This is a genomic window from Klebsiella sp. 28, assembly GCF_018223905.1.
In the GTDB taxonomy this organism is placed as follows: domain Bacteria; phylum Pseudomonadota; class Gammaproteobacteria; order Enterobacterales; family Enterobacteriaceae; genus Klebsiella; species Klebsiella pneumoniae.
On record NZ_JAGRQY010000051.1, the window covers coordinates 1 to 42,594 of the forward strand.

The 42,594-nt window shown below is 56.9% G+C and carries 38 protein-coding genes, 6 tRNA genes and 1 pseudogene; 14 read left to right on the forward strand and 31 right to left on the reverse strand.

Features of this window, described 5'->3' with window-relative positions; all coding sequences use genetic code 11:
- The 4 genes and pseudogenes from hemC to hemY form a co-directional block, all read left to right on the forward strand.
- Positions 1–247: pseudogene (gene hemC, locus KHQ28_RS09525) on the forward strand (hydroxymethylbilane synthase); the annotation flags it as partial.
- Positions 244–984 (forward strand): uroporphyrinogen-III synthase, encoded by a 741-nt coding sequence (hemD, locus tag KHQ28_RS09530; protein WP_002883380.1) that lies wholly within the window; start codon positions 244–246, stop codon positions 982–984. The pseudogene hemC and the gene hemD, both read left to right, overlap by 4 nt.
- A 21-nt stretch (positions 985–1,005) precedes the next feature.
- The gene (gene hemX, locus KHQ28_RS09535; protein ID WP_004150429.1) at positions 1,006–2,187 is read left to right on the forward strand and encodes a uroporphyrinogen-III C-methyltransferase; all 1,182 of its coding nucleotides are present in this window, start codon (positions 1,006–1,008) and stop codon (positions 2,185–2,187) included.
- A gap of 3 nt (positions 2,188–2,190) precedes the next feature.
- Entirely contained in the window at positions 2,191–3,387 is a 1,197-nt protein-coding gene (gene hemY, locus KHQ28_RS09540) for a protoheme IX biogenesis protein HemY (RefSeq protein WP_032418222.1), read from the forward strand.
- A gap of 461 nt (positions 3,388–3,848) precedes the next feature.
- Here hemY and KHQ28_RS09545 read toward each other — a convergent pair.
- The 19 genes from KHQ28_RS09545 to trxA all read right to left on the reverse strand — a co-directional run bounded on the left by KHQ28_RS09545 (position 3,849) and on the right by trxA (position 20,920).
- A tRNA-Pro gene (locus tag KHQ28_RS09545) sits at positions 3,849–3,925 on the reverse strand.
- A gap of 42 nt (positions 3,926–3,967) precedes the next feature.
- Positions 3,968–4,054, reverse strand: a tRNA-Leu gene (locus KHQ28_RS09550).
- Between the two features lie 23 nt (positions 4,055–4,077).
- Positions 4,078–4,153, reverse strand: a tRNA-His gene (locus KHQ28_RS09555).
- 55 nt (positions 4,154–4,208) lie between these two features.
- Positions 4,209–4,285: transfer RNA gene (locus tag KHQ28_RS09560), tRNA-Arg, on the reverse strand.
- Positions 4,286–4,387: 102 nt separating this feature from the next.
- Complete coding sequence (locus KHQ28_RS09565) at positions 4,388–5,773, reverse strand: amino acid permease (RefSeq protein WP_002883322.1); 1,386 nt, start codon at positions 5,771–5,773, stop codon at positions 4,388–4,390.
- 205 nt (positions 5,774–5,978) lie between these two features.
- The gene (gene wecG / locus KHQ28_RS09570) at positions 5,979–6,719 is read right to left on the reverse strand and encodes a lipopolysaccharide N-acetylmannosaminouronosyltransferase (RefSeq protein WP_004177935.1); all 741 of its coding nucleotides are present in this window, start codon (positions 6,717–6,719) and stop codon (positions 5,979–5,981) included.
- 11 nt (positions 6,720–6,730) lie between these two features.
- A complete protein-coding gene (wzyE, locus tag KHQ28_RS09575; RefSeq protein WP_004886822.1) occupies positions 6,731–8,077 on the reverse strand; it encodes an ECA oligosaccharide polymerase in 1,347 nt (448 codons plus the stop codon).
- On the reverse strand, positions 8,074–9,150 hold the full coding sequence (locus KHQ28_RS09580; RefSeq protein WP_032418223.1) for a TDP-N-acetylfucosamine:lipid II N-acetylfucosaminyltransferase: 1,077 nt from the start codon (positions 9,148–9,150) through the stop codon (positions 8,074–8,076). The genes wzyE and KHQ28_RS09580 overlap by 4 nt, the downstream gene beginning before the upstream one ends.
- Positions 9,147–10,397 carry a lipid III flippase WzxE gene (wzxE, locus tag KHQ28_RS09585; RefSeq protein ID WP_004150424.1) on the reverse strand — a complete coding sequence of 417 codons (1,251 nt, stop codon included), beginning with the start codon at positions 10,395–10,397 and terminating at the stop codon, positions 9,147–9,149. Before wzxE ends, KHQ28_RS09580 begins: the two co-directional genes overlap by 4 nt.
- A 1-nt stretch (position 10,398) precedes the next feature.
- The gene (rffA, locus tag KHQ28_RS09590) at positions 10,399–11,529 is read right to left on the reverse strand and encodes a dTDP-4-amino-4,6-dideoxygalactose transaminase (RefSeq protein ID WP_032418224.1); all 1,131 of its coding nucleotides are present in this window, start codon (positions 11,527–11,529) and stop codon (positions 10,399–10,401) included.
- A 5-nt stretch (positions 11,530–11,534) separates the two neighbouring features.
- Positions 11,535–12,209 (reverse strand): dTDP-4-amino-4,6-dideoxy-D-galactose acyltransferase, encoded by a 675-nt coding sequence (rffC, locus tag KHQ28_RS09595; protein ID WP_004146507.1) that lies wholly within the window; start codon positions 12,207–12,209, stop codon positions 11,535–11,537.
- Positions 12,187–13,068 (reverse strand): glucose-1-phosphate thymidylyltransferase RfbA, encoded by an 882-nt coding sequence (gene rfbA, locus KHQ28_RS09600; protein ID WP_002883307.1) that lies wholly within the window; start codon positions 13,066–13,068, stop codon positions 12,187–12,189. Before rfbA ends, rffC begins: the two co-directional genes overlap by 23 nt.
- 18 nt (positions 13,069–13,086) lie before the next feature.
- Entirely contained in the window at positions 13,087–14,154 is a 1,068-nt protein-coding gene (rffG, locus tag KHQ28_RS09605) for a dTDP-glucose 4,6-dehydratase (RefSeq protein ID WP_019704851.1), read from the reverse strand.
- Positions 14,151–15,413 carry a UDP-N-acetyl-D-mannosamine dehydrogenase gene (gene wecC / locus KHQ28_RS09610; protein WP_004186361.1) on the reverse strand — a complete coding sequence of 421 codons (1,263 nt, stop codon included), beginning with the start codon at positions 15,411–15,413 and terminating at the stop codon, positions 14,151–14,153. The genes rffG and wecC overlap by 4 nt, the downstream gene beginning before the upstream one ends.
- A complete protein-coding gene (gene wecB, locus KHQ28_RS09615; RefSeq protein WP_002883297.1) occupies positions 15,410–16,540 on the reverse strand; it encodes a non-hydrolyzing UDP-N-acetylglucosamine 2-epimerase in 1,131 nt (376 codons plus the stop codon). Before wecB ends, wecC begins: the two co-directional genes overlap by 4 nt.
- Before the next feature lie 56 nt (positions 16,541–16,596).
- On the reverse strand, positions 16,597–17,643 hold the full coding sequence (gene wzzE, locus KHQ28_RS09620) for an ECA polysaccharide chain length modulation protein (protein WP_002883296.1): 1,047 nt from the start codon (positions 17,641–17,643) through the stop codon (positions 16,597–16,599).
- A gap of 13 nt (positions 17,644–17,656) precedes the next feature.
- Positions 17,657–18,760, reverse strand: coding sequence for a UDP-N-acetylglucosamine--undecaprenyl-phosphate N-acetylglucosaminephosphotransferase (wecA, locus tag KHQ28_RS09625; protein WP_002883295.1), 1,104 nt, complete (start codon positions 18,758–18,760; stop codon positions 17,657–17,659).
- Between the two features lie 240 nt (positions 18,761–19,000).
- Positions 19,001–20,260: a transcription termination factor Rho gene (gene rho, locus KHQ28_RS09630; RefSeq protein ID WP_002883293.1), complete on the reverse strand. Its 1,260-nt coding sequence runs from the start codon at positions 20,258–20,260 to the stop codon at positions 19,001–19,003.
- Positions 20,261–20,590: 330 nt separating this feature from the next.
- Positions 20,591–20,920 carry a thioredoxin TrxA gene (trxA, locus tag KHQ28_RS09635; RefSeq protein WP_002883224.1) on the reverse strand — a complete coding sequence of 110 codons (330 nt, stop codon included), beginning with the start codon at positions 20,918–20,920 and terminating at the stop codon, positions 20,591–20,593.
- A gap of 341 nt (positions 20,921–21,261) precedes the next feature.
- On the opposite strand from trxA, the gene rhlB reads away from it, so the two are divergent.
- The 5 genes from rhlB to KHQ28_RS09660 all read left to right on the forward strand — a co-directional run bounded on the left by rhlB (position 21,262) and on the right by KHQ28_RS09660 (position 27,014).
- Positions 21,262–22,527, forward strand: a complete 1,266-nt coding sequence (rhlB, locus tag KHQ28_RS09640; protein ID WP_002883222.1) for an ATP-dependent RNA helicase RhlB — start codon at positions 21,262–21,264, stop codon at positions 22,525–22,527.
- A gap of 118 nt (positions 22,528–22,645) precedes the next feature.
- Entirely contained in the window at positions 22,646–24,154 is a 1,509-nt protein-coding gene (gene gppA, locus KHQ28_RS09645; protein ID WP_004150419.1) for a guanosine-5'-triphosphate,3'-diphosphate diphosphatase, read from the forward strand.
- A gap of 19 nt (positions 24,155–24,173) precedes the next feature.
- Complete coding sequence (locus KHQ28_RS09650) at positions 24,174–25,100, forward strand: LysR family transcriptional regulator (RefSeq protein ID WP_002883211.1); 927 nt, start codon at positions 24,174–24,176, stop codon at positions 25,098–25,100.
- Between the two features lie 130 nt (positions 25,101–25,230).
- The gene (locus tag KHQ28_RS09655; RefSeq protein WP_004181642.1) at positions 25,231–26,229 is read left to right on the forward strand and encodes an amidohydrolase family protein; all 999 of its coding nucleotides are present in this window, start codon (positions 25,231–25,233) and stop codon (positions 26,227–26,229) included.
- A 62-nt stretch (positions 26,230–26,291) separates the two neighbouring features.
- Complete coding sequence (locus KHQ28_RS09660; RefSeq protein WP_002883185.1) at positions 26,292–27,014, forward strand: DUF554 domain-containing protein; 723 nt, start codon at positions 26,292–26,294, stop codon at positions 27,012–27,014.
- Positions 27,015–27,018: 4 nt separating this feature from the next.
- Here the strand turns inward: KHQ28_RS09660 and rep are convergent, their stop codons facing one another.
- On the reverse strand, positions 27,019–29,040 hold the full coding sequence (gene rep, locus KHQ28_RS09665; RefSeq protein WP_004181641.1) for a DNA helicase Rep: 2,022 nt from the start codon (positions 29,038–29,040) through the stop codon (positions 27,019–27,021).
- 112 nt (positions 29,041–29,152) lie between these two features.
- Here rep and ppiC (KHQ28_RS09670) point away from each other — a divergent pair, with 112 nt between their 5' ends.
- Complete coding sequence (gene ppiC / locus KHQ28_RS09670; RefSeq protein WP_002883181.1) at positions 29,153–29,434, forward strand: peptidylprolyl isomerase PpiC; 282 nt, start codon at positions 29,153–29,155, stop codon at positions 29,432–29,434.
- A gap of 51 nt (positions 29,435–29,485) precedes the next feature.
- Positions 29,486–29,767 carry a peptidylprolyl isomerase PpiC gene (ppiC, locus tag KHQ28_RS09675; protein WP_002883180.1) on the forward strand — a complete coding sequence of 94 codons (282 nt, stop codon included), beginning with the start codon at positions 29,486–29,488 and terminating at the stop codon, positions 29,765–29,767.
- A gap of 203 nt (positions 29,768–29,970) precedes the next feature.
- Here the strand turns inward: ppiC (KHQ28_RS09675) and ilvC are convergent, their stop codons facing one another.
- Positions 29,971–31,446 (reverse strand): ketol-acid reductoisomerase, encoded by a 1,476-nt coding sequence (ilvC, locus tag KHQ28_RS09680; RefSeq protein ID WP_032418225.1) that lies wholly within the window; start codon positions 31,444–31,446, stop codon positions 29,971–29,973.
- Between the two features lie 152 nt (positions 31,447–31,598).
- Here ilvC and ilvY point away from each other — a divergent pair, with 152 nt between their 5' ends.
- Positions 31,599–32,489: an HTH-type transcriptional activator IlvY gene (gene ilvY / locus KHQ28_RS09685; RefSeq protein ID WP_002883176.1), complete on the forward strand. Its 891-nt coding sequence runs from the start codon at positions 31,599–31,601 to the stop codon at positions 32,487–32,489.
- On the opposite strand, the gene ilvA is transcribed toward ilvY, so the two are convergent.
- From ilvA to ilvL, 7 genes are all read right to left on the reverse strand, one after another.
- Positions 32,486–34,030, reverse strand: coding sequence for a threonine ammonia-lyase, biosynthetic (gene ilvA, locus KHQ28_RS09690; protein ID WP_002883174.1), 1,545 nt, complete (start codon positions 34,028–34,030; stop codon positions 32,486–32,488). The genes ilvY and ilvA overlap by 4 nt on opposite strands.
- Positions 34,031–34,032: 2 nt before the next feature.
- On the reverse strand, positions 34,033–35,883 hold the full coding sequence (gene ilvD, locus KHQ28_RS09695; protein ID WP_002883173.1) for a dihydroxy-acid dehydratase: 1,851 nt from the start codon (positions 35,881–35,883) through the stop codon (positions 34,033–34,035).
- A gap of 60 nt (positions 35,884–35,943) precedes the next feature.
- Positions 35,944–36,873: a branched-chain-amino-acid transaminase gene (ilvE, locus tag KHQ28_RS09700; protein ID WP_002883171.1), complete on the reverse strand. Its 930-nt coding sequence runs from the start codon at positions 36,871–36,873 to the stop codon at positions 35,944–35,946.
- A 16-nt stretch (positions 36,874–36,889) separates the two neighbouring features.
- A complete protein-coding gene (gene ilvM / locus KHQ28_RS09705) occupies positions 36,890–37,147 on the reverse strand; it encodes an acetolactate synthase 2 small subunit (RefSeq protein WP_002883170.1) in 258 nt (85 codons plus the stop codon).
- Positions 37,144–38,790, reverse strand: a complete 1,647-nt coding sequence (gene ilvG, locus KHQ28_RS09710) for an acetolactate synthase 2 catalytic subunit (RefSeq protein ID WP_002883142.1) — start codon at positions 38,788–38,790, stop codon at positions 37,144–37,146. The genes ilvM and ilvG overlap by 4 nt, the downstream gene beginning before the upstream one ends.
- A gap of 2 nt (positions 38,791–38,792) precedes the next feature.
- Positions 38,793–38,846, reverse strand: coding sequence for a peptide IlvX (gene ilvX, locus KHQ28_RS29685; RefSeq protein WP_201281575.1), 54 nt, complete (start codon positions 38,844–38,846; stop codon positions 38,793–38,795).
- Positions 38,847–38,930: 84 nt separating this feature from the next.
- Complete coding sequence (gene ilvL, locus KHQ28_RS09720) at positions 38,931–39,029, reverse strand: ilv operon leader peptide (protein ID WP_001311244.1); 99 nt, start codon at positions 39,027–39,029, stop codon at positions 38,931–38,933.
- A gap of 354 nt (positions 39,030–39,383) precedes the next feature.
- Here ilvL and KHQ28_RS09725 point away from each other — a divergent pair, with 354 nt between their 5' ends.
- Positions 39,384–40,904, forward strand: coding sequence for a YifB family Mg chelatase-like AAA ATPase (locus tag KHQ28_RS09725; RefSeq protein WP_032418226.1), 1,521 nt, complete (start codon positions 39,384–39,386; stop codon positions 40,902–40,904).
- A 24-nt stretch (positions 40,905–40,928) separates the two neighbouring features.
- Here the strand turns inward: KHQ28_RS09725 and KHQ28_RS09730 are convergent, their stop codons facing one another.
- Positions 40,929–41,267, reverse strand: a complete 339-nt coding sequence (locus KHQ28_RS09730; protein WP_004146520.1) for a DUF413 domain-containing protein — start codon at positions 41,265–41,267, stop codon at positions 40,929–40,931.
- Positions 41,268–41,385: 118 nt separating this feature from the next.
- Between KHQ28_RS09730 and hdfR the strand changes: the two genes are divergently transcribed.
- Positions 41,386–42,207, forward strand: a complete 822-nt coding sequence (gene hdfR, locus KHQ28_RS09735) for an HTH-type transcriptional regulator HdfR (protein WP_004181639.1) — start codon at positions 41,386–41,388, stop codon at positions 42,205–42,207.
- A gap of 108 nt (positions 42,208–42,315) precedes the next feature.
- Here hdfR and KHQ28_RS09740 read toward each other — a convergent pair.
- Positions 42,316–42,391, reverse strand: a tRNA-Trp gene (locus KHQ28_RS09740).
- 53 nt (positions 42,392–42,444) lie between these two features.
- Positions 42,445–42,521 (reverse strand) — tRNA-Asp (locus KHQ28_RS09745).
- Between the last annotated feature and the right edge of the window lie 73 nt (positions 42,522–42,594).

A 42,594-nucleotide genomic window follows, 5' to 3' on the forward strand; every position in this document is an offset into this window, starting at 1 on the left:
GGCGATGAACACCCGCCTCGAAGGCGGCTGCCAGGTGCCGATCGGCAGCTATGCGGAACTGAAGGACGGGGAACTGTGGCTGCGGGCGCTGGTTGGCGCTCCGGATGGTTCACAGCTGGTGCGCGGCGAACGACGCGGGCCAGCGGAACAAGCGGAAGCCCTCGGCATCTCGCTGGCGGAAGAGCTTCTGGATAATGGCGCCCGCGAGATTCTCGCGGCGGTTTATGATGGAGAAGCCCCGCGATGAGCATCCTGGTCACTCGTCCACTACCGCAAGGAGAAGCGCTGGTCAGCCGTCTGCGGGCCATGGGACGCGTGGCCTGGAGCTTTCCGCTGATAGAATTTACGCCTGGCAGGGAGCTTCCCGCGCTGGGCGATGCGCTTGCCCGACTGGGGCCCGACGATCTGCTATTTGCGCTATCCCAGCATGCGGTGGAATTCGCCCATGCCCGTCTGCAGCAGCAGGGCCTGCCCTGGCCCACTTCTCCGCGCTATTTTGCCATTGGCCGCACGACGGCGCTGGCCCTGCATACGGTCAGTGGGCAGCATATCCATTACCCGTTAGATCGGGAAATTAGCGAAGTCTTGCTACAATTACCTGAATTACAAAACATTGCCGGGAAAAATGCGCTGATCCTACGCGGCAATGGCGGGCGGGAACTCTTAGGCGCGACGCTGACCGAGCGCGGCGCCAGGGTCACATTTTGTGAATGTTATCAACGTAGTGCAAAACATTACGATGGCGCAGAAGAAGCGATGCGCTGGCAATCTCGCGGAGTCACCACGCTGGTGGTCACCAGCGGCGAGATGCTGCAGCAGCTATGGTCGTTAATACCGCAATGGTATCGCGAACAGTGGCTCCTGCACTGCCGCGTTGTCGTTGTCAGCGAACGTCTGGCCCTTCAGGCCCGGGAACTGGGCTGGCAGGAGATTCAGGTTGCCGATAGCGCCGACAACGATGCGCTGCTACGCGCATTACAATAACTCTCAACATTGGAAGCCATAATGACGGAACAACAAAATCAATCCGCCGTGGTTGAAGAGACCAGGGAGGCCGTGGAGACCACACCACAGCCAGAGAATACTGAGAAGAAGAAGGCAGGCAATAAAACCAGCCTGGCGCTCAGCGCGATCGCTATCGCCATTGCGATAGCCGCCGGCATCGGCCTGTATGGCCTGAACAAACAACAGGCCACGCGGCAAAACGCAACTACCTCTGAATTAGCAAGCCAGGTCGCGGCGCTGCAAAAAGCGCAGGAAAATCAAAAAAGTGAACTGGAAGGTGTTATCAAACAGCAGGCCGACCAGCTAAACGAAGCCAAACACCAGCAGGAGACGCTGGCCAAACAGTTGGATGAGCTGCAGCAAAAAGTGGCGGTGATTTCCGGTAGCGATGCCAAAACCTGGCTGCTGGCCCAGGCCGACTTCCTCGTCAAGCTGGCGGGACGTAAGCTGTGGAGCGATCAGGATGTCACCACCGCCGCCGCGCTGCTGAAAAGCGCTGACGCCAGCCTCGCCGACATGAACGACCCAAGCCTCATCGGCGCCCGCCGGGCGATCACCGACGACATCGCCACCCTCTCCGCGGTAAGCCAGGTGGACTATGACGGCATGATCCTCAAGGTTAATCAGCTGGCGAACCAAATCGATAACCTGCGGCTGGCCGATAATAACGATGACGATTCGCCGATGGACGCTGATAGCGATGAGCTTTCCAGTTCTATCAGCGAATGGCGCGTCAACCTGCAGAAAAGCTGGCAGAACTTTATGGACAGCTTTATCACCGTGCGCCGCCGCGATGAAACGGCGGTCCCGCTGCTGGCGCCGAATCAGGATATCTATCTGCGGGAAAATATTCGCTCTCGCCTGCTGGTCGCCGCGCAGGCAGTTCCGCGCCATCAGGAAGAGACCTGGAAACAGTCGCTGGATAACGTCTCGACCTGGGTACGCGCCTATTATGATACCGATGACGCCACCACCAAAGCCTTCCTCGACGAGGTGGATAAGCTCAGTCAGCAAAGCATTACCATGACGGTGCCGGAAACGCTGCAGAGCCAGGCGTTGCTGGAAAAACTGATGCAGACCCGAGTGCGCAACCTGATGGCGCAGCCTGCCGTTACCGCGGGCGGCGCGCCTTCGCCCGCACCTGCTGCGCCGGCCGCCCCCGCTGCGCCGCAAGGAGAGTAACGCATGCTGAAAATTCTTTTACTCTTCGCACTGTTGATCGCCGGGATCGTGCTTGGCCCGATGATCGCCGGGCATCAGGGCTACGTCCTGATCCAGACCGATAATTACAATATCGAGACCAGCGTGACCGGGCTGGTGATCATCCTGATCCTCGCCATGGTGGTGATGTTCGCCATTGAATGGCTGCTGCGCCGCATTTTCCGCACCGGGGCGCATACGCGCGGCTGGTTTGTCGGCCGTAAACGCCGTCGCGCGCGTAAGCAAACCGAGCAGGCGCTGCTTAAGCTGGCGGAAGGTGATTACCAGCAGGTTGAGAAGCTGATGGCGAAAAATGCCGATCACGCCGAACAGCCGGTGGTGAACTATCTGCTGGCGGCGGAAGCGGCCCAGCAGCGCGGCGATGAAGCGCGGGCCAACCAGCATCTGGAGCGCGCCACCGAGCTGGCGGGCGATGACCTGATCCCGGTGGAAATCACTCGCGTTCGCCTGCAGCTGGCTCGTAATGAAAATCACGCTGCGCGCCATGGCATCGATAAGCTGCTGGAAATTACCCCGCGTCATCCGGAAGTGCTGCGCCTCGCCGAACAGGCATACACCCGCACCGGCGCCTGGCAGTCGCTGCTGGACATCATTCCGTCGATGGCGAAAGCTAACGTCGGCGATGAAGCGCACCGTGCGGCGCTGGAACAGCTGGCCTGGGTTGGCCTGATGGATAAAGCGCTGGCCGATGGCGGCAGCGAAGGACTACGCGAATGGTGGCGCAACCAGAGCCGTAAAACGCGGGCGCTGGTGCCGCTGCAGGTGGCGATGGCCGAGCGCCTCATCGAGAGCGACGATCACGATACCGCGCAGCAAATTATCATTGATGGTCTGAAGAAACAGTATGATGACCGTCTGGTGATGCCGATCCCGCGTCTGAAGACCAATAACCCGGAACAGCTGGAGAAAGTGTTGCGCCAGCAGATCAAAGCCGTTGGCGACCGTCCGCTGCTGTGGAGCACCCTGGGCCAGTCGCTGATGCGGCACGGCGAATGGCAGGAGGCCAGCATCGCCTTCCGCGCCGCGCTTAAGCAGCGTCCGGATGCCTTTGATTACGCCTGGCTGGCGGATGCCCTGGACCGCCTGCATCAGCCGGAAGAAGCCGCCGCTATGCGCCGCGATGGACTGCTGCTGACGCTGCAGAATAATCCTCAGCCATAACCTGGCATGGCTATCGCCTCCTGCGGGGCGATAGCCCTTCTCCCCCGCCTTCGCATTGACGGATCCCTGAAAGAAAAAAACGCCTGCGCTGAAATCAGGGCAGGCGTTAAAACAGGTCTGTTTGACAACAAATTGGGTGCTTCACTCAACGTAATGTCCATGGTGTTTGATGAGGCATAAATGCGACATCTGTCAGTGGACGATAAGCACCGTAAGAACGGCTCTGCATCATTCCGGAGTTTATGAGGCACGAAGGCGAACATAAGAGATGGAATGAGCATCTACCCGGTTATTATCGCACAGGATCCGGGGAAATTGCATCTACCACAGTGATGAATTGAGAGTTTTCCTGACGCGTATTCTTAAGCAAAGAGAAGATTTTTTATCAGCAAGATCAGAGAAATAAGAGATGGCGGACGGCAGCAGAAAACAAAAAACCCCGCCGAAGCGGGGTTCAAAATTGGTCGGCGAGAGAGGATTCGAACCTCCGACCCACTGGTCCCAAACCAGTTGCGCTACCAAGCTGCGCTACTCGCCGAAATACTGCTTTTTGAATTTTTAGTTCAATTCGTTAAAGTCGTGGTGCGAGGGGGGGGACTTGAACCCCCACGTCCGTAAGAACACTAACACCTGAAGCTAGCGCGTCTACCAATTCCGCCACCTTCGCAAATTCACAACTCTATCAAATAATGGGGTGGCTAATGGGATTCGAACCCACGACAACTGGAATCACAATCCAGGGCTCTACCAACTGAGCTATAGCCACCACTGCAAACCTTTTACGCGGTATTAAAACCACCGCAGCTCCAGCACCGGGTTAATGGTGCGCCCGACAGGATTCGAACCTGAGACCTCTGCCTCCGGAGGGCAGCGCTCTATCCAGCTGAGCTACGGGCGCTTAGCGCCGTTGCGGGGTCGGATAATACGGACTTCCTACCCCGCTGTCTAGTGCCTTTTTAAAGAAAATTATCGTTTGCTCATGCTTTGTTCGTTTTGACGGTTATTCAGCCGTATTATTGACTTGCCCCTGTCTTCCGAGGCCAAACACCTTATAAATCAGGGTGACGGCGGCCAGAAAAATAATGCCGACGAAGAGCGACATGCGGGTTTCATCATTCAGTCCCATCCCGACCAGCACGCAGATCAGGAAGGCCATCGTGAAATAGTTGGCCCACGGAAACAGCAGCGAACGGAACGGATGGCTGGCAATCGCCGCCTGATGCACGCGACGGAAACGCAGCTGACTAATCAGGATCACAAACCAGGGCACCATCCCCGGCAGGACGCTGGCGCTATAGACATAGACGAACACCCGCTGCGGATTAGGAATAATGTAATTCAGGCAGGAGCCCACCAGCAGGATCAGAATCGACAGCGCCACACCGACGGACGGAACGCCGTTGCGCGATACCTTACCGATCGCCGCCGGCAGCTGACGGTTCTTCGCCAGGGCGTACAGCATACGTCCGCAGCTGTACATTCCGCTGTTGCAGCCGGAAAGCGCTGCCGTCAGCACCACGAAGTTGATAATTCCCGCCGCCGCGGTAATACCGATCTTGGCAAACGTCAGTACGAACGGGCTGCCGTTGGAGCCGATTTGATCCCACGGGAAGATAGTGACGATAACAAAAATCGCGCCGACGTAGAAAATCAGGATCCGCCACAGCACTTTGCCCACCGCGCTGCGCAGCGTCACCTGCGGGTTTTTCGCTTCACCTGCGGTAATGCCGATGAGCTCCACCCCCTGATAGGACGCGACCACGATACACAGCGCCGTCAGGAAGCCCTTCCAGCCGCCAGCAAAGAAACCACCATGTTCGGTGAGATTACCAAAACCGATGGAGTGGCCGCCGTTGCCAAAGCCGAAGAAAATGACGCCCAGACCCACGACGATCATCACGATAATGGTGGTCACTTTTATCATGGCGAACCAGAACTCGATTTCACCGTATAGCCGGACCGCCGCGAGGTTAGCCAACGCCACCAGCCCCACGGCAATCAACGCCGGGATCCACTGCGCCATCTCCGGGAACCAGAACTGCACATAGACCCCGATGGCGGTAATCTCCGAGATCCCCACCGCCATCCACATAAACCAGTAGGACCACGCGGTCAGATAGCCGAAGAAGGGGCTCATATAGCGATGCGCATACACCGCGAAGGAGCCTGTGACAGGCTCAAGGAACAGCATTTCGCCCATTGAGCGCATAATGAAAAAGACGAACAGGCCAGCGATAATGTACGCCAGCAGCACGGAAGGCCCAGCCCATTTCAAGGTACTGGCCGCCCCCATAAACAACCCCACGCCAATCGTCCCGCCAAGGGCGATCAGTTCAATATGCCGGGCCTCCAGTCCACGCTGGAGCTCCGCTTTTTTCTCAGTCATATATCCTCTTGTGTTTGCCGTATTCCGGGTGCTCCCGGTTATTGTTATTAACTGAAACCATAGCCTTGCCGACGCGCAGGTCTCCCCGGCGCGTATGAAGCCTGCGAATGGTTAATTAATTTTGCGGAAATGGCAAATAAAGTATCAGGCGAGTGAAGAGATTACACAGAATATGTATGCAAACTCGCCTGGTTGCAGTGGAATATCAGAGCTTACCGGAATAATGCCAACGTAAATAGCGCAGTAGGCGGAACTGTCTCTTGATGCGGCTCGGCTGTAAAAGCAGACGATAGAACCACTCCAGCCCCAGATCCTGCCAGAACTTCGGCGCCCGATGGACGTGCCCGGTAAAAACATCGTAAGTGCCGCCGACGCCCATATACAGCGCGTGCGGATACAGGCGCCGGCAGTCGCGCATAAAGATCTCCTGGCGCGGCGACCCCATCGCGACGGTGACGATTTTCGCCCCGCTGTCGCGAATGCGTTCGAACAATGCCTGGCGTTGCTCAGGGGTGAAATAACCGTCCTGGCTGCCGACGATGTTCACCTGCCAGCGCTGACGCAGCCTGGATTCTGTCTGCGCCAGGACCTCAGGTTTACCACCAACCAAAAACACCGGTGTCCCTTCAGCGCCAGCGCGCTGCATTAACGCTTCCCAGAGATCGGCCCCGGCGACGCGGGATACCTGGGCCTGCGGGTATTTTTTGCGCAGCGAACGCACCACGCTGATGCCATCGGCATATTTAAACTCCGCCGCCTCAATCAGCGCCCGTACCTCCGGGTTATCCTCTACGGCCAGCATTTTCTCAGCATTAATGGCTACCAGCGTCCCCTCGCGGAGCGCGCCGTCGGCAAACAAATAATCCAGAGCGTGCGGCATATCGCGCCAGCCTATGAGCTGCAGCCCTCTTAACAGGTACAACGGCGCGGAAATGGTCCCAGTCATGTCCATCCTTCTCAGACTTGCGGTTGCGAAAGCGGTTTTACGCGCTTATGAATCAGTCCCACGCTATCCAGGAACCAGTACAGCAGTTTCGCCGCCAGCAAGCAGATACCAAAGATCACGAGGAAAAACACCACGCGGGAGCCGAACGAATCCAGCCCCTCGCGCGCCAGCACTATCATGTTGAAGATAGCGCCGAAACAGAAACTGTGCAGGATAGCCGCTTTATAGCGATTGCTCTCCCGGTTGCCCAGCTCATACAGCCAGTCGAACCATTTAATAATCAACCCTACCGCCACGGCGCCCAGCGGTACGAACCAGACGCCGCCCATCACCACCAGCGAGCCAATCAGCGTCGGCGAGATCGCCAGCCCCGAATGGTTGTTTAACACCTCCCAGGTGAAGTAGTTGGCGGTATTGAGCACCATCGTCGGACGACCGTGCCACATCCAGCTGGGGATGAAGACGTAGAAATCGCGGATCATCGGCGCCAGCCCCTGGAAATCGATCTTGTCGTAGTTCTGCAGCAGCAGCGCCAGGTTCTCCCACGGTGAGAAGGTGTCGCGCGTGAGATACAGGAAGGTATAAAACGCTTCATCGCCGCTGACGTTCATCCCGTAGCGCTTCAGCGCCAGCCAGAACATGCCGACAATACCCAGCACGCCCGCCGCCGCCAGCATCCACAGGCTGATCCAGCCGCGAATAATACCGATGAACAGAAAGATGGCGAAGGCGATGATGATATTGGCGCGGGTCCCGCCGACAATGGCGTAGGTCAGCAAACCAAAGGCCACGGTGCTGACGAGGAAGAAGATCCACGCCTTATAATCCTGGCGCAGAAAATAGACCACCAGCATCGCCGGAATAAAGAAGTAAAAGAAGCGCTTCAACGCCACGCCGGACACTTCAGCAGAGAAAATCTGGCTGTAGGAGTTGAGCTTAAACAGCAGAAAGCCGTTGTGAGCGAAGAAGATGCCGACGCACAGCAGCGCCAGCCCCATCAGTATGCCCCACGCCAGATGGGTTTCCACCCGGTTCATGGTAAACAGCGGGCGATGCGCAACCTCGCGCGAGGCCGGGCGCAACCGCGTTTTATAGGTCACGTAGTAGATCGCGTAGAAGCATACCGCGATCAGCAGCGTCTGCAGCAAAATCTCCGGCGGCGCTACGCTGACGTCAAAGCGGAACACCAGAATACTGGTCAGCGGGAAGCCGAAGAAAAAGGTCAGCAGAAACAACAACGAGAAAAAGACGTTGAAGTTGAAGCGTACCCGGCGGAACTCAAACCAGGTGGCGGTGGCGATAAACAGGGTCGACAGCAGCCAGACCACCAGCAGCCCGCTAAATTGCATTAACGTCATGCCTGCCCCTCCGCCGCTAACCGTAGCGCCCGCTGCCAGCCCGTCAGATAGTTCGGCCGGAAGAAGGCGATAGCGGATTTATCCACGCTCGCCAGCTGACGCTGCGCTTCGCGCACCACGCTGACGTCCAGCGCGTCGCTGGTGAACAGCACCGGCACATGCTGCTCGGCCATATCCTGCCAGAACGGGTTTTCCCGATTGAGCACGCAGGGGATGCCCGCCTGAATCAGCAGACACAGGGTGCCGATCCCCTGCTGGCGGGCAAACAGAAAATAGCCCAGATCGCAGCGGCGCAGCAGCGCCAGATAATCATGAAACTCCAGCTTCTCGCTGAGGATCTGCAGATGCTCACCGCTAAACAGCGCCGCCCCCGCCTCGCGAACCTCATTGATATAGGCGTCGTTATTCGCTGGATAGCCCATCGGCACGATGACGTTTACCGTATCGCCAAACTGCTGATGGATTGCCTTCAGCGCGGCAATATGTTCATTGCTGCGATCCCCGGAGTTGCCGACCAGAATAGTCAGGGTATCACCGCGCGGAGCGTTATCGGCCAGGGTATTCAGCGCCGGATCCATACGGGTCGGGAAGTAGAGCAGCTCGCCCGGGACGCGCGGATGGCGGTTAGCGAACCAGCTGAGATCGCCGCGGGTGGCGAAAACGCGCCCTACCCGCCCCTGCGCCATACGGCGCAGCGGATAGAACAGGCGAAACTTCAGGCTGGCAGAATTTTCATACAGATCCGCCCCCCAGATATGCCAGTTAAACTGCGACGGGCGGATGCCGCCGCTCAACAGCGCCAGCCACAGCCCGGTATTGAACTGGCCGTGGAAGAAAAAGCGCTGCTGGCGGTTGGCTTTCGCGGTAGCAATCACTGCCTGCGCCAGCGATTTCTTCCCCGGATAGCAGGTGATGTCCAGCGCCGGATACCCATCACGCACGCAGGCCTCATCACCGACGATCATAAATCTCCTGGCCTGCGGGTCGGCGGCCAGTTCGTCGTTAAAGAACCGCAGTACGGTCTGGTTATGATGCGGGATATCCGATCCCAGTACATGTATCAGTGCTGTCATGCCCGTTTACGCCAGAGTAAAAACACGCCACTACAAAGGGCGAAATAAACAATATAAGTGGCCATATATGCCTGCGCCGCGCCAACCGCGCCGTGCGCCGGTATAAGCCAGTGTGAGAATGTGGTCAGCAGTGCGAACTGGCTGATTTCCGTCAGAATATAAAAACGCAGCGACGCTTTGGCGATCACCAGATAGCCATAGACGTAGGCGCCTACTTTTAAAACGTCGCCCACCAGCTGCCAGGCAAACAGGTCACGCATCGCGGTAAAGCGATCGGAAAACAGCAGCCAGATGGCAAAATCGCGCAGCAGCCAGACCGTCAGGCTCGCCGCCGCTACTGCCGGCAGGACGAATTTCAGCGACTTGACTATCTCGTGGGTGATATCCGTTTTGGCGCTCAGCCGCGACAGCGTCGGCAGCAGATAGACGCTAAACGAGGCGGTAATAAACTGCAGGTAGGCATCGGAGATGCTGCTAACCCCCTGCCAGATCCCGACCGCCTCCCAGCCGTAATGCGCCGCCAGCAGATTACGCATCATCACATAGGCTACCGGCAGGGTCACCGAGGTTATCAGCGCCATCAGGGTAAATTTCGATAGCTGTCCCGCCAGACCGTTATCCCAGCGCGGACGCAGGGCGCTCAGCGGGATATTACCCCGCCGCCAGAGCATAATACCCGCCGGGACCACCACCAGCGCTGGAACTAACGCCAGCCCCAGCAGCGCGCCCTGATAGCCGCCCAACACGTAGCAAGCATAGTAAGCCGCCACGCCGATCAGGCTCCCGGCAATCAGCGAGAAGGCGTTACCCGCCGCATCGCGAAAGCCTTTCATCAGCGCCAGCAGGAAATTCGCCCAGGCGATCCCCATCTGCACCAGCGCCACCAGGCGTACCAGCCCCTGATAGTGCGTATGGCCGAACAGCCCCTGGCTTATCGGCGCCGCCGCCAGTAAAAATACCAGCGCCAGCAGGGTGGAAAAGCCAAGCACCATCGCCGACGAGGTGCCCACCACCTGCTTCAGGCGCGGGGGATCGTCGTGATGCTGCGCCACCAGCTTCGTGACGCCATTAAATATCCCGGCCCCGGCCAGCACGCCGAGTACGGTGACCAGTTGCCGGAAGTTACCGGCCTGGCCAACGCCCGCCGGCCCAAACGAGACGGCCAGCAGCTTGACGACCAGCAGACCGGCGCCGATTTTGACCAGCGTCGATGCCGCCGTCCACAGTGAGGCTTTTGCTAACGACATATCAGGAGAAGTAGCTCAGCAGCGAGTTAATCACCGTCCGCTGGTTCACCACAGACAGATTGTAAAACAGCGGCAGGCGTACCAGACGCTCGCTCTCCTGAGTGGTGTAGCGGTCTTCACCGCGGAATTCGCCGAACTGTTCGCCTGCCGGGCAGCTGTGCAGGGGAATGTAATGGAATACCGCGAGGATCTCCGCCTCTTTCAGCCAGGCGATCAGTCTGCTGCGATCCTCGATATCGCGCAGCTTAATGTAGAACATGTGCGCGTTTTGCCCGCAGTCGGCCGGAACCCTCGGCAGTTCGATACGCCCGGCGCGCGCCAGCGGCAGCAGCGCATCATAGTAGTTCTGCCACAGGGCCAGGCGCTGCTGGTTGATGCGCTCCGCCGCTTCCAGCTGCGCCCACAGATAGGCGGCCTGCAGGTCGGACATCAGATAGCTGGAGCCAATGTCCCGCCAGGTATATTTATCCACCAGGCCGCGAAAGAACTGGCTGCGGTTGGTGCCTTTTTCGCGAATAATCTCCGCGCGTTCCACCAGCGTGCGATCGTTGATCAGCGTCGCCCCGCCCTCACCGCCGGCGGTGTAGTTTTTGGTTTCATGGAAGCTGAAGCAGCCGATATGGCCGATGGTGCCCAGCGCGCGCCCCTTGTAGGTGGACATCACCCCCTGCGCGGCGTCTTCCACCACAAACAGGTTGTATTTGTCGGCGATGGCCATGATGGTGTCCATCTCGCAGGCTACGCCGGCATAATGCACCGGGACAATCGCCCGGGTTTTATCGGTGATGGCGGCTTCGATGAGCGTTTCGTCGATATTCATCGTATCGCGACGGATATCAACGAAGACGATTTTCGCCCCGCGCAGCACAAAGGCGTTGGCGGTGGAGACAAAGGTATAGCTGGGCATAATCACTTCGTCGCCCGGCTGGATATCCAGCAGCAGCGCGGCCATCTCCAGCGAAGCCGTGCAGGAAGGGGTCAGTAGCGCTTTTGCCGTGCCAAATCGCTGCTCCATCCACTGCTGGCAGCGGCGCGTAAAGCCGCCGTCGCCGCACAGCTTGCCGCTGTTCATCGCAGACTGCATGTAATCAAGCTCGGTTCCAACCACCGGCGGCGCGTTAAATGGGATCATGGGGGTCACCTGTATAGCCAGTAGGCGGTGCTTTCCACGTTAGCACCGCTGAGAATATAACGTTTAAGCGCGGCGGTGTTGCCCATCTGGGTCGCCACCCGCAGTGTAGAAAGTCCGCGCGAGGCGGCCCAGTACCGCGCCGCCTGCATCAACTGCGCCCCGGCGCCGCGTCCGGCCAGCAGGCCGATACGCGCTTCGGTCGCAGTGATCTGCCGCAGGGAGACAAAGGCGCGAATATCGCCCTCAGGATGGCGATAAATCAGGCACTGATGATCGAAGGTGCCGCGCACCGCATTTTCAATCCACTGGGCATAGAAGCGGCCGCTGGCGTCGGCAGCGTACCAGGGCGCGCGAAAGCGGCTCATGGCAAATGCCTGCGCCGCCTGCTCGCGCAGCGGCGCAATATCCGCTTCCACGGCGACGTCTGCGCCGGCATCTGCAGGGCTGCCCACCGGCAGCGCCAGATCGACCTCACCTTCCACCAGCTGAAAACCCAGCCGCTGCAGCGCGTCCAGCCGGACGGTGTCGCTGGCGGCGATCTTCGCCTGCACTCGCGACCACCCCGCCAGCGCCTCAGGCGTCAGCCGCGGCGCGTGCTCGTCAAAGCGCACGATCGCGCTGTTCACGGCAAAGAAGCGGTTCTCCCACTCCAGGGGGTCAATACTGGCGCGGACGGGCACGGAGCAGATCCAGCAGATATTGGCCGTAGCCGGTTTTTTCCAGCCGCTTCGCCGCACGTTTGACGCCGTCGTCGTCCAGCCAGCCGTTACGCCAGCCGATCTCTTCCAGACAGGCGATTTTAAAGCCCTGGCGCTTCTCGACGGTCTGCACGAACATGCTGGCCTCGATCAGGCTATCGTGGGTGCCGGTGTCCAGCCAGGCAAAGCCGCGTCCAAGCAGTTCGACGGTCAATGCGCCATCCTCCAGATACATCTGGTTGATGGAGGTGATTTCCAGCTCGCCGCGCTCGGATGGCTTGACCCGTTTGGCATACTCCGTCACCTTGCCATCGTAGAAATAGAGACCGGTGACCGCCCAGTTCGACTTCGGCTGCTTCGGCTTCTCTTCCAGCGATAGCGCACGGAAGTTATCATCAAACTCCACCACGCCAAAGCGCTCAGGATCCATCACCTGATAGCCAAAAATCGTCGCCCCTTCCGTGCGGGCAGCGACGCTGCGCAGCTTCGGGCTAAAGCTTTGGCCGAAGAAGATATTGTCGCCTAACACCAGACACGCCGGTTCGCCGTTAAGAAAGGCTTCGCCGATGATAAACGCCTGGGCTAAACCATCCGGCGTCGGCTGTACGGCATAGTGCAGCGCAATGCCAAACTCTGAGCCATCGCCGAGCAGGCGCTGGAAATCACGTAGGTCGTCCGGCGTGGTGATAATCAGGATCTCACGGATCCCGGCCAGCATTAATACCGACAGCGGGTAGTAGATCATGGGCTTATCGTAGATCGGCAACAGCTGCTTCGATACGCCGCGGGTGATGGGATGTAGCCGCGTTCCGGAACCGCCCGCCAGAATAATACCTTTCATCATTCCCCCCAGAGATGATTAGCTTTGCAGCCCAAGACGCTCGCCCTGATAGCTTCCGTCCTGAACCTGACGCCACCAGGCCTCGTTCGCCAGATACCACGCCACGGTCTTATGCATACCGGAGGTGAAAGTCTCTGCCGGCGTCCAGCCCAGCTCGCGGGCAATCTTCGAGGCATCAATGGCATAGCGCAGATCGTGGCCCGGACGATCGGCAACGAAGGCGATCAGATCGCGATAGTGCGCCACGCCCTGCGGCTTATCCGGCGCCAGCTCTTCCAGCAGCTGACAAATGGTTTCCACCACCTCGATATTTTTACGTTCGTTATGACCGCCGATATTGTAAGTTTCGCCCGGTTCGCCGCGGGTCGCCACCAGATACAGCGCTCTGGCGTGATCTTCCACGTACAGCCAGTCGCGGATCTGTTGTCCATTGCCATACACCGGCAGCGGCTTGCCCGCCAGCGCGTTAAGGATCGTCAGCGGGATCAGCTTCTCGGGAAAGTGATACGGGCCGTAGTTATTTGAGCAGTTGGTGATAAGCGTCGGCAGGCCATAGGTTCGCAGCCAGGCGCGCACCAGGTGGTCGCTGCTGGCTTTCGAAGCCGAATAGGGGCTGCTTGGCGCATAGGGCGTGGTCTCGGTAAAGAAATCATCGCTGCCGTGCAGATCGCCATACACTTCATCGGTGGAGATGTGATGGAAGCGAAACGCCGATTTTTGCGCCGTAGCCAGGGTATTCCACCAGCTACGGGCCGCCTCCAGCAGCGTATAGGTGCCCACGATATTGGTCTCGATAAACGCCGCCGGGCCGTCAATCGAACGATCGACATGGCTTTCCGCCGCCAGGTGCATCACCGTATCCGGTTGATGCTGACGAAAAATGCGATCCAGCTCGGCGCGGTCGCAGATATCCACCTGTTCAAAGGCGAAACGCGCATCCTGCGCCACCGGCGCCAGCGACATTAAATTGCCGGCGTAGGTCAGTTTATCCACCACCACCACGCGATCGGCGGTGTGCTGGATAATCTCCCGCACTACCGCCGAACCAATGAAGCCCGCGCCGCCGGTGACCAGAATGGTTCTCACCGCCACACTCCTTTGGTGTCGACGATAAACGCCTGGGTGACGCTATCGCCGCTAACGGCTTTAAATTGGTTATGATCGACCAACATCACCAGCACATCGGCGCTGGCCAGCGCCGCCTCAAGGGTCGCCAGCGTACACAGTCCATCGAGTTTCTTCGGCAGTGCGTGAATGTTGGGCTCAACCACCTGGGTCGTGCCGCTGTGCCAGCGGGCAATCTGCGCGGCAATTTCCATCGCCGGACTTTCGCGCAGGTCGTCAATATTCGGTTTAAAAGCGAGGCCAAAACAGGCGATCGTCAGTTCGCTGGCCCGCTTGTTGGTGGCATTCAGGCAGTCCGCCACCTGCGCTTTCACCTGTTCGATAACCCATTCCGGCTTGTGGTCGTTGACCTCGCGAGCGGTGCGGATCAGACGCGCCTGCTGCGGGTTTTGCGCCACGATAAACCATGGGTCGACGGCGATACAGTGGCCGCCAACACCCGGGCCCGGCTGCAGGATATTGACGCGCGGATGGCGGTTCGCCAGGCGGATCAGCTCCCAGACGTTAATCCCCTGGTCAGCGCAAATCAGCGACAGCTCGTTGGCAAAAGCGATGTTGACGTCGCGGAAGCTGTTTTCCGTCAGCTTGCACATCTCGGCGGTGCGCGAGTTGGTCACCACGCATTCGCCTTCAAGGAAGATTTTATACAGCTCGCTGGCGCGAGCGGAGCAGACCGGCGACATGCCGCCGATAACGCGGTCGTTTTTAATCAGCTCGACCATCACCTGACCGGGCAATACCCGCTCCGGGCAGTAGGCGATATTCACGTCCGCCGCTTCACCCACCTGCTGGGGGAAGCTAAGATCCGGGCGCATCTCCGCCAGCCACTCGGCCATCTGTTCGGTCGACCCGACCGGCGAAGTGGACTCGAGGATCACCAGCGAGCCTTTCTTTAACGTCGGCGCAATAGATTTGGCGGCCGACTCGACAAACACCATATCCGGCTCGTGGCGATCTTTAAACGGCGTCGGCACGGCAATCAGGTAAGCATCCGCCTCCACCGGGGTGGTGGTGGCGCTTAAATACCCCTGCTCGACCGCGGTCTTCACCACGCTCGCCAGATCCGGCTCCACGATATGAATCTCTCCACGGTTAATGGTCTCCACGGCATGTTGATTAACATCAACGCCGACCACCCGCTTCTGCCGGGAGGCGAACGCGGCAGCGGTTGGCAGCCCGATATAGCCAAGGCCAATCACTGAAATGGTAGAAAAACTCATAGCGTTACCTGATTATTTTTAAGTGCAGACAAAATGCGACGACATGCTTCGCCATCGCCATAGGGATTATGCGCGCGGCTCATCGCCTGGTATGCAGCATCATCCTCCAGCAGTCGCGTCACTTCCGCGACGATGCGCTGGCTGTCGGTGCCCACCAGACACACGGTGCCGGCGGCCACCGCTTCCGGACGTTCGGTCATATCGCGCATGACCAGCACCGGCTTACCCAGCGAGGGGGCCTCTTCCTGAATGCCGCCGGAATCGGTCAGGATCAGCCAGGCGCGATCCATCAGCCAGACGAACGGCAGGTAATCCTGCGGTTCAATCAACATCACATTGTCAATATGGCCAAGAATACGATTCACCGGCTCGCTGACATTAGGATTCAGGTGAACCGGATAGACAATCTGCACCTCAGGGTGGGTATGGGCTATCTCGGCCAGCGCCTGGCAGATCTGTTCAAAACCGAGCCCAAAGCTTTCCCGCCGGTGGCCGGTAACCAGAATCATCTTTTTACCGTGGCTGATGAAAGGATAGCGCTGCAGCAGGGTCTCCCGTAGCGCTTCATCGCCCAGCACCCGATCCCGCACCCAGAACAGGGCGTCAATGACCGTATTCCCGGTAACCGTGATCCGACTGTCGGCAATATTTTCCCGCAGCAGGTTCTGCCGCGAGGTTTCCGTGGGGGCGAAATGGTATGTCGCCAGATGGCCGGTCAACGTACGGTTGCCTTCTTCCGGCCACGGCGAACTTAAATCACCGGTGCGCAGGCCGGCCTCTACGTGACCCACCGGTATCCGCTGGTAAAACGCCGCCAGGCTCGCCGCCATGGTGGTGGTGGTATCGCCATGCACCAGCACCACGTCGGGTTTAAACGACTCCAGCACCGGCTTCAGCCCTTCAAGGATGCGACAGGTGATCTCGGTCAGCCCCTGCCCCGGCTTCATGATGTTGAGATCGTAGTCCGGGACAATAGAGAAAAGTTTCAACACCTGATCGAGCATCTCCCGATGCTGCGCGGTCACGCATACTTTCGCCTCAAAATGAGGATCCTTTGCCAGCGCATGGACCAGAGGCGCCATCTTGATGGCTTCCGGCCTCGTGCCAAATACAGTTAGTACTTTCACATCGATTCTCTTCGATTAGGCGATGAAGGTCATCTGCCCTTCACCACAGGCCGCAATCACAGGACACGACGACGCGATAACGCCACGCCTGCGCCGATGAGCGCACCCACAATCCCCCACATCACCATCAGAAATACACGGCGCGGGCTATCGCGTTTTACAGGTTCTTCCGGCGTCCGCAAATACCGGTAAGTCTGAAAACGCGGATCTAACGTTGGACCGACGTTCAACGTGCTCAGCATGGCGCGGTTCTGGTCGTAATCGAGGTCATATTCCGGCCCGACGGCCTGCAGGTTTTCCAGCCTGGCCTGCAGCATCGGCCTGCCCAATAAAAATAGCTCTGAATCCGGCAACTGATCGGCAGGAACATCCGTTTCGCTACGTGAAATATTGTGCTGCTGAGCCACCTTCAGCGCCTGCTCCACGCTGTGCGTCCGGCGGTTGAAGATGGCCTCGGCCACCTCTTCCTGGCGCTTCACCTGCGCCTTCATCTGCACCGTCCGCGCCGCCCAGGCGCCTTTAAGTTCGTCGTTAAGATGGCCTGCCGCCCGCTGGCTGGCGAAGGCCACATACTGACGCAACAGATTATTGGCATCCTGCCCGGTCTCGGCGGTCAGTTTGACGCTGTCGTTAATGCTCTTGGCCGCATCGCCTGGCATAAACTGGATATTGTTAATCAGGTCATCCAGCATCGCCGCATCAGCGCGGGCATTACCCGACTGACGCTGCTTGTAGTAGTCCGTTTGCAGCCAGAAATCGCGCCGGGTATCCCATGAGGCCAGCTGCATGATGAACTCTTTATACGCTTCATCCATGGCGGAAGGCTGGTCGACCGAGGCGAGGTCGGCTTTAATGTCCAGATTGCGTAGGAACTGCTGTTGGGAATAGTATCCCCCCAACATATTGACAGTAGGCCGATCGGTGATCGCCGTGGCGCTCCACTCCTGGCGAGCAAAGAAGGTGTACACCAGCACGATGGCGGCGAAGAGTACGGCGCCGCCGACTATCCAGCCTTTTCCTGCCCATAAAGCGCGAAACAGCCCGCGAATATCCAGCTCGTTCTCAACGTTCACTGCTTGTGCTCCCGGTAATGGTTGAGTCATCACATCCCCAGCTCTACTTGGTTAGTTTCGGATTATTGCCGCTGTGTCGCCGAATTCTGCGTCTGATGCGCTTAACCAGGCGCGCCACTTTCCAGGCGCGCTTAATACAGTAGCCATAAAGAAAGAAGGCTACCAAAAAGAGAATTAACATCACCCATTCCGGCACAATGCGGGTGTATTCCGCCACGACGCCAACCAGCGCCAGCAGGGCGGCGGCCAGGGTAATCAGGACAAACGCCTGGCGGGAAGTAAACCCGGCGCGCATGATCAAATGATGAATATGCTGACGGTCCGGTGAGAAAGGACTCATGCCTTTGCGCAGGCGGCGATACATAATCGCCACCATGTCCATCAGCGGGATAGCGATAATCCACAGCGCGGTCACCGGGCTAATGGGATGCGTTTTACCTTGCGTGGTTTCCAGCAGGATCCAGATGATGGTGAAGCCAATCATCGTGCTGCCGGCGTCACCCATAAAGACTTTATAGCGGCGGCCGAGGGCGCCAAGATTGAGAAGAATATAGGGTAGAATGGCGGCGATCATCGCGAAACACCACATCGCCAGGCTGTACTGACCATCAAACCAAAGAATAATCCCGGTCGCCGCAAAAGAGACCGATGACAGTCCGCCGAGCAGGCCGTCGATACCATCGACCATGTTGAACGCATTGATAGCGGCCCAGACGGCAAACAGCGTCAGGAAGAAGCCGAAGGGCCCCAGCACCAGTTCCCACGAGCCAAAAATAAAGCCCAAACTACTCAGATGCAGATTCCCTGCCATCATCATAATCACGGCGATCGCGGCCTGAATGACCGCGCGAATTTTCACGCTGATGTCGAAGCGATCGTCAAGCGCGCCAACCAGCACCAATACCCCCGCGCAGGCCAGATACAGCGAGGCGTGAGGAATATAATAATCGGCGATGGCGAAAGTGAAACAGATACCTGCATAAACTGAGATACCACCGACCAACGGAATCAACCCCTGATGCCGTTTGCGATAGTTGGGTTTATCCACTAACCCGATCTTTTTTGCCACTTTCCGCGCGACAAAAATAAAGAGGGTCGTGAATAAGAAAATACTGATTAATTCAGTAATAGCAGTGAGTAAATTCACAACGCATGTGCTCTCAGCATAGTTAATCCGGGAAGTATAGCGATGATGCCCCAACTCCAGAAGGGGAAAAGCAGAACATTACAAATTTATTGTATAGATTTTAGTCTGTTAAAGCTGTCTCCGCCTGCTATCCGGCGCCATTATACGACAACTTTCGTCCCGCTTTCTCTGTCTCTGGATCATACAAACCCAAAAATGAAAACGCCACGCAAAGGCGTGGCGTTTTTGGCTTTTTTTACCTTACGAGCGCTTCATCATATCGAAGAAGTCATCATTCGTCTTGGTCATTGCCAGCTTATTGATGAGGAATTCCATCGCATCAATCTCACCCATCGGATGGATAATTTTGCGCAGGATCCACATTTTCTGCAGCTCTTCCTGAGTGGTAAGCAGCTCTTCTTTACGGGTACCGGAACGGTTGTAGTCGATAGCCGGGAAGACGCGTTTTTCAGCAATCTTACGAGAGAGGTGCAGTTCCATGTTACCGGTGCCTTTAAACTCTTCGTAGATAACTTCGTCCATTTTGGAACCGGTGTCGATCAGCGCCGTGGCGATGATGGTCAGGCTACCGCCCTCCTCGACGTTACGTGCCGCACCAAAGAAACGCTTCGGACGGTGCAGGGCGTTGGCGTCCACACCACCGGTCAACACTTTACCGGAAGCCGGAACCACGGTGTTGTAGGCACGCGCCAGACGGGTAATGGAGTCGAGCAGGATGATAACGTCTTTCTTGTGTTCAACCAGACGTTTCGCTTTCTCAATAACCATCTCGGCAACCTGCACGTGACGGGATGCCGGCTCGTCAAAGGTGGAAGCAACCACTTCACCTTTCACCAGACGCTGCATCTCGGTCACTTCTTCCGGACGTTCGTCGATCAGCAGTACCATCAGGACACAGTCCGGGTGGTTGTATGCGATGCTTTGCGCGATGTTCTGCAGCAGCATGGTTTTACCGGCTTTCGGCGGCGCGACGATCAGACCACGCTGGCCGCGGCCAATCGGGGAGGCCAGATCCAGTACGCGAGCGGTTAAGTCTTCGGTAGAACCGTTACCACGCTCCATACGCAGGCGAGAGTTCGCGTGCAGCGGCGTTAAGTTCTCGAACAGGATCTTGTTACGCGCGTTTTCCGGCTTGTCGTAGTTAACTTCGTTAACTTTCAGCAGCGCAAAGTAACGTTCACCCTCTTTCGGAGGACGAATCTTACCGGAAATGGTGTCACCAGTGCGGAGGTTGAAACGGCGGATTTGGCTGGGGGATACGTAGATGTCGTCAGGGCCGGCGAGGTAGGAGCTGTCTGCGGAGCGGAGGAATCCAAATCCATCCTGCAGTATCTCCAGTACGCCGTCGCCAAAGATATCTTCGCCACTCTTCGAATGCTGCTTGAGGATGGCAAAAATAATATCCTGCTTACGCATACGAGCCAGGTTTTCCAGCCCCATATTTTCGCCGAGAGTAATCAGCTCAGAAACCGGCGTATTCTTTAATTCGGTAAGATTCATAGTGGTGTGGGTTCTTAAACTCGGGGTAAATCTCGAACTTAATGTTGTGAATGGTATGGCAGGAACTTCCATGCCTGTTAACGGCCTTCATCTCGTGTCTGTACGTTGCCTGGTCACAGGAAAGAACGCAGAACTGAAACGACTAGACGGAATGAGTGAAAAGCCCGGAATTATTAGCTTCACGCGCATTTATGCGGGATGCTTCGGGTAAAACAAGATTCAAACAAGGTATGTTTAAAACGAAGTCTGTGGATTAACTTAGCACGACTCCAGCCGGGCGTCCAGAGTTCCGCAAAAAATAGGAATCTGGACGCCGGAACAGCAATTCGCTTACGCCAGGTTAGCGTCGAGGAACTCTTTCAGCTGACCCTTGGACAGTGCGCCAACTTTAGTGGCCGCCACTTCGCCGTTTTTAAACAGCAGCAGGGTTGGGATACCGCGAATGCCGTATTTCGGCGCAGTGCCCGGGTTCTGGTCAATGTTCAGCTTAGCTACGGTCAGTTTGCCCTGATACTCTTCAGCGATCTCATCCAGAATCGGGGCGATCATTTTGCACGGACCACACCACTCTGCCCAGAAATCGACGAGGGTCAGCCCGTCAGCCTTGAGTACGTCCGTGTCAAAACTGTCGTCAGTCAGGTGAATAATTTTATCGCTCATATTTAACTCCACAGGAATAAGCCTGGTGTGTTGGTGTCGTAGCCATCAACGACGCGCTGCGGCTACGTTATGCACGCTATTCTTCAGGATACCTCAATTCTCTGGCCTGCCAACTGGCGCAATCCATCATGGACTCGCCTGTTGACGCCAGGGTGCCCGAACGCGAACTGCATGCTGCAGATTTATCGCTCCCGACTCGCTTAGTAGTCTAAGCTATCCTGGATTCGTTCAGTTACCGTAGACGTACCTTGAATAATTTCGTACACCGCCAACGAAAGGTTGACGTTATTTCACCGGATACGCTTTCTTAATGCAATAGTTAGCTGATATTCTACCACACTATGAGCAAAACACATTTAACAGAACAGAAGTTTTCCGACTTCGCCCTGCACCCGGCAGTCATTGAAGCCCTTGAAAAGAAAGGGTTTCATAATTGCACACCCATTCAGGCCCTCGCCCTTCCGCTGACGCTGGAAGGCCGCGATGTCGCCGGGCAGGCGCAAACCGGTACCGGTAAAACGATGGCGTTCCTGACGTCAACGTTTCATTATCTTCTCTCTCACCCGGCTATCGCCGATCGCCAGGTTAACCAACCGCGCGCGCTGATTATGGCGCCGACGCGTGAACTGGCGGTACAGATCCACGCCGACGCTGAGCCACTGGCGCAGGCCACCGGTCTGAAGCTGGGTCTGGCTTACGGCGGCGACGGCTACGATAAGCAGCTGAAAGTGCTGGAAAGCGGCGTCGATATTCTGATCGGTACCACTGGTCGTCTGATCGATTACGCGAAGCAGAACCACATTAACCTCGGCGCCATTCAGGTTGTCGTGCTGGACGAAGCCGATCGCATGTACGATCTCGGCTTTATTAAAGATATCCGCTGGCTGTTCCGCCGCATGCCGCCGGCCACTCAGCGCCTGAACATGCTGTTCTCCGCGACCCTTTCTTATCGCGTCCGCGAACTGGCGTTCGAACAAATGAATAACGCCGAGTACGTTGAAGTCGAGCCGGAACAGAAAACGGGCCACCGTATTAAAGAAGAGCTCTTCTACCCGTCCAACGAAGAAAAAATGCGCCTGCTGCAGACGCTGCTGGAAGAAGAGTGGCCCGATCGCGCCATCGTCTTCGCCAATACCAAGCATCGTTGCGAAGATATCTGGGGGCATCTCGCCGCCGACGGCCATCGCGTAGGTCTGCTGACCGGCGACGTGGCGCAGAAAAAGCGTCTGCGTATTCTCGAAGAATTTACCCGTGGCGACCTCGATATTCTGGTCGCGACCGATGTTGCCGCCCGTGGCTTACATATTCCGGCCGTGACTCACGTCTTTAACTACGATCTGCCGGACGACTGCGAAGATTACGTTCACCGCATCGGCCGTACCGGTCGCGCTGGCGCCAGCGGTCACTCCATTAGCCTCGCCTGCGAAGAGTATGCGCTGAATCTGCCGGCGATCGAAACCTATATTGGTCACTCAATTCCGGTCAGTAAGTACAACCCGGACGCGCTGATGACCGACCTGCCTAAGCCGCTGCGTCTGACCCGTGCGCGCCCAGGCAACGGCCCGCGCCGTAACGGTCCACCGCGCAATCGTCGTCGTTCAGGTTAAGAGATCTATGCCATACGCTCAGTCATTCAGAATCTGCCAGGGCGACCTTCCACTGGCAACCCGCTCAGTGATGTGGATCGGGCCTAAGCGCCCCGCCGACCAGGGAGCCTTCTGAACGATGAAGAGTATGAGCTCCACCTCGCTATATGCCGCCATTGATTTGGGCTCCAATAGTTTCCATATGTTGGTGGTGCGCGAGGTGGCGGGCAGCATCCAGACGCTGAGCCGCATTAAGCGTAAGGTTCGACTGGCCGCCGGCCTGAATAGCGACAACACCCTCTCCGCAGAAGCGATGGAACGGGGCTGGCAGTGCTTACGCCTGTTTGCCGAGCGCCTGCAGGATATTCCGCCGACGCAAATCCGCGTCGTGGCCACCGCCACGCTGCGTCTTGCCGTCAATGCGGGGGAGTTTCTGGCGAAAGCGCAGGAGATCCTCGGCACTCCAGTGCAAGTGATCAGCGGCGAAGAAGAAGCGCGCCTGATTTACCAGGGTGTCGCCCATACCACCGGCGGCGCCGATCAGCGCCTGGTGGTCGATATCGGCGGCGCCAGCACCGAGCTGGTGACCGGGACCGGCGCACAAACAACCTCGCTGTTTAGCCTGTCGATGGGCTGTGTCACCTGGCTTGAACGCTATTTTGCCGACCGTAGTCTGACGAAAGAGAATTTCGATCTCGCCGAAGCGGCTGCGCGCGAGGTGCTACTGCCCGTCGCCGATGTGCTGCGCTATCACGGATGGAAAGTGTGCGTTGGCGCCTCCGGCACCGTTCAGGCTCTGCAGGAAATTATGATGGCGCAGGGGATGGATGAACGAATCACCCTCGCCAAACTCCAGCAGCTTAAACAGCGCGCTATCCAGTGCGGACGTCTGGAAGAGCTGGAGATCGAAGGCTTAACCCTTGAGCGGGCGCTGGTGTTTCCTAGCGGGCTGGCGATCCTGATCGCTATCTTCAGCGAACTGAATATTCAGTGTATGACCCTCGCGGGCGGCGCGTTACGCGAAGGCCTGGTGTACGGCATGCTGCATCTCTCCGTTGAGCAGGACATCCGCAGCCGCACGCTGCGTAATATTCAGCGTCGTTTTATGATCGACACCGAACAGGCCCAGCGCGTCGGCGGCCTTGCCAGTCATCTGCTCAGTCAGTTGGATGGCAGCTGGGAGCTGGATCCGCTAAGCCGTGATTTACTCCTTAGCGCCTGTGCGCTGCATGAGATTGGGCTGAGCGTGGATTTTAAGCGCGCGCCGCAGCACGCCGCCTATCTGGTCAATAACCTCGACCTGCCGGGCTTTACCCCGGCGCAGAAGAAGCTGATTGCCACGCTGCTCCTTAACCAGACTAACGCTATCGACCTCTCTTCGCTTCATCAACAGAATGCCGTCCCACCGCGGGTGGCTGAGCATCTGTGTCGTCTGCTGCGACTGGCAATCCTGTTTGCCAGCCGGCGGCGCGACGATCTGTTGCCCGCCATTCAGCTGACCGCTCAAGACGAACAACTGACGCTGATATTGCCGGGAAACTGGCTGGATGAACATCCGCTGGGTCGGGAGATGGTCGATCAGGAGTGTCAGTGGCAAAGCTACGTCCACTGGATACTTCGGGTCGCCAGCGGCGATACGCTGAAATAATATCCAGCCAGGAGGGCGGATGCGGGAAGAACTGGATTTCAAATCGCTACGCTTTTTCTCTGCGCTCTACCGCTTGGGCAATGTTTCCCCAGCAGCGGACGCGCTCGATATCAGCCAGCCCACCGGCAGCCTTTTGCTGAAAAAACTACGAGATCATTTTGCTGACCCGCTGTTTGTCCGGGTCGGGCAGCGGATGATCCCGACGCCGCGAGCGGACGCGATCGCCCCCACCATCTCGACTCTTCTCCAGCTTGCCGATAACGATTTAGCGGTCAAACCTGAATTTCTTCCCCAGCAGAGCCAGCGTAATTTTACGATCGGTATGACCGATATCAGCCAAATGACGCTGCTGCCTTTATTGCAAATTGCGCTCCAGCAGCAGGCGGCGGACGGGATCACCTTTACGGTGCAGAATCTGGATGAGCAGACCCTCAACGCCCTCGAATCCGGGAAATGCGATCTCGCGATCGGCTATCTGACGCAGCTTCCGGAAAGCGTCTACCAGCAACATCTCTTCGATCAATCATATGTCTGCCTGGCTGCGGAAAACCATCCTCGCATTCGCGCACAGCTCCGCGCCGAAGACTGGCGCCAGGAAAAGCATCTGGCGATCCGCGTGGAGGGAACTGCCCATGGCGATATGGATAAGCTGCTTGATGAGCACCACATGCCCCGGCGCATTGCGCTAACGTTACCAAGCTTTTTAGGTACCGGTGAGCTGGTGGCCGAAAGCGATATGATTGCCGTCGTCCCGGAACAGGTGGCGCGGCATATCACCCGGCGCTATCCCTGCCGCAGCTGGCCGCTGCCTTTTCCCCTCGCCAAAATCGCCATCCGTCAGGTCTGGCATCAGCGGCTGCACCGCGATCCCGGACATATCTGGCTACGCTCGCTGATCGCTACGCTTGCCGATCCCGCACAGCAGAGTACTTCTATTAAAATCTAAGTAACAAATTACGCCCGTGTATTGGTTTTATTAATAACCCCTATTACGTTTGGTTTATTGCTGGTAATACGTCAAAGCTTTTATTCTCCTCGCATCAAGCCACACTGACTCATATCGCAAGGAAAATATCATGCGCGGAAAAATTGCTTTAGAAGAACACGTATCCACTCCTGAAAATAACCGTCTGTGGGATTCATCTGGTGAAGCAGGTCGTAACGGCACAGAATATATGAAAGATGTTGAACGCCGCCTGCTGGATCGCAGCATTCAGCTGGAAGAAATGGCGCAGCGTCATATTGATCATGTAATTCTTTCTCTGACTTCACCTGGCGCCCAGTCTATTTTAGATAAAGCCAAAGCCGTCTCTTTTGCCCGCGATACCAACGATTTTATCGTTGAGAATTATGTTAAGCCAAATCCGGACAAATTCAGCGCCTTCGCCACCCTGGCATTGCAGAACCCGGAAGCCGCGGCGGAAGAGCTGGAGCGCGCCGTGAAAAAGTTAGGCATGAAAGGTGCGCTGATCAACGGCTACACCAACGTTAAAGATAGCGAGCATGGCCTGTATCTTGATGACGAATCCATGCTGGTATTCTGGGATAAGGTCAACGAGCTGAACGTGCCTGTCTATCTGCATCCTCGTGAACCGCTGGAAGGCCCGGCGCGTGGCATCTATACCGGTTACGAAAGCCTGATCGGCTCTGCCTGGGGCTTCGCTCAGGAAACGGCAGTGCATGCTATTCGTCTGATGATGAGCGGTCTGTTCGATCGTTATCCTAACCTCAATCTGGTGCTGGGTCACCTCGGCGAAGGGCTGGTACATATGCTGCCGCGCACTCAACATCGTCTCTATCGTCAGCGTTTCGGCTGCGGTCTGGGTAAAGCGGAAAAACCGTTAATGCACTACCTGCAGAATAACTTCATCGTTACCACCAGCGGCCATTTCAATACCCATTCACTGAATAATGCTATTGAAGTCATGGGCGCCGATCGCGTGATGTTCTCTGTCGATTATCCGTATGAAGATATTCATCAGGCCTGCGACTGGTTTGATCCTTTAGAACTTGAAGCAGGCCTGAAAGAGAAAATCGCCTGGGGTAATGCCAGCCGCGTATTTAACATTAAATAATTAATTTAAATATTTCAGGGCCTGTATATTCAGGCCCTGATTTTTATTAGGGAAAATAAATTATGGCTATAGGTATATTTGTCTGTAGCGGCTCGCTTCTCGTTGGTGCGCTGGCGGGCGCTTCACTGAATCGTTTTATTCCGGAACATTTCAAAAAAACCTTACCGTTGATCGCCGGACTGATCTCAATCAGTATGGGCATATTCTTTGTCAATAAATTACATAACCTGCCGCCGATTGCCCTGGCTATTATTGTCGGCACGATTATCGGCGGCTTGTTGAATATTGAAAAATGGATTGAACGAGCCGGAACAACGCTGCGCAGCCCCATTGAACGTATCTTTCCGGCGCAGTCCAGCGCCAGCGTCGGTGCGGAAGATTTTATGAATCAGTTTATCGCCGTGCTGATCCTGTTCTGCGCCAGCGGTACCGGCATCTTCGGCGCCTTAACCGAAGGGATGACCGGCGACCCGACCATTCTGCTGACCAAGTCGATCCTCGACTTTTTTACTGCCGCGATTTTCGCCTCCACGCTGGGGTATATCATCACCGTGATCTTTATTCCCCAGCTAATTGTTTTCGTTATCCTGTTTTTCGCGGCAACCTTTATCATGGCGTTAATCAATCCGTCGATGATCGCCGACTTCACCGCCTGCGGCGGCATCATTATGCTGGCGACCGGTTTCCGTCTGTGCGGGATCCGTGCCTTCCCTACCGCCAATATGCTGCCCTCGCTAATACTGGTGATGCCCTTCTCCGCCGCCTGGCAGCAGTTTATCGCCTGAGACGCTAAGCTTTTTTCGCCTTTGCCAGCATCGCCCGAATATTAGCGACGTTGGCCTGGCCTTTTTGCATCCGCTCTTCAGGCGTAATGGTTTTGCGTGCCTGCTCCCAGATAAGGTCGTCCTGAGGGAGCTCCAGCAGAAAACGACTCGGTTCAGGACGCACCAGCTCGCCATATTGCCGGCGCTCCTTACAGAGCGTAAAGGTCAGCTCTTTCTGCGCACGGGTGATGCCAACGTAGGCCAGGCGGCGCTCTTCATCGACGTTATCTTCATCAATGCTGCTTTGGTGCGGCAGCAATCCCTCTTCCATTCCCACCAGATAGACGTAGGGGAACTCCAGCCCCTTTGACGCATGGAGAGTCATCAGCTGCACCTGATCCAGCTCTTCATCCGATTCGCCGCGCTCCATCATGTCGCGCAGGGTAAAGCGGGTGACCACCTGGGTCAGGGTCATCGGCTCATCGATTTCGCTGCCTTCCAGCATCTCGGTCATCCAGGTAAACAGCTGGTTGACGTTTTTCATGCGCATTTCCGCGGCTTTCGGGCTGGGCGAGGTTTCATACAGCCAGGATTCGTAGTCGATCCCGCGAATCAAATCGCGCACGGCGTTGACCGGCTCTCGTTCGGCCAGCTGCTGGATCTCGCGTAGCCAGTGGGTGAAGCGGGTGAGGGATTCATAGCCGCGCCCGGTCAGCGTCTGGCTGAGACCCATATCAAAGCTGGCGGTGAACAATCCTTTGTTGCGGCCCATCGCCCACTCACCGAGCTTTTGCAGCGTCGCCGGGCCGATCTCGCGCTTCGGCGTGTTGACGATACGCAGGAAGGCGCTGTCGTCGTCCGGGTTGGTCAGCACGCGCAGATAGGCCAGCAGATCTTTAATTTCCGGACGCGAAAAGAACGACGTGCCGCCGGAGATTTTGTACGGGATGCGGTTCTGCATCAGCATCTTTTCAAAGACCCGCGACTGGTGATTGCCGCGATAAAGGATCGCGTAGTCTTTGTAATTGGTTTTATTAATGAAGTGGTGGGCGATCAGCTCCCCGGCCACGCGCTCCGCTTCATGATCTTCATTGTTGGCGGAGAGCACTTTCAGCTCCGCGCCATATCCCAGTTCGGAGAACAGCCGCTTTTCAAAGACGTGAGGGTTATTGGCGATCAAAATGTTGGCGGCTTTCAGAATACGCCCGGATGAGCGGTAGTTCTGCTCAAGCTTGATCACCTGCAGCGCCGGGAAGTCCTGGCTGAGCAGCACCAGGTTCTGCGGCCGCGCGCCGCGCCAGGAGTAGATCGACTGGTCGTCATCGCCCACCACGGTAAAGCGCGCCCGCTGACCCACCAGCAGTTTCACCAGCTCATACTGGCTGGTATTGGTATCCTGATACTCATCCACCAGCAGGTAGCGGATCTTATTTTGCCAGCGCTCGCGCACCTCCTCGTTGCGCTGCAGCAGCAGCGTTGGCAGCAGGATCAGATCGTCAAAATCGAGGACATTGCAGGCCTTCATGTGCGCGTCGTATAGCCCATAGCAGTGGGCGAAAATACGATCCCGTTCGCCTTTCGCGCCAGCGGCGGCCTGCGCCGGGGTTTTTAGATCGTTTTTCCAGTTGGAGATCGTCGAGATCAGCTGCTGAAGCACCACTTTGTCATCTTCGATCAACCCTTCGGTCAGTTCCTTAAGCAGCGCCACCTGGTCGGTATCGTCGAATAAGGAAAAGTTAGACTTCATACCCAGCGCAGCGTATTCGCGCTTAATGATATCCAGCCCCAAAGTGTGGAAGGTGGAAATCATCAGGCCACGCGCCTCTTTGCGCCCCAGCGTTTGCCCAACGCGCTCTTTCATCTCGCGCGCGGCTTTGTTGGTAAAGGTCACGGCCGCGATATGGCGCGCCTGATAGCCGCAGCCGCGGATCAGGTGGGCGATTTTATTCGTAATAACGCGGGTCTTACCGGAACCGGCGCCCGCCAGCACCAGGCACGGTCCGGTGACGAATTCGACGGCTTGTTGTTGGCCAGGGTTTAAACGCATGGGAGTCTTGCTCAATCTTCGAACGGGGTGGGGATTGTAGCAGAAAGCGGAGCCGAGATTTACTGACTGATGGTAAAGTGTCAGCCACGCAAACCATCCTGAGAATGATGTCATGGCAAAAAGCGCAGCGGCCCTGCATATCCTGGTCAAAGAAGAGAAACTGGCGCTGGAGATCCTCGCCAAACTGGAGCGGGGCGTCAGCTTCGATCATCTGGCGAAACGCTATTCTAAATGTCCGTCTGGCCGCAACGGCGGCGACTTAGGCGAGTTTCAGCAAGGCGCGATGGTCGGTCCGTTTGATCAAGCCGTCTTCAGCTGTCCGCTGCTCAAACCCTATGGCCCGGTGAAAACCAAATTCGGCTACCACATCATCAAGGTGCTGTATCGCCGCTAGCGCGTGATACTATGGCGCCCTGATTTATCCCAACTCACTCAAGGCGCAATCATGGCTAAAACCGCGGCAGCACTGCATATCCTGGTAAAAGAAGAGAAACTGGCGCTCGATCTGCTCGAGCAGCTCAAAAACGGCGCCGATTTCGGCAAGCTGGCAAAGAAACACTCCATTTGTCCGTCAGGCAAACGCGGTGGCGATCTGGGTGAGTTCCGCCAGGGCCAGATGGTACCGGCCTTCGATAAAGTGGTCTTCTCCTGCCCTGAACTGGAGCCAACCGGCCCGCTGCATACCCAGTTCGGCTACCACATCATCAAAGTGCTGTACCGGAAATAATAAAAAAACCCGGGGATCTTAATCTCCGGGTTTTTGCCTGATGGCGCTTCGCTTATCAGGCCTACTAAACAAATCCATGCCTCTATGGATTTCGGCTTGCCGGAAGGCGGCAAGGAAGTACATCCCCAGGAACAAAGATTACTATGTGGCTGGGGTGTACGTACCGTAGCCAACGCATCGGCAAGTCGAAAGACGACGAGGAATTAGCCGGCTACCGCGATACGCTTCATATCGGTCATATAACCGCGCAGTTTCTTACCAACCTGCTCGATAGCGTGGCTGCGAATCGCTTCGTTCACATCGCGCAGCTGCGCGTTATCTACCGCGCCTTCGGCAATCGCTGTGCCCAGGTCGCCGGTCTGCAGGGTGGTCATGAACTCTTTCAGCAGCGGTACGCAAGCGTAAGAGAACAGGTAGTTACCATATTCAGCAGTATCGGAAATAACCACGTTCATCTCATACAGACGCTTACGGGCGATGGTGTTGGCGATAAGCGGCAGCTCATGCAGTGATTCGTAGTAAGCAGACTCTTCGATGATGCCGGAGGCCACCATGGTTTCGAAGGCCAGCTCAACGCCCGCTTTCACCATCGCGATCATCAGAACGCCTTTATCGAAGTACTCCTGCTCGCCGATTTTGCCTTCATATTGCGGCGCGGTTTCGAAGGCGGTTTTGCCGGTCTCTTCACGCCAGGTCAGCAGTTTCTTATCATCATTCGCCCAGTCCGCCATCATGCCGGAGGAGAATTCGCCGGAGATAATGTCGTCCATGTGTTTCTGGAACAGCGGCGCCATGATCTCTTTCAGCTGCTCGGACAGCGCATAAGCGCGCAGTTTCGCCGGGTTGGAGAGGCGATCCATCATCAGGGTGATGCCGCCCTGCTTCAGCGCTTCGGTGATGGTTTCCCAGCCGAACTGAATCAGTTTTTCTGCATACGCCGGATCGGTACCTTCCGCCACCAGCTTGTCGAAGCACAGCAGAGAACCCGCCTGCAGCATGCCGCAAAGGATAGTTTGCTCGCCCATCAGGTCAGATTTCACTTCCGCCACGAAGGAAGATTCCAGCACGCCCGCGCGGTGGCCGCCTGTCGCCGCCGCCCATGCTTTGGCAATCGCCATGCCTTCGCCTTTCGGGTCGTTTTCCGGGTGTACCGCGATAAGCGTCGGTACGCCGAAACCGCGTTTGTACTCTTCACGCACTTCGGTGCCCGGGCACTTCGGCGCCACCATCACCACGGTGATGTCTTTACGGATCTGCTCGCCCACTTCCACGATGTTGAAGCCGTGGGAGTAACCCAGCGCTGCGCCGTCTTTCATCAGCGGCTGTACGGAGCGCACAACGTCTGAGTGCTGTTTGTCCGGCGTCAGGTTAATCACCAGGTCCGCCTGCGGGATCAGCTCTTCATAAGTGCCGACTTTGAAGCCGTTTTCAGTCGCTTTACGCCAGGAGGCGCGCTTCTCAGCGATCGCTTCTTTACGCAGCGCATAGGAGATATCCAGGCCGGAGTCACGCATGTTCAGACCCTGGTTCAGACCCTGCGCGCCGCAGCCGACGATGACCACTTTTTTACCCTGAAGGTAGCTTGCGCCATCGGCGAATTCGTCGCGCGCCATAAAGCGGCATTTGCCCAGCTGTGCCAGCTGCTGGCGCAGGTTCAGTGTATTAAAGTAGTTAGCCATGTCTGTAACTCCGTGATGTTGTGTCGTGCTTATTGTTCGGTTCGCTTTTGCGAGAATGAACTTACTATATGACAGGAATTTTATTGCGGAAATTGATATATTCACAACGTCACGTTGCATTTTATGAAATACAAAACCGGGGAGTACGCGCCGTGGATTTACGCGATCTGAAAACCTTTCTGCATCTGGCGGAAAGCCGCCATTTTGGCCGCAGCGCGCGGGCCATGCACGTCAGCCCGTCGACGCTTTCGCGCCAGATCCAACGTCTGGAAGAGGACCTCGGCCAGCCGCTGTTCGTGCGAGATAATCGCACGGTGACCCTTACCGAAGCCGGGGAAGAGTTACGTACCTTTGCCCAACAGACTTTATTGCAGTATCAGCAGCTTCGTCACGTCATCGATCAGCAGGGCCCTTCGCTCTCCGGCGAGCTGCACATCTTCTGCTCTGTCACCGCCGCCTATAGCCATCTGCCGCCGATCCTCGACCGCTTTCGCGCCGCGCACCCCTCGGTGGAGATCAAGCTCTCGACCGGCGACGCCGCCGACGCTATGGAGAAGGTCGTCACCGGCGAAGCCGACCTGGCGATTGCCGGTAAGCCGGAGACTCTGCCAGGGTCGGTGGCGTTTTCGATGCTGGAGAACCTCGCCGTGGTGTTAATTGCCCCGGCCCTTCCCTGCCCGGTGCGCAACCAGGTGACCGTCGAGCGCCCCGACTGGTCGACAGTGCCCTTTATCATGGCCGACCAGGGGCCGGTACGTCGGCGCATCGAGCTGTGGTTTCGGCGGCATAAAATCAGCAATCCGTCGATCTACGCCACCGTCGGCGGGCACGAAGCGATGGTGTCGATGGTCGCCCTGGGATGCGGCGTGGCGCTGCTGCCGGAAGTGGTGCTGGAGAACAGTCCGGAGCCGGTACGCAACAGGGTGATGATCCTGGAGCGCAGCGATGAGCAAACGCCGTTTGAGCTGGGCGTTTGCGCACAAAAAAAGCGGCTGCATGAGCCGCTTATTGATGCTTTCTGGAAAATTCTTCCCAACCACTAACCCGCGAGGAAAAAGCGGAATGCCGGGTTATGCGTTTCGTCGTGGCACTCATAGCCCAGCTCATTAAGACGAGTTTCAAAGTCCGGCTCGTGCTCGCCCAACTCGAAGGCCGCCAGTACCCGACCATAGTCAGTGCCGTGGCTGCGGTAGTGGAACAGTGAAATATTCCAGTGGGTGCCAAGGGTATGCAGGAATTTCAGCAGCGCCCCCGGCGATTCCGGAAACTCGAAGCTGAACAGCCGCTCCTGCAGCGCTTTTGACGGCCGGCCGCCGACCATATAGCGCACATGCAGCTTAGCCATCTCATCATCAGAGAGATCCACCACGCTGTAGCCGCCGTCGTTCAGTAACTGGAGGATCTCTTTCCGCTCTTCCAGGCCACGACTCAGGCGTACCCCGACAAAAATACAGGCGTCTTTGGCATCGGCAAAGCGGTAGTTGAACTCCGTCACCGAGCGGCCCCCCAGTAGCTGGCAAAACTTCAAAAAGCTACCTTTCTCTTCCGGGATCGTCACCGCCAGCAGCGCTTCGCGCTGTTCCCCGAGCTCGCAGCGCTCGGACACGTAGCGCAGGCCGTGGAAGTTGACGTTGGCCCCGGACAGAATATGAGCCAGACGCTCGCCGCGGATGTTATGCTGGGCGATATACTTTTTCATCCCCGCCAGCGCCAGCGCGCCGGAAGGCTCCGCCACCGCCCGCACATCTTCGAACAGATCCTTCATCGCCGCGCAGATAGCATCGCTATCGACGGTGATGATATCGTCCAGATACTCCTGGCATAAACGGAACGTTTCATCGCCGATGCGTTTGACCGCCACGCCTTCGGCAAACAAGCCGACGCGCGGCAGATCCACCGGATGGCCTGCGTCCAGCGCCGCCTTCAGGCAAGCAGAATCTTCCGCCTCCACCGCGATCACTTTGATCTGCGGCATCAGCTGCTTGATCAGCACCGCCACGCCCGCTGCCAGACCGCCGCCGCCCACCGGGACGAATACGCGGTCAATATGGGCATCCTGCTGCAGCAGCTCCAGCGCCAGGGTTCCCTGTCCGGCGATGACCATCGGGTGATCGAACGGCGGCACCCAGGTAAAACCCTGCTGTTGCGCCAGCTCAATCGCTCTCGCCTTCGCTTCGTCAAAGTTGGCGCCGTGCAGCAGCACTTCGCCGCCAAAGCCGCGAACGGCATCGACTTTGATATCGGCGGTCGCTACCGGCATCACGATCAGCGCCTTAACGCCCAGCCGCGATGCGGAAAACGCCACGCCCTGGGCATGGTTGCCCGCCGAAGCGGTGATCACCCCGTGGGATTTCTGTTCGGCAGTCAGGCTGGACATCATCGCGTAAGCGCCGCGCAGCTTAAAGCTGTGTACCGGCTGGCGATCTTCACGCTTCACCAGAATAACGTTATCCAGCCGCGACGAGAGCTTATCCATTTTTTGCAGCGGCGTTTTCTGCACCGCTTCATAAACCGGCGCGCGCAGCACTGCTCGCAGGTACTCGGCGCCCTCAGGGGCGCCGGACAAGGGTTGTGAATCCGCCATGATTAGCCACCCAGCTTGGATTTATCGCGTACCGCGCCTTTGTCGGCGCTGGTCGCCAGGCTGGCGTAGGCGCGAAGGGCAAAGGAGACCTGACGCTGGCGATTCTTCGGCGTCCACGCCTGGTCGCCACGCGCTTCCTGGGCTTCACGACGCGCCGCAATTTCCGCATCGCTCAGCTGCAGCTGGATGCTGCGGTTTGGAATATCAATCGCGATCATGTCGCCATCTTCAATGAGCGCAATGTTGCCGCCGCTCGCCGCTTCCGGAGAGACGTGACCGATAGAGAGCCCTGAGGTGCCGCCGGAGAAACGGCCATCGGTGATCAGCGCGCACGCTTTGCCCAGCCCCATCGACTTCAGGAAGCTGGTGGGGTAAAGCATTTCCTGCATCCCCGGCCCGCCTTTCGGCCCTTCGTAGCGGATCACCACGACGTCGCCTTCCACGACTTTACCGCCGAGGATGGCCTCAACCGCATCGTCCTGGCTCTCATATACTTTCGCCGGACCGGTAAATTTCAGGATGCTATCGTCCACGCCGGCGGTTTTCACGATACAACCGTTTTCTGCGAAATTGCCGTACAGCACCGCCAGGCCGCCGTCCTTGCTGTAAGCGTGTTCCAGAGAACGGATACAGCCTTCGGCGCGATCGTCATCCAGGGTATCCCAGCGGCAGTCTTGCGAGAACGCCTGGGTGGTACGGATGCCCGCCGGGCCGGCGCGGAACATTTTTTTCACCGCGTCGTCCTGGGTCACCATCACATCGTACTGTTCCAGGGTCTGCGGCAGCGTCAGGCCAAGGACGTTTTTGACCTCGCGATTCAGCAGCCCGGCGCGGTCCAGCTCGCCCAGAATGCCCAGCACGCCGCCGGCGCGATGCACATCTTCCATATGGTATTTCTGCGTGCTCGGCGCCACCTTACACAGCTGCGGCACTTTGCGGGAGAGCTTATCGATATCGCTCATGGTGAAGTCGATTTCAGCTTCCTGCGCCGCCGCCAGCAGGTGCAGAACGGTATTGGTGGAGCCGCCCATGGCGATATCCAGCGTCATAGCGTTCTCAAAGGCCGCCTTGCTGGCGATATTGCGCGGCAGCGCGGAAGCGTCATCCTGCTCGTAATAGCGTTTGGTCAGCTCCACGATACGTTTCCCGGCGTTTAGGAACAGCTCCTTACGATCGGCGTGGGTCGCCAGCAGAGAGCCGTTGCCCGGCTGCGACAGGCCCAGCGCTTCGGTCAGGCAGTTCATGGAGTTCGCCGTGAACATCCCGGAACAGGAGCCGCAGGTCGGGCAGGCGGAGCGTTCCACCTGATTACTCTGCTCGTCGGACACTTTCGGATCCGCCCCCTGAATCATCGCATCCACCAGGTCAAGCTTGATGATTTTATCTGACAGCTTGGTCTTCCCGGCTTCCATCGGGCCGCCGGAAACAAAGATCACCGGAATATTCAAACGCAGGGAGGCCATCAGCATCCCCGGGGTGATTTTGTCGCAGTTGGAGATACAAACCATGGCATCAGCGCAGTGGGCGTTAACCATATACTCCACCGAGTCGGCGATCAGCTCGCGGGATGGCAGTGAATAGAGCATACCCCCGTGGCCCATAGCGATCCCATCATCCACTGCGATGGTGTTGAATTCTTTGGCCACGCCACCGGCGGCTTCAATCTGCTCGGCAACCAGTTTGCCGAGATCGCGCAGGTGCACGTGCCCGGGGACAAACTGGGTAAAGGAGTTAACGACGGCGATAATCGGTTTGCCGAAATCGGCATCGGTCATTCCGGTTGCGCGCCACAACGCGCGGGCGCCCGCCATATTGCGGCCATGTGTGGTGGTGGCGGAACGGTACTTAGGCATGCTCTTTTTACTCCCATCTGTGTTTATTAAATGGGACGGTGCGTGCCGTCCCATTTTTAATTACTTACTTACCGGATCCAACCAGCCCCATTTATCTTCTGTTTCACCGGTGAAGAGGCCAAAGAAGGCTTCCTGAATGCGTTTGGTTACCGGACCGCGACGGCCTGCGCCGACCTGGATGCCGTCCACGCTGCGTACCGGGGTGATTTCCGCCGCAGTGCCGGACATGAAGACTTCATCCGCCAGATACAGGGATTCACGGGACAACACCTGCTCGCGGACTTCGATACCAAGATCTTTCGCCAGCTTGATAATGGCGTCGCGGGTAATGCCCGGCAGCGCGGAAGAGGTAAACGGCGGGGTGAACAGTACACCGTCCTTCACTTCAAACAGGTTTTCCCCTGCGCCTTCGGAGATATAGCCGTTAACATCGAGGGCGATACCTTCCTGATAGCCATGGCGACGCGCTTCACTGCCAACCAGCAGCGAGGAAAGATAATTACCACCGGCTTTCGCTGCCGTCGGGATAGTGTTCGGCGCCGCGCGGTTCCAGGAAGAGACCATTGCATCGATCCCCTGCTCAAGCGCTTCTGCGCCGAGGTAGGCTCCCCATGGGAACGCCGCGATGATCACGTCAGTGTTATAACCCGGAGGCGGGTTTACCCCCATGCCGACATCGCCAACAAACACCAGCGGACGGATATAAGCGCTGGTCAGATTATTGGTTCGAATGACTTCGCGGCAGGCTTCCATCAGTTCGTCGACGCTCTGGGAGACCGGGAAACGATAAATTTTGGCTGAATCATGCAGACGCTGCATATGTTCGCGATGACGGAACACCACCGGGCCTTTGTGCGAGTCGTAGCAACGGATCCCCTCGAATACCGAGGTACCGTAGTGCAGCGCATGGGACATCACATGAACTTTCGCTTCGCCCCACGGAACCATCTCGCCATTGAACCAAATGTAATCAGCTTTTTTCGTCGTCATTTTTCTTCCTTTGCGCTCAGGCGCGGATTTGTTGTGATGTGGGTTGCTGGATCTCGACGCAGGCAACGTCGACCAGTTTGCTTAATTGACTAAACAGTAATTCGACGGGCCGCGGGCTGGCAACGGTCAATTCGATATTTATGTTCTGTGCGTCCGGCGCGGTTTCCATGTTCATTGCGCAGATGTGGAAACCCCGGTGGCGGACAACGCGCAGCACGCGCTCTAAGGTTTCCGGGTTGAAACGTGCCTGTAAAGCGACCTGATGTTGCATCATGATAATTTCTCCAGCATTTCAGAGTTACTGGCGCCGGGCGGCACCAACGGCCAGACATTCTCAAGTTCGTCGATTGAGACATGAAGCAGGTATGGCCCCTGGCTCGAAAGCATGGTGTCGAGTGCCGCTTCAACCTGGTCTTTACGGGTGATGTGTTGGCCAGGAATACCGAAGGCGCTGGCCAGCGTGAGGAAATCAGGGTTATCAGTCAGAGTGGTTTCGCTATAACGTTCCTGGAAAAACAGCTGCTGCCATTGTCGAACCATCCCTAACCGCTGGTTGTCGAGTAACACGATCTTCAGCGGTAACTGCTTGCGTTTAACGGTGCCCAGCTCCTGTACATTCATCATGAAGGAGCCGTCACCGGAGATACAGATCACCGTATCGTTAGGGCGCGCCACCTGGGCGCCAACGGCGGCCGGCAGGCCAAAGCCCATGGTGCCTAAGCCGCTGGAGGTGATAAAGTTTTCCGGGCGGGTATAGGTCATATGCTGAGCCGACCACATCTGGTGCTGGCCAACGTCGGTGGTCACCACGCTGTCCGCCGGCTTGCGGTCGGAAAGCTGCTTCAGCAGCAGCGGCGCGTAGATTGCCTCACCGGGATGATCGTAACGCCAGGCATGCTCGGCACGCAGTGCGGCACTCCGCTCGCGCCAGCCATCGATAGCTAACGGCTGCTGCAGCGCCGGCAGCAGGCAGTTCAGATCGCCTGTCAGACCGATATGCGCCTGACGCAGCTTGTTCAGCTCCGCCGGATCGATGTCCATGTGGATCACTTTGGCATGCGGTGCGAAGGTATTGAGCTTACCGGTTACGCGATCGTCAAAACGCGCGCCGACGGCGATCAGCAGATCGCACTCCTGTACCGCCAGGTTGGCCGCCTTAGTGCCGTGCATTCCCAGCATGCCGAGATAATAGGGATAATCAGCATCCACCACGCCCAGCCCTTTCAGGGTGCAGGTTGCCGGCATCCTGGTCACCGCCAGGAATTCGCGCAAAGCCGGTACCGCCTGCGCCATGCCGACCCCGCCGCCAACATACAGCATCGGTTGCTGCGATTGGGCCAGCATCTGCAGAGCCTGCGCCACTTCCGCCTGCGGAAATGCCATCTCATCGGCGACGGTAGAGAAATGGGGATCGAGGTCGCCCTGCGCCATCTGAATATCCTTAGGGATATCAACCAGCACCGGACCTGGACGGCCTGAGTTTGCCACCTGGAAAGCCTCGGCAATAACCCGCGGCAGTTCGTCCAGAGACTGCACAAGGAAACTGTGCTTAGTACAGGCCAGTGACAAACCGAGAACGTCTACTTCCTGGAACGCATCCGTGCCGATGAAGGGTGCGGCCACCTGGCCGGTGATAGCTACGATGGGAATAGAGTCAAGCAGGGCGTCCGCCAGGCCGGTGATCAGATTGGTCGCGCCCGGGCCGGACGTCGCGATACACACCCCGGTTTTACCGGTTGCTCGCGCATAACCAATGGCCGCCATGGCTGCCCCTTGCTCATGCCGGCACAGCAGGTGCTCCACGCCGCCGTCATACAGTGCATCGTAAACCGGCATAATTGCGCCACCCGGATAGCCAAAAACTGTGTCGACTCCCTGTGTCCGCAAAGCATGTACCACCCACTGCGCGCCATTCATAGTTAGTTCCCCGTCATAAATCGGGAGAAACAGAATTTTATGCTAAAAGTCATCATCTGCTCCTCGCTTAGGTTATTTCAGTTATAAAAAAACCCCCGGACCTTTCGGTGCGGGGGTCTTAGTTCGTTAAGGCTTGATTTCTAAGCCTTTCCTCGTCCAAGTGCAGCCCCGCACGGTGGGATAATAATCACCACCACGCTAATCACGACCAGGCTAATCACTCGTAGAAGGGCTGTCATTTTTTATACTTTCTGGCTTCTTGTTCGAAGGAATACCTAAAGAGTTACCACAGACATCACATAAAGCACAAGATTTTTTTATATCTTCGTTGCTGATCAGCCTAACGGTTTCAATAAAAATAATTGTTTTATATGAAAAAAATCAAAAATGAAAAAAATTCAGGTTTCTCACGCCTGCCGCGCTCTTCGGCGCCCTCTTTGCCAACATAGCTCTGTTTTGCGATCAAACGTCCATTTTCGGCTAAATGTAACGATATGCCGCGAAAAGTATGGATACGCAGTTCTAAATTCGCACTTTTTCCATTCTCGCTTTACGTCATGCCAACCATAATTCTTCTCTGTCCAGGAGGTTTTATGTCGCTCGCTATCGTCTATACTCGCGCGGCGCTCGGTATCGAAGCGCCATTGATTACCGTTGAGGTTCATCTCAGAAACGGTCTTCCTGGTCTAACTATGGTCGGGCTGCCGGAAACCACCGTGAAAGAGGCCCGCGACCGGGTCCGCAGCGCCCTGATCAACAGCGGCTACGCTTTTCCTGCGAAGAAGATAACCATTAACCTGGCGCCAGCGGATCTGCCCAAAGAAGGCGGACGATACGATCTGCCCATCGCTCTCGCGCTTCTCGTTGCCTCAGAGCAGCTCAACACGACGCGACTGAATCAATATGAGTTTGTGGGCGAACTCGCCCTTACAGGTGGGTTACGAGGCGTTCCAGGGGCAATCCCCAGCGCAATGGAGGCCATCAAAGCCGGCCGGCGCATTGTCGTCTCCTCTGACAATGCGGCGGAGGTCGGCCTGATCGGCGGCAGCGATTGTCTGGTCGCCGACCATCTGCAGGAGGTTTGCGCATTTCTTGCGGGGCAGACATCGCTTTCACCGCCTCTCGCCGAGGCGCCTGCTCGGGATGAACGCTACGAAGATCTGCTCGATGTTATCGGCCAGCAGCAGGGCAAACGAGCGCTGGAGATTGTGGCCGCCGGTGGTCACAACCTGCTCCTGATAGGCCCGCCCGGGACCGGGAAAACCATGCTAGCCAGCCGACTCCCCGGTCTCCTGCCGCCATTAAGCAATCAGGAAGCGCTGGAGAGCGCGGCCATACAGAGTCTGGTCAACCTCCACACCGCAAAGACGCGGTGGCGTCAGAGGCCGTTCCGCGCCCCCCACCATAGCGCCTCGCTGGCAGCGATGGTGGGCGGCGGCTCGATACCGGTCCCCGGTGAGATTTCCCTGGCCCATAATGGCGTGCTGTTTCTTGATGAACTGCCGGAGTTTGAGCGGCGGGTACTGGATGCGCTACGCGAACCCATTGAGTCAGGCAAGATCCACATATCACGCTCGCGCGCCAAAATTGACTATCCGGCGCGCTTTCAGCTTATTGCAGCGATGAATCCAAGCCCGACAGGACATTATCAGGGTAAACATAATCGTGCATCGCCGGAGCAGACATTGCGCTACCTTGGACGCCTGTCAGGCCCCTTCCTCGACCGCTTCGATCTTTCCTTAGAGATCCCATTGCCACCGCCAGGAATACTGAGTCAGGGCTCGCAGGGCGAAGAATCGAGCGCAACGGTCCGGCAGCGGGTGCTGGCGGCGCGTGAACGACAAATGCTCAGGCAAAATAAACTCAATGCCCATCTTGAGAATCGTGAAATGAAGAACTGCTGTCGCTTAAGGCGGGAGGATGCTGTCTGGCTGGAACAGACGCTAACGCAGCTGGGGCTTTCTATTCGCGCCTGGCAGCGTCTGTTAAAGGTTGCGAGAACCATTGCCGATCTGGCAGAGGTTGAAGAGATTGAACGCTGTCATTTGCAGGAGGCGCTCAGCTATCGGGCAATAGATCGGATGCTCAACCATCTGCAGAAAATGATGGCGTAAAAAAAGGGCTTACGCCCTTTTTTCTTAGTCATCGCTTTCGGTGTAATCGTCAGCGCCTTCCATCTGCGGTTTGCCGCCGGACAGAGTATGGAAACGCTTCGGCCGCTTGATACGCGCCATATACTTAATCCATACGCGTTCTGCTTCCGTCACCGGCTCACGTTCACCACGGCACACCGAGACAAATTGTTTTTCATCTTCGGTAACAGGTTCGCGCTTACCCAGTTCCAGTTCGTTAAAGGCATAACCATGACGTTCCAGCAGTTGCGCCTCTTTGATGGTGAAATCACCGTGACGGGAGAACCCGCGTGGATAATTTTTATTGTCGAAAAAACGATTAGTCGTCGTAAAGCTTTCCGCCATCCTACACGCTCCTGATTCTTTGGCCGAGCTATTTATGGCGCGGAGTATTAGTTACGCTTGACAGAGCGTCAAACAAAACATTTAAATCATCACGACAAATAATTTTGTGGAGAACGGTGTGGATACGGAATTGCTCAAGACTTTCCTGGAAGTGAGTAGAACTCGTCACTTTGGGCGAGCAGCAGAGGCGCTTTACCTGACACAGTCAGCAGTCAGCTTTCGTATTCGTCAGCTGGAAAATCAACTTGGTGTGAATCTGTTCACCCGTCATCGTAATAACATCCGCCTGACGACTGCCGGCGAAAAGCTCCTCCCCTATGCCGAAACGCTCATGAATACCTGGCAGGCTGCGCGCAAGGAGGTGGCACACTCTTCGCGACATAATGAATTCTCCATTGGGGCCAGCGCCTCCCTGTGGGAATGTATGCTTAACAGCTGGCTCGGTACCCTCTACAGCGCACCTTACAATCTCCAGTTTGAAGCCCGTATCGCGCAGCGGCAGTCGTTGGTTAAACAGCTTCACGAACGCCAGTTGGATCTGCTGATCACCACCGAATCGCCGAAGATGGATGAATTAAGCAGCCAGCTGTTGGGTAATTTTACTCTTGCCCTGTATTGCGCATCGCCTGCAAAAAACAGAAATGAATTGAATTACTTGCGCCTTGAATGGGGGCCTGATTTTCAGCAAAACGAAGTGGGACTGATAGGAAGCGATGATGTTCCGCTGCTCACTACCTCTTCAGCTGAACTGATCTATCAGCAATTATCGCGCCTGAACGGCTGCTGTTGGCTACCTGTTCGCTGGGCGAAAGAGAAGCATGGGTTACATACGGTCATGGACAGCGCTACGTTATCCCGTCCACTTTATGCGATCTGGTTACAAAATAGCGATAAGCAGGCGCAGATCCATGAGATCCTGAAAAACCCTATTCTGGAATAAACGCTACTCTCCATGGACGGAGATCAGCAAGGTATTTTCGTCGGGGATATTGCCAATGGAGATTAGAGATAAAAAAAATCCTTTGCCTGAGCAAAGGATTCTTATAAATGGCAGGGGCGGAGAGACTCGAACTCCCAACACCCGGTTTTGGAGACCGGTGCTCTACCAATTGAACTACGCCCCTAAAATTTTCTTACCACTAAGCCTGCTATTTGAGCAGGCTTAATGTTAAATAAGTGGCGGAACGGACGGGACTCGAACCCGCGACCCCCTGCGTGACAGGCAGGTATTCTAACCGACTGAACTACCGCTCCACCGAATTTCTTCGCTTTATTACCACCGGTTGTCACCCCGGCTTACTGCAATTTGATGCCTGGCAGTTCCCTA

Coding starts and splice junctions, on each gene's coding strand:
- KHQ28_RS09580 (WP_032418223.1), bottom strand. CDS start 9,150: ATGACAGCACTGATACATGTACTGGGATCGGATATCCCGCATCATAAC.
- hemD (WP_002883380.1), top strand. CDS start 244: ATGAGCATCCTGGTCACTCGTCCACTACCGCAAGGAGAAGCGCTGGTC.
- rep (WP_004181641.1), bottom strand. CDS start 29,040: ATGCGTTTAAACCCTGGCCAACAACAAGCCGTCGAATTCGTCACCGGA.
- ilvC (WP_032418225.1), bottom strand. CDS start 31,446: ATGGCTAACTACTTTAATACACTGAACCTGCGCCAGCAGCTGGCACAG.
- KHQ28_RS09565 (WP_002883322.1), bottom strand. CDS start 5,773: ATGACTGAGAAAAAAGCGGAGCTCCAGCGTGGACTGGAGGCCCGGCAT.
- rho (WP_002883293.1), bottom strand. CDS start 20,260: ATGAATCTTACCGAATTAAAGAATACGCCGGTTTCTGAGCTGATTACT.
- ilvD (WP_002883173.1), bottom strand. CDS start 35,883: ATGCCTAAGTACCGTTCCGCCACCACCACACATGGCCGCAATATGGCG.
- KHQ28_RS09655 (WP_004181642.1), top strand. CDS start 25,231: ATGCGCGGAAAAATTGCTTTAGAAGAACACGTATCCACTCCTGAAAAT.
- hemY (WP_032418222.1), top strand. CDS start 2,191: ATGCTGAAAATTCTTTTACTCTTCGCACTGTTGATCGCCGGGATCGTG.
- rfbA (WP_002883307.1), bottom strand. CDS start 13,068: ATGAAAGGTATTATTCTGGCGGGCGGTTCCGGAACGCGGCTACATCCC.
- KHQ28_RS09650 (WP_002883211.1), top strand. CDS start 24,174: ATGCGGGAAGAACTGGATTTCAAATCGCTACGCTTTTTCTCTGCGCTC.
- KHQ28_RS09730 (WP_004146520.1), bottom strand. CDS start 41,267: ATGGCGGAAAGCTTTACGACGACTAATCGTTTTTTCGACAATAAAAAT.
- wzxE (WP_004150424.1), bottom strand. CDS start 10,397: ATGTCGTTAGCAAAAGCCTCACTGTGGACGGCGGCATCGACGCTGGTC.
- rffA (WP_032418224.1), bottom strand. CDS start 11,529: ATGATCCCATTTAACGCGCCGCCGGTGGTTGGAACCGAGCTTGATTAC.
- ppiC (WP_002883180.1), top strand. CDS start 29,486: ATGGCTAAAACCGCGGCAGCACTGCATATCCTGGTAAAAGAAGAGAAA.
- wecC (WP_004186361.1), bottom strand. CDS start 15,413: ATGAGTTTTTCTACCATTTCAGTGATTGGCCTTGGCTATATCGGGCTG.
- ilvE (WP_002883171.1), bottom strand. CDS start 36,873: ATGACGACGAAAAAAGCTGATTACATTTGGTTCAATGGCGAGATGGTT.
- KHQ28_RS09660 (WP_002883185.1), top strand. CDS start 26,292: ATGGCTATAGGTATATTTGTCTGTAGCGGCTCGCTTCTCGTTGGTGCG.
- KHQ28_RS09725 (WP_032418226.1), top strand. CDS start 39,384: ATGTCGCTCGCTATCGTCTATACTCGCGCGGCGCTCGGTATCGAAGCG.
- rhlB (WP_002883222.1), top strand. CDS start 21,262: ATGAGCAAAACACATTTAACAGAACAGAAGTTTTCCGACTTCGCCCTG.
- hemX (WP_004150429.1), top strand. CDS start 1,006: ATGACGGAACAACAAAATCAATCCGCCGTGGTTGAAGAGACCAGGGAG.
- ppiC (WP_002883181.1), top strand. CDS start 29,153: ATGGCAAAAAGCGCAGCGGCCCTGCATATCCTGGTCAAAGAAGAGAAA.
- ilvA (WP_002883174.1), bottom strand. CDS start 34,030: ATGGCGGATTCACAACCCTTGTCCGGCGCCCCTGAGGGCGCCGAGTAC.
- trxA (WP_002883224.1), bottom strand. CDS start 20,920: ATGAGCGATAAAATTATTCACCTGACTGACGACAGTTTTGACACGGAC.
- gppA (WP_004150419.1), top strand. CDS start 22,646: ATGAAGAGTATGAGCTCCACCTCGCTATATGCCGCCATTGATTTGGGC.
- ilvL (WP_001311244.1), bottom strand. CDS start 39,029: ATGACAGCCCTTCTACGAGTGATTAGCCTGGTCGTGATTAGCGTGGTG.
- wzzE (WP_002883296.1), bottom strand. CDS start 17,643: ATGACTCAACCATTACCGGGAGCACAAGCAGTGAACGTTGAGAACGAG.
- wecG (WP_004177935.1), bottom strand. CDS start 6,719: ATGACTGGGACCATTTCCGCGCCGTTGTACCTGTTAAGAGGGCTGCAG.
- wzyE (WP_004886822.1), bottom strand. CDS start 8,077: ATGACGTTAATGCAATTTAGCGGGCTGCTGGTGGTCTGGCTGCTGTCG.
- ilvG (WP_002883142.1), bottom strand. CDS start 38,790: ATGAATGGCGCGCAGTGGGTGGTACATGCTTTGCGGACACAGGGAGTC.
- ilvM (WP_002883170.1), bottom strand. CDS start 37,147: ATGATGCAACATCAGGTCGCTTTACAGGCACGTTTCAACCCGGAAACC.